We start from the raw sequence: 50,657 nt of genomic DNA, 5'->3' as shown, positions 1-50,657 counted from the left end.
AGGAGAGACTTGAACTCTCACACCTTGCGGCGCCAGAACCTAAATCTGGTGCGTCTACCAATTCCGCCACTTCCGCATCTATTCCTAACTGCTCTGATAAAAAGAACATTTAGGAATGGTGGCTACGACGGGATTCGAACCTGTGACCCCATCATTATGAGTGATGTGCTCTAACCAGCTGAGCTACGTAGCCAAAACCATATTTTTTGTTCTCAACGCTTTGTTGCCTTGTCGTTGGGAACGGCGCGCATTATGCGAAGTTGAGTGAGATCCGTCAACAGTTTTTTTTAATAAATTTCGGAAAAAGCCTCGTTCGCTTCCTTTTTAAACAAAGAGGCGTGTTTATGATCTAAAACTGGAAATAAATTAGCTTGCAGTTGCGTAATTTATTTTTGTTCATTTACTTAAGGTATTAAAAAAGCCAGCTTAACAGCTGGCTTTTAGTGTAAATGAAGTGTTTAGAATTCATTCATTTAATTAAACATTGAAGCGGAAGTGTACAACATCACCATCTTTTACGATGTAGTCTTTACCTTCTAGACGCCATTTACCTGCGTCTTTTGCGCCATTTTCACCATTGAATTGGATGAAATCGTCGTAACCGACTACTTCTGCACGAATAAAGCCTTTCTCGAAGTCAGTGTGGATCTTACCTGCCGCCTGAGGTGCAGTTGCACCAACAGGGATTGTCCAAGCACGTACTTCTTTAACACCTGCTGTGAAGTAGGTGTGTAGAGTCAGTAGTTCGTAACCAGAGCGAATTACACGGTTCAGACCCGGCTCTTCGATCCCCATATCTGCTAGGAATTCTTCGCGATCTTCATCTTCTAGTTCAGATAGTTCAGATTCGATAGCTGCACATACAGGTACAACGACATTGTTTTCTTTTTCTGCGAACTCACGAACCGCATCTAGATATGGATTATTTTCGAAGCCATCTTCGTTTACGTTTGCAATGTACATAGTTGGCTTCAGTGTTAGGAAGTTTAGGTAGCCGATTGCTGCTAACTCTTCTTTAGATAGCTCAACTGTGCGTGCCATGCCGCCTTCAGTTAGTACTGGTAACAGTTTTTCTAGTACGGTTAGTTCAAATTTTGCGTCTTTATCGCCGCCTTTTGCCTTCTTCGCGTTACGTTGAATCGCTCGCTCACAAGAATCTAGGTCAGCCATTGCAAGTTCGAGGTTGATCACTTCGATATCTTCGATAGGTGAAACTTTACCTGAAACATGAACAATGTTTTCGTTTTCAAAACAACGTACAACGTGGCCAATCGCGTCTGTTTCACGGATGTTAGCTAGGAATTTGTTACCTAAACCTTCACCACGTGATGCACCAGCAACAAGACCAGCGATGTCCACGAACTCCATCGTCGTTGGAAGAACTCTCTGTGGGTTAACGATCTTAGCTAGTGCGTCTAGACGTAGATCTGGCACAGGAACCACACCAGTGTTTGGTTCAATGGTACAGAACGGGAAGTTTGCTGCTTCGATACCCGCTTTAGTTAGTGCGTTGAACAGAGTTGATTTACCTACGTTAGGTAGACCAACGATGCCACATTTAAAACCCATGATAGTAACCTTATTCAGCTTTGAACGTGTGGAGGCGATTTTGTGCTTTAGATAGGCCATCCTTAATCAGGATATCTAGACAACGAACAGCCTCATCAGCTGCTGCATCTAAAAGCTCTTGCTCTTTAGCTGGCGCTTTACCTAATACAAAACCCGCCACTTTATCTTTGTGTCCCGGATGACCAATGCCAATACGAAGACGATAAAAATCTTTGTTATTGCCCAGTTTGCTAATGGTGTCACGCAGACCGTTGTGTCCACCGTGCCCCCCACCTTTTTTAAACTTAGCGACACCTGGCGGTAAGTCTAGCTCGTCATGAGCAACCATGATCTCTTCAGGTTTAATTTGATAAAATTTCGCAAGCGCTGCGATCGATTTACCTGATAGATTCATGAAGGTGGTTGGGATAAGCAAACGGAGATCCTGGCCATTGACCATAATGCGTCCTGTTAGACCAAAAAACTTTGGTTCGTTCTTCAGTGTAACGTTGTGAACGCGTGCTAATTCTTCTACAACCCAAGCGCCCGCATTGTGACGAGTTCTGGCGTATTCTGGTCCTGGATTAGCAAGACCAACAAGAAGTTTGATTTGTTGACTCAAGGTTAGGATCTCTCTGGAATCTCAAAAAGCGCAGTATGATAGCACAGAAAACTCGCGGTGGGCGACCAAGGGATTTTCTAGTTATCAGTACAAATAAAAAAACACCCCAAAGAGGGGTGCTTTTGAAATCAGTGTAACTGAAATGTTCGTATTAGTTGAACATTGCAGAGATTGACTCTTCGTTGCTGATACGACGAATCGCTTCAGCTAGCATGCGAGATAGGCTTAGTGTTGTCACTTTACCTGTTGCAGCCATCTCTTTAGACAGAGAGATAGAGTCAGTTACGATAACTTGGTCAAGAACTGAGTTCTTGATGTTATCCGCAGCGTTGCCTGAGAATACTGCGTGAGTAGCGTAAGCGAATACACGCTTAGCACCGCGCTCTTTTAGTGCTTCAGCTGCTTTACATAGTGTGCCACCTGTGTCGATCATGTCATCAACGATCACACAGTCACGACCTTCAACATCACCGATTAGGTTCATTACTTCAGAAACGTTTGCACGTGGACGACGCTTATCTACGATTGCGATGTCGATGTCGCCTAGTGCTTTTGCTGTTGCACGAGCACGAACAACGCCACCTAGGTCAGGAGATACCACTACAGGGTTATCTAGACCGCGAGCCTGCATATCTTCAAGTAGCACTGGCGTGCCGAAGATGTTGTCTACAGGTACATCGAAGAAGCCTTGAATTTGCTCTGCGTGTAGGTCGATAGTTAGAACGCGGTCAACACCAACGTTAGATAGGAAATCAGCAACAACTTTTGCAGTAATTGGCACACGCGCAGAACGTACACGACGGTCTTGGCGAGCGTAGCCGAAGTAAGGGATAACTGCAGTGATACGGCCTGCTGAAGCACGGCGCATTGCATCAATCATAACAACCAATTCCATTAGGTTGTCGTTAGTCGGTGCACAAGTGGATTGAATGATGAAAACATCGCTACCACGAACATTCTCATTGATTTGAACTGCAACTTCGCCATCAGAAAAGCGAGAAACAGATGCATCACCAAGAGAGATGTAAAGACGATCAGCAATACGTTGGGCTAGTTCAGGTGTTGCGTTACCAGCAAATAGCTTCATATCAGGCACGGTGGAAACCTCGGGTTTGCGTCCAGTTTAAATAGGTCGGTGTGAGGCTGATTGGTATTCAGCCAAAGTCTCTTTTAATGGCGAAATATTGCGCCCTTGAGCGACAAATGCCGAGACTTTATCAGAGAGTTGTGCAAGGATAGTTTCTGCTTCAGATTTGCTCGAAAATTCAGCAAAAACGCAAGATCCTGTCCCCGTCAATCTTGACGGCGCGTATTGTAGCAGCCAAGAAAGTTGCTTATCAACCTCTGGGTAGAGCATTCGTACAATTTTTTCGCAATCGTTTACGCTTGGCGTATTTAAAAGTGTTTCTAGATCTCGTTTTGGGGTGTTTCGCGTCAGATCTGGATGACAAAAAACGTCGACGGTTGCGATAGATACATTCGGTCTGACGACTAAATACCATTTTTCTTCGGGATAAGCAGGAGAGAGTTTTTCACCAACACCTTCAGCAAAAGCTGCAAATCCGCGCACAAATACGGGCACGTCTGCGCCTAGTTTTAAACCTATTTCAGCCAGTTCGTCGTCAGTTAGATTCAGTTGCCATAAGTAATTCAGTGCCACTAATGCTGTAGCTGCATTCGATGAGCCCCCACCAATGCCTCCACCCATAGGCAGCACTTTCTGTAGCTCAATATGCGCGCCAAAAGGGCAGTTTGAGTAAGTTTGAAGCGCGGTTGCTGCTTTCCAAATTAAATTGTCTTGAAGAGGCACACCTTCTATCTCTGGAGAAATCGTAATATCACCAGAATGGTTCGCTTGAATGGTGAGCTCATCGCCGTGATCGACGAATTGGAATAACGTTTGTAACTCGTGGTAGCCATTCTCTGTACGGCCGTTGATATATAGAAAGAGATTCAATTTCGCTGGTGATGGCCAGCGTGTTGAAAGTTCAATCATTGGGTGATGTTCCATTTTGTGATCACTAGATTTATTTTGACATCAGCTGTGGTGAGTTTCAGCTTATTTGGCAGAGGGAGAGACTGTTCATGCCATTGAACGTCGCCATATCTTTGATATGCAATACTCCAATCATTTAAACCAATTTGTTTGTTTAACGCTTGCAGTGTATTGGTTGGAGACAGTTGGAATTTGTCGGCATCGGTCGGTAGACCTAATAGCCAGTCAGGCATGTGATCGACGGGCATCATCAACCCTGTAAGACGGTAAATCAGCTGGTTAGCACTGCGAGAAGAAAGGACCTGATCGTCGTAAGTTTCTACTGTGGCGCCTTGTGGGGTGATGGTGAGCTTTAATGCCGTTTGTCCGAGAATCGTTGTTAAACGCAACTGGCTTAGTGTTGAAGAATGTTTCCAGTAGAAGTTTAAATTTTGTCTTTGGTCTGGGCCAATATAACCAAGTTTCCCCGTTGCTTGAAAATCTTGGATGGTTTCGAGTCGCTGCTCATGAGCTTGCCATTCAACGCTGGTAACACTTTCAGGAACGGACGAACAACCAGCGAGCAGTAAGCTCGACAAGAAAAAAAGAATAAAGGAGCGTAACGTCATGTTTGATGGCTTATTAATCAGTTTCATCGGGAATCGCTCACAACTATAGCATTGAAAAGTCGCACTTAGGAAAACAAATCCGGCTTACCCTTTCAATAAATGCGTGCTTACAGTAAAATTCTGGACCTATTTTATAACCTATCCCAGAGATACCACGTTAGATGTCCTTGCTTGCTATTGGAATTAATCACAATACAGCGTCTGTCGACTTGCGAGAGAAGGTGGCGTTTGGTCCGGATAAACTCGGCCCTGCACTCGAGCAACTTAGAGAGCACGAAGCAGTTAACGGCAGTGTGATTGTTTCAACCTGTAACCGAACTGAGTTGTACTGCGATGTTAAGCAAGGAGCGCGAAACAAGTTGATCGATTGGCTTGCTCAATTTCATCAAGTGAGCCGCGAAGATTTAATGCCGAGTTTGTATGTTCATGAAGAACAAGCTGCAATAAAGCATTTGATGCGCGTATCGTGCGGTCTTGACTCTCTGGTGTTGGGTGAGCCTCAAATTCTGGGGCAGGTAAAGCAAGCATTTTCTGACTCGCGAGATCATCAAGCTGTCGATGCCTCGATTGATAAACTGTTTCAAAAGACGTTCTCAGTCGCCAAACGGGTGAGAACAGAGACAGATATTGGTGGTAATGCCGTGTCCGTGGCTTATGCGGCATGTACACTGGCAAAACATATTTTTGAGTCGTTATCAGATTCAACCGTGCTTTTAGTTGGTGCGGGTGAGACGATTGAATTGGTCGCGAAGCATTTAGCGTCCAACGGTTGCACAAAAATGATTGTCGCGAACCGCACTAAAGAGCGCGCGCAAGGCTTAGCGGACCAATTTGGCGCAGAAGTGATCAGTTTGAACGAAATTCCTGAACATTTGGCGAAAGCGGACATTGTGATTAGCTCAACGGCGAGCCCATTGCCTATTATTGGCAAAGGTATGGTCGAAACAGCTCTAAAGCAGCGCCGACATCAACCTATCTTGTTAGTCGATATTGCGGTGCCGCGAGATGTAGAGTCGGAAGTCGGTGAACTGAACGACGCATATCTGTATTCTGTTGATGACTTGCAATCTATCATCGACAGCAACATTGAGCAGCGTAAAGTCGAAGCGATTCAAGCTGAAGCGATTGTTAGTGAAGAAAGCGCTGCATTTATGACATGGTTGCGTTCACTGCAAGCCGTCGATAGTATTCGCGACTATCGCAAATCAGCCAACGAAATTCGTGAAGAGTTACTGAGCAAAAGTTTGCAATCTTTAGCGGCAGGCGCAGATCCGGAGAAAGTGCTGCGCGAGCTGAGTAATAAACTCACCAACAAACTGATTCACGCTCCAACTCGCGCATTGCAAAGTGCAGCTGAGCAAGGCGAACCAGCAAAATTAACGATTATCCGCCAAACACTTGGCTTGGATGATCTATAACTCACGCTTTTTATTAAGAAAACGACACTATGAAAGCCTCTATTCTGACTAAGCTAGAAACGCTAGTAGAACGTTACGAAGAAGTTCAACATCTTCTTGGTGATCCTGATGTAATTGGAAATCAGGACAAATTCCGTGCTCTATCAAGAGAGTACTCTCAGCTAGAAGAAGTAACCAAGTGCTTCCAAGCTTATCAACAAGCACAAGAAGATCTTGTCGCCGCTGAAGAGATGGCAAACGAAGACGACGAAGAAATGCGTGAAATGGCGCAAGAAGAAATCAAAGAAGCGAAAGCGACGATTGAGCGTCTTACTGATGAGTTACAGATTCTTCTTCTGCCAAAAGATCCGAACGATGATCGTAACTGTTTCCTAGAAATTCGTGCAGGTGCGGGTGGCGACGAAGCGGGCATTTTCGCGGGTGATCTATTCCGTATGTACAGCAAGTACGCAGAAAAGCGTGGCTGGCGCATCGAAGTCATGTCTTCTAACGAGGCAGAGCACGGTGGTTACAAAGAGATGATCGCGAAAGTAAGCGGCGACGGTGCATACGGCGTGTTGAAATTTGAGTCAGGCGGTCACCGTGTACAGCGTGTTCCTGCAACTGAATCTCAAGGCCGTGTGCATACTTCTGCTTGTACAGTAGCAGTAATGGCGGAAATCCCTGAAGCGGATCTGCCAGAAATCAAAGCAGCAGACCTGAAAATCGATACGTTCCGTGCATCTGGCGCAGGTGGTCAGCACGTTAACACCACGGATTCTGCAATCCGTATTACCCACTTACCAACGGGTACGGTAGTAGAGTGTCAGGATGAGCGTTCACAGCACAAGAACAAAGCGAAAGCAATGGCGGTTCTTGCTGCTCGTATCGTTCAAGCGGAGCAAGAGCGTCGTGCGGCAGAAGTATCTGACACACGTCGTAACCTACTAGGTTCTGGTGACCGTAGTGACCGTATCCGTACTTACAACTACCCACAAGGTCGTGTTTCTGATCACCGTATCAACCTAACCATCTACCGTTTGAACGAAGTGATGGAAGGTGATCTACAAAGCCTGATCGATCCAGTAGTTCAAGAGCACCAAGCAGACCAACTAGCGGCGCTAGCTGAGAACGGCTAATCGATGAGCCAAGTTCAATCTATTGAGCAAGCACTGAAAAGTGCGACGGCAATTCTGACAGAAGGCGGCAAAGAGTCGCCTTCTCTCGATGCAGCTGTCCTTCTTTGCCATGTCCTTGGCAAACCAAGAACCTACCTACTGACCTGGCCAGAAAGAGCATTAGAAACCGAGCAACAAGCTCAGTTTGATGCACTATTAGCACGACGCATCGCTGGTGAGCCGGTGGCTTACATCATTGGTGAACGTGAGTTTTGGTCGTTACCTCTTAAAGTCTCGCCATCCACATTGATCCCAAGACCAGATACTGAACGTTTGGTTGAAGTCGCATTAGATAAGACTTTCGGACAAACGGGACCGATCTTAGACCTTGGCACAGGAACTGGCGCGATAGCTTTAGCATTGGCGTCTGAGATGCCAAATCGCCAAGTGATGGGCATCGATCTTAAGCAAGAGGCGAAAGAGCTGGCTGAGCACAATGCGTCGCAATTAAACATCAAAAATGTGACGTTTGATCAAGGTAGTTGGTTCGAACCTATTGCCAGCGGAACAAAGTTTGCTTTAATTGTCTCCAACCCACCGTACATCGACGAAAAAGACCCACACCTCTCTCAAGGAGATGTGCGTTTTGAACCAAAATCGGCGTTGGTTGCCGATGAGAATGGTCTCGCGGATATTCGTCATATCTCTGATCTTGCGCGTCAATATTTGCAAGAGGGTGGGTGGCTTGCTTTCGAACATGGTTATGATCAAGGTGAGGCGGTGCGTGAGATAATGCGTGGCTTTGGTTACCAACAGGTCGCTACGGAAAAAGATTATGGCGGTAACGATCGAGTAACGCTTGGTTGTCTGGCCAGTTAATCATGGAAGTCAGCAAACACTAACTAAAAAGAGAAGAAAAATGTACGTAGCTCTAAAACACATACACTTAGTGACGATCGCTCTCAGTGCGACGCTACTATCGATCCGATTCGTGTTAATGATGATGAACTCACCGAAGCGAAATAATCGCTTTTTGAAAGTGTTTCCCCACATCGTTGATACTGCATTGCTAGTGTCAGGTATCGCGCTTATTTTCATTACTGGTTTCATCCCGTTTACCGATGCCGCACCGTGGTTAACAAACAAAATCACCTGCGTACTGGCGTACATTGCGCTTGGATTCTTCTCATTGAAACTTGCGAAAAACAACCTACTGAAGATATTTGGCTTTTTCGGCGCATTAGGTTGGTTGGTCATGGCTGCAAACATTGCTGTGTCTAAGAGCCCTACGTTATTTGGATAGACGTCATGTTAGAGTTTTTTGACGAAGATTTTGACAATATACCGTTGGTGGAAGGTGCGCTTGAGCTAAACAAAGCGATTAACCCAGAAACCAAAGTACATTGGGCGAAACAAGAGTTAGAGCGTCTTTACAAAGATGCAGAAGCCACGCTTGTTCATGAAACCGATGAAGAGCAACGATTTGATGCATTCCTACGACTGTTTTTCCACGAGTGGGGGTTTAAAGGCGACGAGCAGGAATACTTTATTTCGGACAACAGCTTCATCGATAAAGTGTTGGAGCGCAGAAAAGGTATTCCTGTGAGCTTAGGTTCGATTTTGTTATACCTAGGCAAAAAGCTGGGGTTCCCGTTGAAGGGAGTTACTTTCCCTACTCAGTTCCTGTTAAAAGTCGACTGGATGCATAAGAAGCCAGACTACATCAACCCATTTAATGGTGAGTATGTAGGTGAAAGGATTCTTCAAGCTTGGCTTATTGGCCAAGAAGGACCGCTAGCTCAGCTAAAGCCTGAACATTTTGAGGAAGCTGACAACCCAACAATTATTGGTCGCTGGTTGGCGTTGATTAAAAGTGCGATGTTGCGTGAAGAGCATTATACGCTGGCATTACGTTGTACAAATCTTGCTCTAACATTTGTGCCAGATGACCCATACGAAATTCGTGACCGTGGTTTTATTTTCCAACAGCTAGAGTGCCCTCAAGTAGCGGTATCAGATTTTCAGTACTTTATTGACCAATGCCCTGACGATCCGGCTTCCGAGCTACTAAAATCACAAGTTAATGTGATGAGTGAAACGCACGTCACACTTCACTAATTTTATCGATGTGCCGAACGGTGGCGTATCGTGGACAGAAAAAGAGAATCAAAATGGAACAGAAAATCGTTAATATCGGCGACATTCAGGTTGCTAACGACAAGCCATTCACCCTATTTGCAGGTATGAACGTTCTTGAGTCTCGTGATCTTGCGATGCAGATCTGTGAGCACTACGTAAAAGTAACGGAAAAACTTGGTATTCCTTACGTATTTAAGGCGTCGTTTGACAAAGCAAACCGCAGTTCTGTTCATTCATACCGTGGTCCAGGTCTGGAAGAAGGTATGAAAATCTTTCAGGAGCTGAAAGACACTTTTGGTGTAAAGATCATCACGGACGTTCACACTGAAGCGCAAGCTCAACCTGTCGCTGACGTGGTAGACGTTATTCAGCTTCCTGCATTCCTAGCTCGTCAAACTGACCTTGTTGAAGCTATGGCTAAAACAGGTGCGGTTATCAACGTGAAGAAACCTCAATTTATGAGCCCTGGTCAAGTGGGTAACATCGTTGAGAAGTTCGCAGAATGCGGTAACGACAAGATCATCCTATGTGAGCGCGGTTCTTGCCACGGTTACGATAACCTAGTTGTAGATATGCTTGGTTTTGGTGTGATGAAAAATGCTTCAAAAGGTAGCCCAATCATCTTTGACGTAACGCACTCACTACAAATGCGTGACCCATCAGGCGCAGCATCTGGCGGCCGTCGTGAGCAGACAGTTGAGCTTGCAAAAGCGGGTCTAGCGACAGGCATCGCAGGTCTATTTATCGAAGCGCACCCAAACCCAGACCAAGCGCGTTGTGATGGCCCATCTGCACTGCCTCTAGACAAGTTAGAGCCATTCTTAGCACAAATGAAATCGCTTGATGATCTAATCAAGAGCTTTGCAGATATCGATATCAAGTAAACGCCAGATGACTGGTGGTAACAAATACTATAGCCAACCGAGTGTTGGCTATTTTTTTATCTGAAAAACTGTAAATTCTCAAACTTGTTACTGATGAATTTGTTATTGCTAAACAATGCATCATAATTATTAAATCAATGTGTTAGGGTGCACGTGGTTTTCAAATAGATCGAATGCTTAAAATGTGCGTCAGTAATCCCAATAAGAAAAAGGTAAATAAATGAATCAGCGTCTGATGATCAAAACTGTTTTGAGTGCCGCTATCTTGGCCTCGTTAGCTGGGTGTGCTACGCAACCTGCACCAGAATGGAATGCCGATACAACCTATAAATTGACCGTGTTGCACACTAACGATCATCATGGTCGCTTTTGGCAAAATCGATACGGTGAATATGGCATGGCGGCGCGTAAAACGTTAATCGATGATTTGCGCGAAGAAATACAGGATGAGGGGGGCAGCGTGTTACTGCTTTCTGGTGGTGACATCAACACAGGAGTACCTGAGTCTGATTTACAAGATGCCGAGCCGGATTTTAAAGGCATGAGCAAAATTGGTTACGATGCGATGGCTCTAGGTAATCATGAGTTTGATAATCCATTGGACGTGCTATTCAAGCAGCAAGAGTGGGCAAACTTTCCGATGTTGTCTGCCAATATTTACGATAAAAATACTGGCAAGCGTTTATTCCAACCATACGCGATGTTTAACAAGCAGGGCATTAAAATTGCGGTCATTGGTCTTACAACCGAAGACACAGCGAAACTTGGCAACCCTGAGTTCATTGAACAAATTGACTTCCGTGACCCAAAAGAAGAAGCCAAGAAGTTGATTGCAGAACTGAAAGAGACAGAGTATCCAGATCTGATTTTTGCTGTCACGCATATGGGACACTATGAAAATGGTAATAGAGGCATCAATGCTCCTGGCGATGTGGCGTTAGCTCGTTATTTGAATGACGGCGATCTCGACATGATCGTTGGAGGACACTCACAAGAACCTGTGTGCATGGAAGGTCCAAACGTTATCAAAAAGAACTTTAAACCAGGTGATGAATGTCAGCCCGATAAACAAAATGGTACCTTTATTGTTCAGGCACATGAGTGGGGGAAATATGTGGGACGCGCCGATTACGAGTTTCGTAATGGCGAACTCTCGATGGTGAGCTACGATCTAATCCCTGTAAACTTGAAAAAGAAAGTTAAAGTTGATGGTCAGTCGCAACGAGTCTTGATCCAAGATGAGATTAAACAAGACGAAATGATGCTTGAGTTTCTTCGTCCTTATCAAGAAAAAGGTCAGGGCAAACTAAACGTGAAGATTGCAGAATCTAACGGTAAGCTTGAGGGTGACCGCAATGTGGTTCGTTACCAGCAAACAAACTTAGGTCGATTAATTGCAACGGCTCACATGGAACGTGCGAAAGCAGATTTCGCCGTAATGAATTCTGGTGGTGTTCGAGATTCGATTGCTGCGGGTGATATTACTTATAAAGACGTGCTCACTGTTCAGCCATTTGGCAATATGGTTTCTTACGTTGATATGACGGGTAAAGAGGTATTAGATTATCTAAATGTCGTTGCAACTAAGCCTGTTGACTCTGGTGCTTATGCACAGTTTGCCGGCATTGCGATGAGTATCAATAATGGTGAGGTAACCAATGTGTTTATTGGTAATAAGCAACTTCGCTTAGATGGTAATTACCGCTTTACCGTACCAAGCTACAATGCTGCTGGTGGTGATGGTTACCCTAAAATCGACGATCATTCAGGGTATGTAAATACAGGTTTTACCGATGCTGAAGTTTTGAAGGATTATTTAGAAACACACAGCCCTATTGATGTTAATGAGTATGCCCCTTCAGGTGAAATCACGTATTTAGTTGATACGGCGATTGATCAGTAACCCAACAGAGAAAAAGCGATTGACTCAAACTCGCTGATATCATTAACTAAAAGCGCAGATCCAATTCAATCTGCGCTTTTTGTTTTTATGAGGAGAATCTTGATGACTCCGGCCATTAATCTTGCGAAAAAGAAAAAAATTCCACACACCATCCATCAATATGAGCACGATCCTAGAGCCGATAGTTATGGTTTAGAAGCTGCTGAAGTGCTAGGACAGGATCCGAAAACAGTATTTAAAACCTTGCTGTTCTGCTTGAACGGGGAGTCAAAGAACCTTGCGGTTGCGATTATCCCTGTTGATCAAAAGCTGAACCTAAAACTGGCGGCGAAAGCAGCGAAGGGCAAAAAGGCCGATATGGCTGATCCGGAAATCGCGCAAAAGACCACAGGTTATGTCGTTGGTGGAATTAGCCCACTAGGGCAGAAGAAAGCCTTACCTACTTTTTTGCACGAAAGCGCATTAGAGCAAGACACAATCTGTGTGAGTGCTGGTAAACGTGGTTTAGAAATTGAGTTAGCCCCGAGAGATTTGCTGAGCTTAACTCGCGGTCAGTTTGCACCTCTTTGTTTGTAAACTCATGACAAATAAAAAGGACGCTCATGAGCGTCCTTTTTTGATCTTGCCTGTCAGTGAAGCGTTACTCTTCAGACTCAATGTACCACCAGTGCGTTTAGCTGGTTTACTTGGTTTCGCGGCATTTGGGTTCATGTAATGCTGCTTAGGCTTACTCGGTGATTGAGGCTTGTTTGCTGAATGCGTATTGCTCGATGCATCTGGTTTACGGTGTGATTTACCATGCTCGCCTTGCGGTCTACTGCGTTCACCTTGTGGTTTCGCTTTGTAATGTTCTTTAGCTGGACGTCCGCCTTCATCATCACGCTGACGACGCTTTTGTTGACCTTTTTTCGAGTTTGGTGCATGACGGAATTCATCAGCATTGTTACCACGGAAAGTTCGTGTCTTCTGGTTACGACGAGCAGTAGAATCTTGGTTTTCTTCACGGCTATCAAACAGCTTCGCGTCGGTCGCTTTACGAATGTTGCGACCTCTAGAGTCTGTTTTTGATGCTTCTTCTGTACCTACCGAGCCTTCACACATTGCTAGGATCTCTGCCACTTCTTCGTCACTTAGATAACGCCATTTCCCATTGGGAATACCATCAAGAGAGATATTCATGATGCGTACGCGACGCAGCTTGAATACTTCATAGCCCAGCGCTTCACACATGCGACGGATCTGACGGTTAAGTCCTTGAGTGAGCACAATACGGAAAGAGAATTTAGTCTCTTTTGTTACCTTACAAGGTAGGGTGACTGTGTCGAGAATCTTAACGCCACTCGACATCTGTTTGAGAAACTCGCCTGTAATTGGCTTGTCCACGCGTACGACGTACTCTTTTTCGTGGCTGTTGCCTGCGCGAAGGATTTTGTTCACGATGTCGCCATCGTTGGTCAAAAAGATCAGACCATCAGACGGTTTGTCTAAGCGGCCGATCGGAAAGATACGTTTTTGGTGGCCGATGAAATCAACGATGTTTCCAGGGACGTCTCTCTCAGTTGTACAGGTGATGCCTGTTGGTTTATTGAGAGCGATATAAATCGGCTTCTCTTTTGCTGCCACTGGCTTACCATCCACACAAACATCATCACCAGGTAGCACTTTTGTCCCCATTTCAGGTTTGTTGCCATTAATGGTGACACGGCCTTGCTCAATCAGTCTGTCTGCTTCACGGCGTGAGCAAAACCCCGTTTCACTGATGAATTTATTTAATCGTTTAGCGTTGTCTTGTGACATTTTTGTCTCCTAACGTTTCACAACGGCGAATGAAGCTCCCTTCCTTTAAGGGGAAGGAAGAATAAGGGCGGGCATTCTAGCATTAGGGTGAAATTTAGCCTAACCGTTTTTGGTGACGTTCGCGGGTTTCTAATTTCTTTTCCGCACTTTTTCTAAGTAGGACGTAAACGGCTCCAGTTCCACCGTGAAAGCGTTGCGCACTATGGACGCATTGGACTTCCTTTATTTGTCGTAGCCAACTGCTAACAAAGCTTTTCATCATTGCAGGTGGATTTGAGCGTTCTCCTCGACCATGGACGATAACGATGGTTCTAATGTCCATTGATAGGCATTGCTTTAAAAACGTCACGACTTCATCACGTGCTTCTTTCAATGTTTTACGGTGCAAATCCAAGCGAGCTTGGATTGGATACTTACCAAGGCGAAGTTTGCGGTAAACCCCGTCCTGTACACCATCACGTTTGAACTCAACAAAGTCCTCTGGCTTGAGCATTTCAGCGTGATCAAGTGATAGGTATTCTGGGTCATCTTCCGTTAACCAGATTGCTGCTTCGCGTTTTGCGAGCTGTGCTTCTGTTACTTGGTGTACTTTTTTGTGTTCGGTGGTGTCTTGAGTGATTGGCTTTACATCGCCCATCATCTGTTGAAATAGATCAAAATCGTCGTCGTGAGACATAGCAGTAATCTCATTAAGAACAGGGAAGAATAATAGGATTATATCAATGAGTGGTGCATTGAGATCAAATAAAAAACCGGAGTAGGCAAGTAACCGACTCCGGTGCAAAGCGTTTCTAGAGCTAAGCGAGATCTAGTGAGGAGATTTGTCGTTCATGATCTTGTATATGAAGAAACCGCCGTAAAATAACATCAGACCAATTGCCCCAAAAATTACTATCATTGACGATAGACCCACTGCATTACCAAATAGGAGATCAAGCCAAAAGTCCATACGTTTCCTCCAAGATGTTCCCGACAGGAATAAACTAAATGGCGGTGTCTTGTTGCACACTGATCTGGATCAATTATGTTGCTAAGGTTAATAAACTGTATTTTGTTGTGAGTTATCAGTCACATTTTACGTGCTAGTGTTCAGTTATTCATCAAACGAATTAAGACCTAAGGTTTTTTTGTAAAAAGCACTTGCGCCACAGTTCAGAATCCGTAATATACGCATTCGTTGACGGGGACAATTCCTCAGTTAAACATCTCGGTGAATAGCGCAGCTTGGTAGCGCATCTGGTTTGGGACCAGAGGGTCGGGGGTTCGAATCCCTCTTCACCGACCACTTTCAGAAAGCCTGCTCAATGAGCAGGCTTTCGTCGTTTTAGCGGCAGCAAATTTGACTTTGATAGTAGCGAACCAAATGGGGTTCGCCTGAAGTTAGAATATGGCTCTTCATCGACACATATTGAGAAAAAGGCTCTACAGAAATGTAGAGCCTTTTTCGTATTTGGTGATATTTATTTGGAACCAGAGGATCGGGGTCTGGAATGCCAGTCCTCTGGAAGCCCAGTCGCGTCGAATCCCTACTTCACCGACCACTTTTAGAAAGCCTGCTCAATGAGCAGGCTTTCGTCGTTTTTAGTGCTAGTAATTTTAGACTTCAATAGTATCGAACCAAATGGGGTTCGCTTGAAGTTAGAACATGGCTCTTCACCGACACGTATTGAGAGGAAGGCTCTACAGAAATGTAGGGCCTTTTCATTTTTTAGAGCGAGTAAATTTATTACTTGATGTCACACGAGATAGTATTGATAGGAGTTTCAGAAGTAGTGAAACAGACATAAGCGGTCTTTGGGTGATTTGGCCCAATCTTGACGTAACCCGCTTTTAAATCGTCTTCATCAAACGTTACTGAGTGAGATTTGCTTGTATTTCCATCATAGTAAACCGCTTCAAAGCCTTGGTTCATCATATGTGCAACGCGATTTCGAGTGTGGGCTGTTGAAAACGTGATGTTCGCGCAACGCATCATTGGTTTTTCGGTAATAAGAAATTGACCACTCTCTTTATCTAAAACACCGCCTTTTACTTCCGGAGTTATATCAATAGCTTGAAAAGATTCTACGTTGCATGGCGGTTTAGCATAAGACAACGAAGAAGTGAGCATAATTCCAATCGTGTATAGGAATAAATATTTAAATTTCATATGAGTTGTTTTGTATCCACTTAGCTTAACGGCGTTTTATAAGAAAGTTTGAATGAATTTTAAATGGTTGTATTTAAATAATTGTATTTAAATGGCATTTTTCAAACAATCACTAGGTATCACAATTTGCTTGGCGCGTCTTACCCAGTGGTTTGATGTTAAATCCCCGATTTTTAAGCAGTTCAATCAGGTTATCTTTACCTACTAAATGCAAGCCACCAACAACAACGGTGTAGCGACCCGATTGTTGAGGTAGAACACTGCCAGTGTCGAGTTTTTTAGCCCAATCTCGATTACGCTCGTATAAAAAGGCTTGGTTAAACTCTTCTGTTGTATGATCGGTCAAAGAGGCTTCGACCAACATGCGACCATCACCACTCTTCCAACTCTCTATCAAGCATTGAACCAACTCTTCTCCGCCATCATATTCTTCAATTGACGAGAGAAGTATCTCTTTACCGCCTTCTGATTGACCTGCGATTAAATCGATTTGGAATTGCACGGACTCTAGTGGAATGACCGGGATTTGCTTTTTATCAGCGAGTCCTATTAGGTGCATGTCGACCCCTTTATCAGAGACATACCCCAGTTTGTTGACTAAAGCGAGTTGGATGGTGAATGCAGCCATCCAAGGTGGGGAATTTAGGAGTTGAGTTTCTGGCAAACCTAAATCTTGGGCAATTTCAATTAAGTGCCGACGTTGAGCTCTGTCTAAAACATCTTTAGAAAGAATGGTTGTTTGTGGGTAAACCAAGCCTTCAGAATTCCTGACGTCTGCTTCAATAATCAACCCTGCGCTTTGGCTTAAGTGCTGGATGACCGTTCTAGGGAGTGGGTACATCGTTTTATCCCCCACATGTACCGAGCCAATAATCATAAGTTCGGTTTCCCCTTTTTTCGCTAACCAATGCTGTGGCTCTGCATAAGAGGAAAAAGGAGTCAAAGTAACAAGTAGAGATGATATGAGCGTCAAGAGACGAAACATAGAGTGGCCCTCAGATAAGATACCTTTAAACTTTATACGCAAAATAGCGTGAGGTTAAGTGCAATTTCTCCAGTGGTGTATTCGACAAAATCGTCATTTCTAAAAATATTGACGAGTTTTGACGACGAATAAATGAGAGTCACTTCACGAAAGGTAAATAGGTAATTCGCTTACTAATGGTTCACAAAATAATTAGGCGTGATCCAAATCTTACAAAATCAGTCGTAACTCATGAATATAAGTGACCTAGATCGCAGCAAACTCGTCAAAACAAGTTGTTCGATTTTGACGTGTATTGTAACTCCATGAAAATTAGATTTTTATTGTTTTTGCTGAGTGTCATTTTTTGAACTGGATCACTTCCTATATCTATTTATTTTACGCTTAGAAATAACAGGTTGTATGTTGAATGTAACGGTTAGGTACCTCGCATTTGAGGGGCCGAGATTTTTATCATTGTCGTTTTGAACCACTGACTTTTTTGGGGAAGTAAGATGTTTAAACCTAGTCTGATTGCTGTTTCTGTTATCACTACATTAGCAGGTTGCTCTGCGCTGAAAAGCTCTGAACAACAAGTTGTAAATTCGTTGGCTAATAATCTTGATATTCAATACCAAGTGTTGACTAACCACGGTGCAAACGAAGGTCTTGCTTGTCAGGACTTAGGGGCTGAGTGGGCGTCTTGTAACAAGGTAAACATGACGCTGGTTAACCAAGGTGAAGCGGTTGACTCAAAAGATTGGGCTATTTACTTCCATAGCATTCGTCTGATTCTGGATGTTGAAAACGAACAGTTCAAAATCTCTCGCGTAACGGGTGATCTACACAAACTAGAACCAACAGATAAGTTTGATGGTTTTGCTGCGGGTGAAGAGGTTGTGCTTCCTCTTGTTGCTGAATACTGGCAGCTATTTGAAACTGACTTCATGCCAGGCGCTTTCGTTGCTGCACCAAATGCAGAGCCTAAGATGATCGCTTCTCTTAACACAGAAGACGTTGCATCTTTCGTGACTGGCCTTGAGGGTAACAACCTAAAGCGTACGCCAGATGACAACAACGTATTTGCAAACGCTGTGTCTCGTTTCGAGAAGAACGAAGACCTAGCAAAACAAGACGTATCAACCACGTTACTACCAACGCCACTGTCTGTTGAAGCAGGTAACGGTACGGTAGATATCGCGGCCGGTATTGCGCTGCCTAAAGACGCATTCGATGCGACTCAATTCGCAGCAATTCAAGATCGTGCAGAAGTGGTAGGTGTGGATGTTCGTGGTGATCTTCCTGTAAGCATCACTGTTGTTCCTGCAGACTTCACCGGTGAATTAGCAAAATCTGGTGCTTACGAAATGAGCATCAAAGGCGACGGTATTGCGATTAAAGCGTTTGACCAAGCAGGTGCTTTCTACGCAGTACAATCTATCTTTGGCCTGGTAGATAGCCAAAATGCTGATTCTCTACCACAACTGTCTATTAAAGATGCGCCGCGTTTTGATTACCGTGGTGTGATGGTGGACGTGGCTCGTAACTTCCACTCTAAAGACGCGATTCTTGCAACGCTTGACCAAATGGCCGCGTACAAGATGAACAAACTACACCTTCACCTAACGGATGATGAAGGCTGGCGTTTAGAAATCCCGGGTCTGCCTGAGCTGACTGAAGTTGGCGCTAACCGTTGTTTCGATTTGGAAGAGAAAAGCTGTTTACTGCCTCAGCTTGGCTCAGGTGCAACGACAGACAACTTTGGTTCTGGCTTCTTCAGCAAAGCAGACTACGTGGACATCTTGAAGTACGCGAAAGCGCGTAACATCGAAGTGATTCCTGAAATTGATATGCCAGCGCACGCTCGTGCAGCAGTGGTATCAATGGAAGCACGTTACGACCGTCTAATGGAAGAAGGTAAAGGAGCAGAAGCGAACGAGTACCGCCTGATGGATCCTCAAGATACATCGAACGTAACGACGGTTCAGTTCTACAACAAGCAAAGCTTCATCAACCCATGCATGGAATCTTCAACTCGCTTTGTTGATAAAGTGATTTCAGAAGTAGCAGCAATGCACCAAGAAGCGGGCACACCGCTAACAACATGGCACTTTGGTGGTGACGAAGCGAAGAACATCAAGCTAGGCGCTGGTCTGCAAGACATCAACGCAGAAGACAAAGTAAGCTGGAAGGGTAACATTGATTTGTCTAAGCAAGACAAGCCATTCGCACAGTCACCACAATGTCAGACGCTAATTGCAGACGGTACGGTAAGCGATTTTGCTCATCTACCAAGCCACTTTGCAGAAGAAGTGTCGAAGATGGTGGCAGAGAAGGGCATTCCAAACTTCCAAGCTTGGCAAGATGGCCTTAAGTACAGTGAAGGTGAGAAAGCGTTCGCAACAGAAAACACGCGTGTTAACTTCTGGGACGTTCTTTACTGGGGTGGCACATCATCAGTGTACGAATGGTCTGAGAAAGGTTACGACGTTATCGTTTCTAACCCAGACTACGTATACATGGACATGCCGTACGAAGTTGACCCGAAAGAGCGTGGTTACTACTGGGCGACGCGTGCAACAGATACTCGTAAGATGTTTGGTTTTGCACCAGAGAACATGCCTCAGAACGCAGAAACCTCTGTAGACCGCGATGGTAACGGCTTCACTGGTAAAGGTGAAATCGAAGCGAAACCTTTCTATGGTCTATCAGCACAGCTGTGGTCTGAGACAGTACGTAACGACGAGCAATACGAGTACATGGTATTCCCTCGCGTACTAGCAGCCGCTGAGCGTGCATGGCACCGTGCTGATTGGGAAAACGACTACAAAGTGGGTGTTGAATACTCGCAAAACTCTAACCTAGTAGACAAAGCCGCGCTAAACCAAGACTACAACCGCTTTGCGAACGTACTTGGCCAACGTGAACTGGCTAAGCTAGAAAAATCAGGTATCGACTACCGCCTGCCTGTACCAGGTGCGAAAGTAGAAGATGGCAAGCTAGCAATGAACGTTCAGTTCCCAGGGGTGAAGCTTCAATACTCTCTAGACGGCAAGAACTGGCTAACTTACGTAGATAATGCTCGTCCAAATGTGAAAGGTGAAGTGTTTATCCGTTCTGTGTCAGCAAGCGGTGAGAAAGCAAGTCGAGTGACCAGCGTGAAATAACTCGATTCTTGTAAGTTAATTTTTTGGCAAAGCCTCAACATCATGTTGGGGCTTTCTTTATTTTTTGAGGAAATTAAGCGTGATCGATGTCTAATTATTTTTCATTGATAAATAAGTTTTTGGTTGTAATGGTCAAGGTTATTGTGAACTTGATCGACTTAATCTGCTAAATATCAATAAATTATCTGTTTACGATCACACTTCTATTTTTTGAATAATTTTATAAAAATACGATAAGTGCCTGTATTTTCCATGTTTTTATCAGGGTTTTTGAGCTTCGGTTTGAACAAGATCACTTTTTAAAATGTTTTATTTTCCATCGCGAATTAATTAAAACAATATTGCGAACGCCAAGGAGGCACATTCCAAAGTTTGCGATAAAAGGGAAGAGATGCCCTCTAAAACTATCGCATAACGTGAATAAATAAAGGCAGTAATTATGAAAAACATTTTTGCACTGAGTGCTCTTTCTCTCGCTTTCGCTTCTAGCGCTTTTGCTGGTTCCTCTTACGTAACAGGTAATGTTCAATTCCACGATGATGGTCGAATTCATGGTTCGGACGTTACGTCTACACTGGAAGCTGGTCATACTTTTGATAACCAATTCGGCGGCTTTACGGTTTACACCGAATTTGATGGTATTCAGTTGGGTAAACTGGAAACAGAAAACGGTGGCGCAGGTAACACAACACCAGCAATCACTGTGGGTGGTGAGCAGTCATTTAATATTACCGATCATTTATGGGTTGCCGCTGGTTACCAACACCTGTTCTCTGCTGGCGAGAATGTACAGTACCGTCCATTGGTTAAGATCGGTTACAACTTCGATAACGGCATCTCCTTAAGTAACCGTACTCGTGCGCACATTGATGCGACAGACGCAGATGCGGATACAGATTACCGCATGGACAACCGCATCGGTTACGTGATGAATGAGGATGTGACGCTAAGCTACAACAACGTCTACATGATTGAAGCGGAAACCATGGACCACGAGCTTCGTGCAACGTGGACTCGTAAAGGTGTTCAACCTTACTTTGAGTTCCGTAGTCAAGCACACGGTGCAGAAAACGCGAGTGGTGACAGCCTAGTGAATAACGCTTTTGTATTTGGTGCCTCTTACGGCTTCTAATTTTATATTTGTCTTAATTGTCCATTAAGAAAAAGCCCAGCGGTTTGTCTCGCTGGGCTTTGTTTTTATTTGCCGTTGCCTTCGTGGTGGCTATATTCGAACACTTGTCCTTTTTCGTTAAAGGCGTAAACGGTGTAGCTGTCTTTTTTGTCGCCATATTCCATACCAGGGGAGCCTATTGGCATGCCCGGTACTGATAAGCCTTTTGCGTTACGTGGTGGATTTTTCAAAAACGCTTTAATGTCTTCGGCTGGAATGTGACCTTCAAACAGATAGCCGTTGATCTCTGCCGTGTGGCAAGAGTAAAGCTGTTCATTCTTGATGCCTAGATCGCGTTTGATGGCGTTCATGTCATCGTGCAATTTTTCTTCGACCGTAAAGCCGTTCTCTTCCATGTGTTTTGTCCATTCTCCACAACAGCCACAGTATGGCGATTTATGGTTAATGACATCGGCTGCCAATACGTTGGCGGACACGGTCGCAAGCATTGCAAAGGTCAATAGTTTCAACTTCATAATACCCTCAAAAAGAAGTGGTTATTTTACTGAAAACAGTCGTAGTCGATTTGCATTACTAACGACAGTAATTGAAGACAGTGCCATTGCCGCTCCTGCGACAACAGGACTGAGCAAAAATCCAAACGCTGGATAAAGCACACCAGCGGCAACTGGAATACCCAACGAGTTGTAAACAAAGGCACCAAATAGGTTTTGCTTCATGTTCTTAAGTGTAGCGCGAGAGAGTTCAATCGCATGTACTACCGCCATTGGTGACGTGTTCAGGATGGTCATTTGCGAACTTTCAATGGCGACATCACTGCCGCTACCCATAGCAATACCGAGGTTGGATAACGCGAGAGCAGGGGCGTCGTTAATGCCATCCCCCACCATTGCCACGACATGTCCTTGAGATTGAAGTTGCTCAATGTGCTGAGCTTTCTCATCTGGCATTACTTGGGCAATCACTTCATCAATACCAAGTTCTTGGCCGATAGCATTGGCAACGTGTTGGTTATCGCCTGTCAGCATTACCGTTTTGATGCCTTGCGATTTTAATGCAGAGAGCGCTTGTTTCGCATCTGATTTGATCGGGTCGGCAATGGCGATCAGACCGATCAGTTCGCCGTTCAATGCCACAGCTACCGGAGTCCACGCATTTTTTGCGCATTCATCGATGGCAGATTTTAGTGCGCTAGTCTCGACGTTCTCTGCTTGCATAAATTGAAGCGAACCAATGAGCAGCGGTTTATCTTGATACGTCGCCAAAATGCCGCGCCCGCGAACGTTCTCAAACTTGTCTAATGAGACATCCTTTGCGTCGTGTCGTTTGGCGTAATCACATACCGCTTTTGCCAGTGGGTGCTCAGACTGACGCTCTGCCGCATACGCTAAAGCCAATAGATCTTCTTGGCTGGTGGCGTGAGTAAACACTTGCTGAACGCTAGGTTTACCTTGGGTAAGCGTGCCAGTTTTGTCGAATACAACCGTGTCGACTTTGCTTGCCAATTGCAGGGCGTCGGCGTCTTTGATCAGAATGCCGAGCTCTGCGGCTTTACCCACTCCCACCGTGACAGAAAGTGGGGTTGCTAAGCCTAGAGCGCAAGGGCAGGCGATGATCAGGACGGTTGTGGTGACCACCAGCATATAACTCGCTTTTGGCTCTGGGCCAACGGCAAACCAAACGAGCGCGGCCAGTATTGCTATGCCAACAACGACAGGGACAAACACCGATGAAATCTGGTCTGCCAGTTTCGCGATGGCTGGCTTACTGCTTTGCGCTGTGCGCACCATGCGGATGATACGAGCCAGCATGGTATTTGCGCCAATGCCCGTTGCCTCAATGACTAATCCACCATCGGTATTTAATGTCCCGGCAGACACTTGAGCCTCTTGTGCTTTTAACACTGGTACTGGTTCACCAGTGAGCATCGACTCATCAATGTATGATTCACCTTGAATCACAACACCATCAACAGGCACTTTCTCGCCTGGTTTGATACGCAGCTTCATGCCTAGCGTGATTTGCTCAACCGTTATTTGTTGATCGCCTTGTTCCGTGATTACCGTAGCTTGCTGAGGTTGCAGGTTAATCAGAGCTTGCAATGAGCGTGTTGTGTTTGCTTTGGCTTTTGCTTCTATATAGTGACCAAGAGAAATTAAGCCGATGATCATTGCACTCGCTTCAAAGTACACGTGGCGTGAAGCAAGAGGGAACCAGTCTGGGAAAATCACCACAAGCATCGAATAGAACCACGCTGCGCCAGTACCGAGCGCGACTAACGTGTCCATGGTGGCTCGCTTGTGAGTAGCCGCTAACCAAGCGTTACTGAAGAAGTGTTTCCCTGCTGTGGCAAGAAGGAGTAAACATACGATACCGATCGCGCCCCAAGCTAATTGGTCGTTGGTGTTGCGAATCATCATATTGCCGCCAGCAACGCCCCAAATCATTAAGGGGGCACCGACGACAAGGCCAGCAATAGCATCCAGTTTAAAGCGTTTTTGTTGCTGACGTTGTTGCTGTGCTTGCTTTTCTTGCTGGGTTGCGGCGTCTTGTAGGAGCTCTGCTTGGTAACCGGCTTGTTTTACCGATTCAACAATTGCGTTAAGGAGGTCATCAGAGTCTTGGCTTGCGAATACTAGTGCGCTTTGTTCTGCAAGGTTGACTTGTGCCTTCTCAACGCCTTCTACGTTAGTAAGTGCTTTCTCTACTGAAGATACGCAACTCGCACACGTCATGCCTTGAATCAGCATTTGCAATTGAATACTCGCTGGTGGCACCTGCGTATCTTTAATATTGCTTTGCTTTTCTACCTGTTCAGTCTCTGGTGAGCTTTCGTTCTCTACTTCAACAGAATCAAGGTTGGCGGTATAGCCGAGTGTTGCTATTAAGTCGATCACTTGTTGCTCGGAGAGGAGGGTACGAATCTCTAAGTGCGTTGTTGAAGCCTCAAAAGAAATAACGTCTTGATTAGATTCTAATAAAGATGAAAGTTTTTTGACGCAACCGCCACAGCTTAAGCCTGAAAGGTTTAGCTCGTAGTGATTTCCTGCTTGGTAACCAAGAGATTCAATCGACGAGACGAGCTCTTTAAGAGAAGACTCGGTTTTGACCTCTACTTGCGTCGGGGACAAATTGAGGATCTCCACATCGTGATTCGCATGTAAAGCCTTCTCAACTTTTCTCGCACAGCCCATGCAGTTGAGCCCTGATAAAGGTATAACTAACTGATACATAATCTGCACCTCAATAGTAGTGATGCTATGAGCTTAAACCTTCCTGCAAGGGTAAGGTCAATACCCATTTGCTACTCACAACAATTTCGTCAAAATCTCTCGAATCCCACAAGTGCACGGTCATTTTACTTGCGAGTGATCTCAAGGTTTTTTCTCTTTGAATATAAAGTTCCGTTAAAACACCTAAAAGATGAATGAAGTCGCTCACGTTTTTTAGATGCTCTCAATGTCAGTTCAGTGTCAAAACGTACTTTTAACGTTTTTTATTTTTTATATTTGATGTTAAACAATTGTTTTTTATTGATTTATTTTATTTTTGATTTTCTCATTTTGAAGTCGCTCAGATTGCTGTAAGGAAAGTTTTTTAGTGCGAAAAAAGTTTGTCATATTTGCCCCGTCCAAACACTGTTTCAAGTTCCTGCCATGTCCTAGTTAGTGAATTTGAAAATGGAAAAAACTAAAAATATAGGGGTTTATAATGTCTTACCTAAAGAAAAGCCTACTTGCCACGGCAATTACCGGCATGATGTTCAGTGGTGCTGCATTTGCTGATGGTGCAAACAGTGACGCAGCAAAAGAGTTTCTAACCAAGGATTCATTTTCTTATGAAGTTTACGGGATCATCGCGATGCAGGCTGCGTACCGCGATTACGATTCTGGCAGCAAAGCAACGGACGATGATTTGGGTGGCATGCAGCTAAACAACGAATCTCGTATTGGTTTCCGTGGTAAAAAACAATTTGCTAACTTCGACCCTACTTTTATTTGGCAAATCGAAGGCGGTTATGTAGACCCTAGCTTTGGTGGCGAGGGCGCAGGTCTTGGTGAACGTGACACATTCGTCGGTTTTGAAAGTGCATCTTGGGGGCAAATTCGCCTGGGTCGCGTTTTGACACCTATGTACGAATTGGTTGACTGGCCAGCATCTAACCCTGGCCTGGGCGATGTATACGACTGGGGTGGTGCTATTGGTGGCGCCAAGTACCAAGACCGTCAATCAAACACTATCCGCTGGGACTCTCCAATGTTTGCTGACAAATTCTCCCTAGATATCGCAGCTGGTGCAGGTGATAAAGCAGGTCTAGGTGAAGGGGATGACTACTGGGGTGGTATCGCAGCACACTACAAAATTGGTCCTATCCAGTTAGATGCGGCATATGAAGGTAACCGTAATATCAAGATGGAAAGCCAAACGTGGGAAAACAACACGTACTTGGTAGGGGCACAAGGCTGGTTTGATAACGGGATCTCTTTCTTTGCGCAATACAAATACATGGAAGCGGACGCAAGCAATGGTGTGAGTGAAAAGCAAGATGCAATGTCTGCCGCTATCATGTACACCACGGGTGATTGGCAATACAAACTGGCTTACGCCGCTAACTTTGATCTAGAGCGTGATGGTAAGAAAATTAACGATACAGCGGACGATGTGTTATCAGCACAAGTTATGTATTTCGTAGACCCATCGGCAGTGCTGTACGTACGTGCTCGTACTCTAGACTTTGGCGACGGTGCGTCTCAATTAGATAAACCAACAGAAGCACGTTGGAAGTCTGCTGACTACGACGAGTTCTCTGTAGGTGTTGAATACTACTTCTAACTAAAGAAGCAGCTAAAAGGGCGGAAACGCCCTTTTTATCTTGATACTTATTCAAATAAGCCTTTGAAATGACTGGCCTGTAAATTTTAGAGGCTTATCTAAATTGGTATAAAGTGAGAAACCATGATGAAAAAAACAACGACACTTCTCGGACTTTGCGCAATGCTTTCGGCGCCAGCTTTTGCTGCTCAACTCACTCTGCAATCTGAATTAATTCCTCGCGTTCTCAACGGCGAGTTCGTCTACCCTGAGTGGATATCCAAGAACAACAGCATCGAGTTAAAGGATGGGGAAAACCAATTGGCGGTAACGGTTGGACAAATCGTATTTGAAGATGGAAAGCGCCGTAAATTCGATTCGCAGCCGCTGGTATTAGAGTTTGATGCAGAAAAAGACACCGAGCTTTCTCTGACTTATCAAACATTCCGTACTATTGAAGAGGCGAGAGCCTTCGAACTCGATCCTAAAGTGGTATTGAAAGACAAAAACGGAAAAGAAGTGGCATTCTCTATGGTTCAACTTCGTAAAGGTGGTTTGCAAGGTTTTCGTGATTATGAACGAGAAGTTGCCGACTATAATAACGCAATGAATAAAGAATCGACTAAGGCAAGCATTGCGTCTTCTCCAGCGGAAACCAAAACAATCAAAGCATCGTTTAATGAATTGAGCCGTGAAGAGCAGCAAGAATTTATGCAATGGGCAATGCGTAACCTGAAGTAATTTCGTCTCGTGCTTTAACAGTAAATAGCAGGGCTGTGCCTTTTTGGTTCTGCCCTGTTTTTATTTCTGTTGTCAAACCGATTGTAGAATTGACTTACGGTGGTAAAATGTCGCCACTTTTATCCTTGACATTACAACGAGAGATCTCTCGTTGCTCATTACCCCTAAGGAACTCAAATGACGGTTAAAACTCGTTTTGCTCCTAGCCCAACTGGCTATCTACACGTTGGTGGTGCGCGTACTGCACTTTACTCTTGGCTATACGCTAAAAACCAAGGTGGTGAATTCGTTCTACGTATCGAAGATACAGACCTTGAGCGTAACTCTCAGGAAGCGGTTGATGCAATTCTTGAAGGCATGGAATGGCTAGGCTTGGAGTGGGATGAAGGTCCTTACTACCAAACTCAACGTTTTGACCGTTACAACGAAATGGTTGATAAGCTTCTTGCTGAAGACAAAGCTTACAAATGTTACGCGTCTAAAGAGCTGCTAGATGAAATCCGTGCAGAGCAAGAAGCAAATAAAGAAATGCCTCGCTACGATGCTAACCATCCAAAAATCAAAGCAGCAAACGAAGCGGCAAAAGATGGCGATCCATGTGTTATCCGTTTCCGTAACCCGAAAGAAGGCAGCGTAGTATTTGATGATCAAATCCGTGGTCGCATTGAAATCCGCAACGATCAAATGGATGACCTAATCATTCGTCGTACAGACGGTTCACCTACTTACAACTTCTGTGTAGTAGTGGATGACTGGGACATGGGTATCACTCACGTTGTTCGTGGCGAAGACCACATCAACAACACGCCTCGTCAAATCAACATCTACGAAGCACTAGGTGCGCCAGTACCTACATTTGCACACTGTGCAATGATCCTGGGTGATGACGGCGCGAAACTGTCTAAACGTCACGGCGCTGTATCAGTCATGCAATACCGCGATATGGGCTACCTGCCTGCGGCACTAAACAACTACCTAGTGCGCCTTGGTTGGTCTCATGGGGACCAAGAAATCTTCTCTCAAGAAGAGATGATCAATCTATTTAGCCTAAACGCAGTATCTAAGTCAGCGTCTGCTTTTAACACTGACAAACTGCAATGGTTGAACAACCACTACATCAAGAACTCAGATCCTGCGTACGTTGCTGAGCATCTACAATGGCATCTAGATCAACAAAAACTAGACGTAACGAATGGTCCTGCTATCACTGACGTGATCAAGCTAGTGGGTGAGCGTTGCAACACACTAGTTGAGCTAGCTGAGCAAATCCGTTACTTCTATGAAGATTTCTCTGAGTTTGAAGCGGGCGCAGCGAAGAAACACCTACGTGGCGTGGCTAAAGAGCCTCTAGAACTTGCATTAGCGAAAGTGGAAGTACTAACTGAGTGGACGACAGCGAACATCAAAGATGGCGTTATCGCAGCAGTATGTGAAGAGTTGGAAATCGGCATGGGCAAAATCGGTATGCCATTACGTGTTGCTGTAACAGGCGGCGGTCAGTCTCCTTCTGTCGATGCAGTAATGGAGCTGGTTGGAAAAGAGCGTTGTATTGCTCGCATTAAGATGGCGCTTGAGTTCATTGCTGAGCGTGAAGCAAACGCATAATTGCTTTGAACTGAACGTTCTTTTGAATAAATAGTCACAAAGCCGCGGTGAGCAACCGCGGCTTTTTTGTATCTTCAATTTAGGTAACGAGAAACTTTCTTTCATATTGGTGAATGAAGAGATGGTTTCACCTGTAATTTACCTCAATATGGATAAGATTTTTTAATCCAAACATCGTTGGCGTGAATAAAAAACGAGCGATTATATATCAAATATCTGATTGATTTTTATCCATGCTCCTTAAAGTTCCATTTTGTTTGTCTCATTTTTAAGAAAAACCTTTGCTTTAGCTATGTTGTTCCAAAAATTAAAGCAAACGTTTGCGTGGTGATTGCGTGGGGATTTTTTTGCTTAAGATCACATGTTGTCGAGATTTTTGATGACAATAAATTGACAGAATTGGGATTTTTCTCGCGATTTCTTAGCGTTATAGTTCATCCCGTCAGCGATACCGAGATGGCGATATGTATCACTGAACAGGAAATGTACGTAAGTTGCTTCCATAAAAAAAATGCATGTGCATAAAAAGAAGCTGACTAAGTATCTCACTCAAGGAATGAATAAAAAGAATTGAAATACAACGTCAGTCAGACGGCGCATTTCGGCATCTAACAAAAGAACTTCTTTAGAGGAATCAATAATGAAAAAATTAGCAGCGGTAATTTCAGCGTCTCTACTTATGGCTTCAGCAGCACAAGCAGAAGTATACGTTGGTGGTAAGATGGGTAAGTCATGGATGGAAGACGCGTGTGTAGCGGGCCAGGCTTGTGACAAAGACGATTCTACTCTTGGCGCTTTTGTTGGTTACGAAATGAATAAATACTTCGCAGTAGAAGCGGGTTTCGACAACATCGGTGATTTTAACCAAACTTCTTTCGGTGGCCACGTAGAAGCAATCACTCTTGCTCCTAAATTTAGCCTACCAATCACTGAAGACATCGCACTTTACGGTAAAGTGGGTGGCGCTTACGTAATGTTTGATGGCAAAGATGATTACTCTTACCTAGGCGCAGCTGGTCTTGAATTCAACCTAAGCCAAAACGTAACAGCTCGTGCGGAATACCAAACACTGACTGACATCAGCAACGATGTAACTCGTGCGACAGGTAACACTGCAACACTAGGTGTTTCTTTCAAATTCGGCGGCAACGATGAGCCAGTAATCGTAGAAGAGCCAGTTGTTGTTGAAGAAGTGGTTGTAGAAGAAGTGGTAGAAGAGCCAGTTGTAGTTACGAAAACATTCGAAACTCAAACAATTGGTACAGGTAGCTTCGATCTAAACAGCACAACTCTAAAACCAGAGAGCGCAGCAAAACTTGATAACCTAGTTGCTTTCCTAAACGAGCACCCACAAGCGAACGTTGAAGTTGTAGGTTACACAGATACGTCTGGTCCAGCAGCTTACAACCTAAAAGTTTCTGAAAAACGTGCTGAGTCTGTTGCTAACGCACTGGTTGAAAAAGGTATTGATTCATCACGTATCCAAGCTCGTGGCGAAGGTGAAAACAACCCAATCGCTTCAAACGACACTCGTGAAGGTCGTCAACAAAACCGTCGCGTAGAAGTCGTTGTTCCAGAATTTGAATACCAAGTTCAGCAATAAGCTCCTATTCGACCGTAGTATAGAAGACTGAAGCTGAAAGCCCCAAAGAGTTCGCTCTTTGGGGCTTTTTATTTCTCTTTAAAAACTGACTGAAATGTTCAAAGTGGCTAGGTATTACTTAAGATCAATGCTGTTTAAACGCCCCATAAATGTCAGGATCTCCAAGTTATCTTTATGTGCTTCTAACAACGCTTTTTTGGTTTGCATGTAGGCGGCAAGTTTGCCGTACTTACTAATAGAGCGAACCACCGTTTTATATTTATACTCACCGTCATCATTGAACTCTCGCCACTTGGCGATGTAACACGTATCTCGGTTGTCAGGGTTTTCAAGAGTAGGGTTAGGCTTGTGAACGATTTTAGGCTCAACGCTATGTGGAAGCCTGGTCATTAGGTAAGGGTCTTTCAAAAGACGTCGCCAGAATTTGCCCCACATTTGCCGGCCTAACTCGTTTCTCAGCTTAATGGCTTTTTGTAAGCCTTTCTTTTCTCCAATACGAACAAATCCTACCGAGCGGTGTAGTACCGTATCCTCGGGGGTATGGATATGTATCTTAAAGGCTGTCTTGCCTTTAGAAATAAAGCGGTGTCCAGTGTTAGTTATTAAATTGCTCTTAGACATAGTGCTAACTAATAATTTTATTAATAGCTAAAAGGGTAAGCAAAACTCATAGATAATTAAAGTAATAAAATACAAAACTGTAAATAGGGCTTGTTGAAATGATTTCAAGGGGAAGAAGTCAGATCAGTAGAAGACTTTATCCCGTAACCGAAACACCTGATCCGATCATATTGATTACTGGGAAGATTACCTAACACGATGTACTAGGGGGAGCAGTGCGAGGCTTGAAATTGAAGATACAAAAAAGCCTTAGCTCAAGTGGGAGCTAAGGCTATGATATGGCGCCCCCAGTAGGATTCGAACCTACGACCTGTCCCTTAGGAGGGGACTGCGCTATCCAGCTGTGCCATGGGGGCGTAATACCAATAGTTGCAGTTCATTGCACTGTTTTACTGAGTTCAAATCTAGCAATCTACTAGATCTGTATCAGCATCACGTTGAACGATTCGCTACGGTCATTGGTATAATCAAATAAGATGCGCTGCCTATGATATTCAAAAGTGAGCATATCTCAAGACTTAATGTTTGCTTTTATAGGATCTTGTTCATTACGTCGCCAATTTGAACGCTAGACGCTAAATTTGGCTGATCAATCGTCAGTTCCGCTTCGTGTTCGTATATGCGTGATACCGTTAATGTAATTTCGCTTTGCGAGACTTTGTTTCTTGGCAATCCATTTTGGTCGATAAACGACGCGGTGTGCCAAAGCTGCAATTTGTCTCCCTCTTTTACGCCGTGCATACGGCCGAGATCCATCGTTACGGTATTACCGAAGACTGCCACAACCTCTGGCAATGTAATTTTGCAAGATAGCTCCGACTCCAGATCCAACATAATATTGCGACTAACGCGAAGCATCATCTCGCCATAGGTCGATGCCCAAAAACGTGCACTACGAGTGTCCACTTGACTCGTTTTAGCAAATGGCCAACGCGCGACCTCACGGTAGGCTTTGTTGAAGATTTCATGGCCAGTTTTACCATCAAATACTTTCATTTCTAACGCAAACTGACGATTGATGATGTCATCTTGCAATAGTTGAGATTCGACCGTTGCAGTGAGATCGGTGATGACCCCTCCAATGATGTATTGTGCGCCATTGTCTTGCGCGATCATTTGAGTGCGAGCAGGATAGTTGCTGCTTATTGAGTAGTCCGTTGTACCAACAGACACAAAGCTGCGTGAGGTTTGATCAAGTTGACGGTTCACTACGTGGCTAAAATCGTCACCAACTTGATAAATTTGTCCCATCACTGCTTGTTGTGGTGATGCGACCTCAATATTGCCGACCAGCATTGTCTTTTTGTATTGATCGGTGTGGCAACCCGTTGCCGATGGATAAATATCAACGCGGATTTTTACCTCGACTTTACCGCGACGTTTGCGTTCAGACTCGACCAAAATGTAACGGACTTCATGATTGGTAAACTGGTATTCGTTGCGGCTTTCTTCTAATAGCGGCATCAAGTTGCTAATACTGCCAATATCTGCGCCCGAAAAATTGACGGCTTTGAACAGCGCGTCTTCCAACGCATGGAGCCTTGCCGTCTCTTCTGAAGAAACGATGGTGGCAACGCCTGTGACTTCATACCAAGATGCCATTACCTTAAAAGGCACAAGCATCACTAAAGTGATTGAAAACAGACTGTTTAATATTTTTTTCATTGGTTACAACCGTTCGGGTATAAATATTGCTTTAACAAATTCAGTGAAGTTTGGTGGGTTTTTCTTCGTTAGGCAAACAAAGAAAAGCAAAGACTGTTCCAATATTCACTTTCTTGGAAAGGAATTAATAAAGAACGGTATCACCTAAGATTATCTGGAGAATCAAACCATGAAAAAGTGGCTTGTCGCTGCATCGATGATGACGCTTCTGACATCGTGCGCGTACTCACCGATTTACAATGGTAAAGAACCTTACTCGGGAAGCCAGTTCATGCTGATGGATAGTCCGCGTCATACGATGGACTTTTTCATTGAGAGCATGACAGAAGACCTGATGGTTTCTAATGTGGCAGTATCAGCGCGGACACCGATTGCGATTACCTCGTTTGTTGATCTACAAAATATGGATGCAACAAACTGGTTAGGTAACTCGGTCTCTGAAGGTTTTATCCATCAGTTTCAGCGCCGAGGGTTTAAAGTGGTTGATTTCAAAACTACGGGCTCTATTCAAGTGACGCAACAGGGCGATTTTGCTTTAAGTCGTGATTGGCAAGATTTAGCTCAAGAGCAGCAAATTCAGTATGTATTGACCGGAACGATGCTGCGCCAAGAGGGGGGAGTGCTTGTCAATGCACGCGTGGTTGGCATGCAAAGCCGTGTAGTTGTAGCGACAGCGCAAGGTTTCCTTCCGGCTGACCGTATTGGGCGTGACTTAGATACGTTAAATAGCATCCGCACACAAGATGGTGTGTTGATTCGTTCTGACCCTACCATTCGTCAGCCGTACACTGTGATTCTCCGTCCATAGGATAGAAGCATGAAGAAGTTATTATTTATTGTTGCCACACTGATATTGGTTGGGTGTCAGCCATTACAACAGATGCGTCAAGATGAAATCTTAGTGGCGGTGGGCTACGCCAGCGTCAGTGAGCAAACAGGCCGCACAGTAGAAGAAAAGCGTGTACGTGCAATGCGCGCATCAAAAATTGATGCTTATCGTGAGCTAGCAGAGCAAGTTTATGGCATGCGTGTTAGTGGACGTGCAGAGCTGCAAGACCAGCGTTTGGGTATTGAAAGCACCACTGGTGCCGTCGATGGTGTAATTCGTGGTGCAGAAGTTGTGCGTAGTTATCTTGTTGAAGACAGTTATGTGACTGAGCTGCGTCTGGATATCCGTAAGATGGATAAGCTACGTGATTATGGAGAAGTTCAGCAAGTGCCTGAGAAGCGTCAGCAAACTTTGTTTTAAACCATTTCACTAGACAGATAATCTTTTTGAGCGGCTGATTGGTAACAATGAGTCGCTTTTTTATATCTACGTGAGCGCGGGAATTGAGGGTAGGAGTGACGTTTAAGCTTTTATATTGGTGCCAAGCGTCGAGATGGTGTGGGTTTTTCCGCCCGCATTGTAGGTCATGCCAACTTTGCCATGAGTTCGCTGGAGCATGTTGTTGAGTTTATTGAAGCTCAGCTGTGCGCGACTAAGCGATTCGCCATTTACTTGGTTAACTTGTTGACAGTCGAGGACGATCGATTGGATTTGAGCAACAACCTGACTTAGGTGCTCATCTTCAGTAAGTTGATTGACGTGCGGGTGAGAGGCGATTCGCTGATCAGTTGTTCTGAGCTGATCAATGAGCGTCATCTTCTGTTTGGCAATGTTCTCAATCTCGGTAGAGACACGCGCCGTTATTGCTTGTGTTTCTTGGCGTAAAACAGCGGAAAGTGCCTTAGCATTTTCTAGCTGGAAATTAACGAGATCGACTAATGCTGCCATAAAATACTTACCTTCGGCCTAAGTCAGTTAGCTTTTGCCTTGCAATTCGTTTTCAAACTTAATCATGTTGTCAGCCAATTTTTCAGGATCGACTTTGTATGAACCGTTTGTGATAGCTTCTTTGATTGCTGCAACTTTGGCGCTGTCATATGCCGGAGAAGCTGCCATATCCTTCTGGAGTTTACTGACGGCTTTACTTTGCTGGCTGAGTGATACTGCGTCTTGTTGCGCTGGCGCCTTTTTTGATTCTGTCGTGCTGGTAGCATTGGAATCGTTACGTGCAGGTGCGCGACTTGTTGTCGTCATCATTTGCCCTGAACGTATATTATCTATACCTGCCATGTTTAACCTTTGCCTTGTATCGTAATACTGGTATCCAGACTATCGACCAGCGCAAAAATAACTTTAGTCATTTTTTGCATTTTTATTGATCAGTTTAAACACGCTACCAGTGGGTATTAAAAATTAACAGTGATTTCCGCAATGTCAGTCACTATGCCTTCTATTATACGTTGTGACTTATCATTTTTCACTCTTACTTGATCGCCAGCTGAACCATCCTGCAATGCTGTGCCTTGCGTTGTGATCGTCATGCCAGAATTCACCGCTTTGATAATGACCTTTTCATTTCGGCATACCACACAAACATCATTTCTCTCTACGACATCGCCTAAGCGAACATTACGCTTTAGCTTTGCCCCAACCACTTGATCGTAGCTAGAAAATCCATCTTTACGAAAGCGCTGTAGCTCGATCATGGAAGTGGTAACATCCGATGCGCTGACGATTTCTCCTCTCCCTAGTGTTCGTGTCGCGACGATCATTGGTACTGATACCGAGATCCTCACAGGGACATAGACTTTCCAGTCATCCGGTTGGCATTCCACTAACACATTGATGTTACTTCTCGTGCTGCTGGTGGAAGAGGCAGATGTATCTAACGGAACAGGGCAATCCGTTGCTTTTATTCTCGAGTCGATCTCTGCCGCATTAACAGATAGCTCGCCACCATCAGGCTGATCAACCGTAGCAAGAATATGTTGTTCTGCTGCTGTTTTTATTTGCTCGATCTGATTATCTGAAGCTGAATGAACAAAAAAGCTAAACATACTGAGCAAAATGCCGATAGACTTAGCGTACTTTGTAATTAGCGCTCTACATATTGTCATAGTCAATGGTGTCGAAGTGAAAGTGAAATACGCCATACTGTCTCCCTGGTATCGTGCTTGCCAGTGGTAGAGTATCATTTAAAAACAAAAAGTTTGAGATGGAGATGAGCATATGACGGGGATTCTTGACTCGGTGAATCAGCGTACGCAACTCGTCGGTCAGAACCGATTGGAATTATTGACCTTTCGACTGATGGGCCGACAGCGCTACGGCATTAACGTATTCAAAGTGAAAGAAGTACTACAGTGCCCTAAGCTGACTTCAATGCCAAATCTACACCCTCTGGTTAAAGGTATCGCTCATATCCGCGGCCATACCGTGTCCGTTATTGATTTGAGCCTGGCAATTGGTGGCCGCCCAACCACTGATTTAGATAAATGTTTTGTTGTTATTGCAGAATTTAACCGTACGATCCAAGCATTTTTGGTATCATCGGTTGAGCGTATTATCAATATGCATTGGGAAGCGATTTTGCCACCGCCAGACGGCGCAGGTAAAGCGCACTACTTGACTGCCGTTACAAACATTGACAATGAGCTGGTTGAAATCCTTGACGTTGAAAAAATCCTGGCAGAAATTGCGCCAGTTGATGAAACGATGGATTCCGCTATTGGCGAAGAAATCGCACAAGCAGAACAAGAAAAGCCTATTGTACGCCGCATACTGATTGCTGATGACTCGACGGTCGCGCGTAAACAGGTAGAGCGTGCGATTACATCCATCGGTTTTGAGGTCGTATCTGTCAAAGACGGCAAAGAAGCGTACAATAAGTTGATTGAAATGGCTCAAGAAGGCAATATCTACGATCAAATTTCGTTGGTTATTTCCGATATTGAAATGCCAGAAATGGACGGCTATACCTTAACGGCTGAAATTCGCAGACATGCCGATTTGAAAGACCTTTATGTTATCCTCCATTCTTCATTAAGTGGTGTATTCAACCAAGCTATGGTTGAGCGTGTAGGTGCCAACACCTTCATTGCGAAATTTAACCCAGATGAGTTGGGTAACGCGGTTAAATCTGCATTAACACAATAAAAGAGACATTAATGACTGCTATTACAATCAGTGATCAAGAGTATCGTGACTTTAGCCGTTTTCTAGAATCGCAATGTGGCATCGTGTTAGGTGATAGCAAGCAATACCTCGTGCGTAGCCGACTGAGTCCTTTAGTGACGAAGTTTAAGCTCGCATCGTTATCAGATTTGCTACGTGATGTTGTTACAGGGCGTAATCGAGAATTACGAGTCGCCGCTGTGGATGCGATGACGACTAACGAAACCTTGTGGTTTCGAGATACTTATCCGTTCACGGTTTTAGCTGACAAATTATTGCCAGAAGTAGCGGCAAGCAAGCGCCCAATTAAGATCTGGTCTGCTGCCAGTTCATCGGGCCAAGAACCGTATTCTATTGCAATGACGATCCTGGAAACGCAACAGCGCAAGCCGGGCTTGTTACCAAACGTGTCCATTACAGCCACAGATATTTCGGCAAGTATGCTCGAGATGTGTCGTGCAGGGGTGTACGACAACTTGGCTTTGGGTCGCGGGCTTTCACCAGAACGTCGTCGCACCTTCTTTGAAAATGCGGACGGTGGTCGCATGAAAGTCAAAGATAACGTCAAGCGTTTGGTGAACTTTCGTCCACAAAACCTGATGGACAGTTACGCACTGATGGGTAAGTTCGACATCATTTTCTGTCGTAACGTATTGATTTACTTTTCTCCAGAAATGAAATCTAAAGTGCTTAACCAAATGGCGAGCAGTTTAAACCCTGGTGGTTACTTGCTGTTAGGGGCATCAGAGTCGCTAACTGGTCTGACTGATAAATTTGAAATGGTGCGCTGTAATCCGGGCATCATTTACAAGCTTAAATAGCGGTATCTCTTCATTGATAGAAAAGCCTGACTTCGTGTCAGGCTTTTTTGTTTGTTACCTTTCTGCGCCGAGCGCTTCATGTATCACTCAATTAGTTGAAGCGCGTTTTTGCCTTGTGCCCTCAACACGGTGTATCTTTATTAAGTGAGCAAAGTGATACGACATGACATTCCAGTTACTTTGGCTCACTTATTGCTATTTCAATTCACGATAACCACTAGGTTGGTGTAATGCTTTAGGTTTTGGCATGCTAATTGCTTTTTGGTTATCAATCACGGTCAGTTCTTAATTGTAGAGGCAAACATGGCTATATCTTTTGACAATGCACTAGGCATCCACCAGCACACGGTGGGCGTACGTGAGCGCAATGCAGAGGTGATTTCCACCAATATCGCACAAGCAAACACGCCTGGTTACAAAGCAAGAGGTTTAGACTTTGCGAAGGAATTGCAAGCGGCAACATCTGGGGCAAGCATTGGTCTTAGTCGCACAGATGGTCGGCATATTCCTGCCACTACGACGTTGGTTGGGGACAAGTTATATCGTCTTCCTACGCAACCAGATACGGGAGATGGCAACACGGTAGACTTGGATTTAGAGCGTAACTTGTTTATGCAAAACCAAATCAGACACCAAGCATCACTCGACTTTCTAGGCAGCAAATTCAAGAACTTAACCAAAGCAATCAAAGGGGAATAATTTAGATGAGCTTATTTAACGTTTTCAATGTGACAGGTTCCGCAATGAGCGCTGAATCCGTTCGTCTGAATACTACCTCAAGCAACTTGGCGAACGCCGACAGTGTCAGCAGCTCTGCGAAAGACACTTACAAAGCGCGTCATGCAGTGTTTGGTGCAGAGTTAAGTAACGCCATGCGTGGCGGTGATACGGTGCCAGTGAAAGTGATGGGTATTGTAGAAAGTGATAAACCGCTGAGTGCGGAGTACAACCCATACCATCCCCTTGCAAACGAAGAAGGCTACATCTACAAGCCTAACGTCAATGTAATGGAAGAAATGGCAAACATGATTTCAGCTTCTCGCGCATATCAGACTAATGTACAAGTCGCTGATTCTAGTAAACAAATGCTGCTGCGTACGCTGCAGATGGGTCAATAAGGATAAGGGGGTAGCGTATGGCCGGAATTAACAACGTTGGTCAAAGCGGCTTGTCCTATATCGACCAGCTTAAAAGTCTACAAGAGAGTAACAAGAAAGCGGAAGAGAGCACGGGTAAGCAGGACCTAAAACAGGAAGACTTCTTATCATTGCTCACGAAGCAACTGTCTCAGCAAGACCCTTTTAAGCCGGTAAGTAATGACCAGATGATTGCGCAAATGGCTTCATTTGCGACCGTTGATGGCATTGGCAAGATGAACACTCAGTTTGAGAGTTTGAATTCGTCAATGACATCAAATCAAGCGTTACAAGCTTCCTCTTTGGTAGGGCGTGACGTATTGGTCCCAGGAGCAGCAGGTGTGAAGCAGGACGACGCACCAATGGCGGCAATGGTTAAGCTTTCACAATCTATCGATAATCTGTTTGTTCGTGTAGAGGATGAAGCTGGCCAACTGGTTCGTACCTTTGAGGTAGGGGCGAAACCAGCCGGCGACACGCGTGTGCTTTGGGACGGTAAAGATGAAAGCGGAAATCCACTGCCAGCTGGCAAATACAAAGTGAAAGCGTCTGGCTTAGTTGAAGGGGAGTCGCAAGAGTTCCCAGTATCGACGTATGCCAACGTAAACAGCGTATTGCTTGGCAAAGGTGACGGAAACGTATTACTCAATCTGGCTGGTTTTGAATCGCCAGTTCGACTTGCAGAAGTATTGGAAGTCGGCAAAGCGTAGTCATAGCTCGCTAGATTAGGAGATTTTGGAATGTCATATGTATCTTTAAGCGGTTTGTCCGCCGCCCAACTGGATTTGAACACCACCAGTAACAACATTGCTAACGCCAACACGTACGGCTTTAAAGAGTCCCGTGCTGAGTTTGCTGATGTCTACTCTAACTCTTTATTTACTAACGCAAAAACCACACCGGGTGGTGGTGCGCAAGCAAGCCAAGTGGCACAGCAGTTCCATGAAGGCTCTAGCATTTACACCAACAACCCAATGGATTTGCGTGTTTCGGGGACAGGTTTTTTCGCTGTAGCGAAAGAGCGTCTAACTCCACAACAGAATGAACTGACACGTAATGGTGCATTTCACTTAAATAAAGAAAACTACATGGTGACCGCGAACGACGAGTTCTTATTAGGTTACCAAGTGGACCCAAGCTCTGGTGAGGTTTCTTCATACGAGCCACAACCCATCAATATTCCTGCTGAATTTGGTAAGCCAAAACAAACAGCAAACATTGAAGTGGGTGTGAACTTGCCAGCGAACGGCGATTTGAAAGATCCAACGCAGTTTGATTTTTCAGACCCAGATACATACAACCGTTCAACCTCTTCGACAATTTATGACTCGATGGGTCAGTCTTACAAGCTAACGACGTATTACTTGAAAGATCAGACTCAGCCAAATACATGGAACACTTACTACACCGTGACAGATAAAGAAGGTGAAAAGCCTTTAAATGTTGCGGCTGGTGATGCGCAAACGCCAACAGGTCATGTGGGGCATACCATGAAGTTCAACAACGATGGTACGTTGGCGAGCTTGAACAATGGTCAGCCAATCACTTCTGTGGCTCTGGGCGATCCAGCGACGAACACGACACCAGTCGATATGAATGGTGCCGATCCTGCGCAGACGCTTAACTTCGGCTTAGGCTCAGCAACACAGTTTGCGGCTCCGTTCGAACTGACTAAGTTTGACGAAGACGGTGCAACAACGGGCTTCCTAACCAAAGTTGACTTCGATGAAAACGGCAGCGTATTGGGGACTTACTCAAACGGTGAAAACGTTACATTGGGTCGTGTTGCTCTCGTACGTGTTCCAAACGAGCAAGGTCTGGATAAGAAAGGCGGCACTCAATGGGATTCAACGCAGTTCTCTGGTGACAAGATCTGGGGTGAATCAAATAAAGGCTCTTTCGGCACCATCAATAACGGTATGCTGGAACAGTCAAACATTGATATGACGCAGGAGTTGGTGGACCTGATCTCTGCTCAGCGTAACTTCCAAGCAAACTCACGTTCGCTCGAAGTACACAACCAACTACAACAGAATATCTTACAGATCCGCTAGAGCACTAGCTGGGTCATTCGATACTCTGCTTGAGTAAGCAATGGCGTGTGGTTGCTTCTTAGTAATTACCGCTTTGTTCACTTTCATCATGACATTCATCTGATGCTTAGCCTGAATACACCTCACTCAGGCTAAGCATGCTTTGATCTACGATTTGCCGCTGTTGCCGCCGTATGGATCAAAACCTTGCCTCTCGTTACAGTTTTCTGCCTCTATTGACCTCTTTTAATAGTTTGTTATTAATTCAAAGTATTGATTAGTAAGTCTATTTTTATTTTGGCATAACTATTGCTTTTACTCCGTGTACAGAGAGATTTTTTGGAGTAATTTATGGATCGCGCACTGTTTCTCGCAATGAGTGGCGCCAAGCAAAATATGCAGGCACTACAATTGCGTGCTAATAACTTGGCTAACGTAAGCACGACCGGATTTCGGGCTGATTTAGCACAGGCTCGCTCAATGCAGGCTTATGGTGAAGGCCATCCTTCACGTGTGTTCAGCATGACAGAGCGTCCAGGGCATAACTTTGCTCAAGGTAGCGTGATTACAACAGGGCGTGATCTGGATGTGACGATTGAAGGCAGCGGCTGGATATCGGTACTCGATCACACAGGGAAAGAAGGGTTGACCCGTAACGGCAACCTAAAAGTCGATCAAAATGGCATGCTTACCAACGCAAGTGGTCATTTGGTGCTGGGTGAAAACGATGCGCCGATTACTTTGCCTATTCCTCTCTCCAAAATTGAAATCGGTCGGGATGGCACCATCTCTGTACTTCCTCAAGGTGCCCCGGCAGAAGAATTCCAAGCGGTTGATCGCATTAAGCTCGTTAAGCCTAATGACCAAAGCTTGTTTAAAGACACCAATGGCTTATTTCGCCATAAAACTCCAAACCAACCTTACGAAGCAGACGCGACTGTTAGTCTCCAGACGGGAGCGATAGAAGGCAGTAACGTGAATGCCGTAGGTGAAATGACCGCATTGATTGACTTACAACGTCAGTTTGAAATGCAAGTCAAGATGATGAGCACAGCTGAAGAAATGGATAAATCTTCAGATTCACTGCTTCGTATGAGTTAACAGAGTTAGAGGTTCACTATGCATCCAGCACTATGGGTAAGTAAAACAGGTCTAGACGCCCAACAAACCAACATTGCCACGATTTCGAACAACTTGGCGAACGCCTCTACTGTCGGCTACAAAAAGAGCCGTGCAGTATTCGAAGATTTGTTCTATCAGAACATCAACCAGCCTGGCGGCCAGTCATCTCAGAACACGGAACTGCCAAGTGGCTTGATGTTAGGTGCGGGTTCTAAAGTGGTTGCGACGCAAAAAGTGCACACGCACGGCAATGCACAGACAACGACCAACGCACTGGACATGATGGTGGAAGGCGACGGTTTTTTCCAAGTGACATTGCCGGACGGCAACATCGGTTATACCCGTAACGGTCAGTTCACGCTCAATGGTGAAGGCACGTTAGTCACGTCGGGTTCTGGCTACCCTGTAGAGCCTGAAATTGTGATTCCAGAAGATGCGATTTCTATTACTGTCGGTACGGATGGTGAAGTGTCGGTTCGCGTCCGAGGTCAGCAAGACAACCAAGTCGTTGGTCAGCTAACCATTACAGATTTTGTTAACCCGGGTGGCCTAGAGCCAATTGGTCAGAACCTTTACTTACCAACGGGTGCCAGTGGCGATCCACAAGAGGGTGTTCCTGGTTTGGACGGTTTGGGTGAAATTCGTCAATCCATGCTGGAAGCGTCCAACGTGAATGTAACGGAAGAGTTGGTCAACATGATCGAAGCCCAGCGCGTTTACGAAATGAACTCAAAAGTGATCTCGTCAGTCGATAAAATGATGAGCTTCGTTAACCAGCAATTGTAACGATTAAGAGCAAGATTTGAGGAGCTCACGATGAAACGTATTTGCCTACTCGCTTTGATTGCTACGATGTCGGGCTGTGCCATGTTGGAACCGATTGAAACGGATGAAGTGACACAAGCAACCACTGTGGTCGACGCAGTAGAAGGCGATAAATCGAAAGAAGAGAGCAGCGGTATTGTAGATACTTTACGTGGTAGAAGCGATCCGGTTGCTGGCGATCCTGCTTGGGCTCCAATTCATCCGAAAAACAAACCTGAGCATTATGCTGCTGCAACAGGTTCGTTGTTTAGCGCCGAGCACATTACCGATCTATACGACGATTCTAAACCACGTGGTATTGGCGACATTATTACCGTAACACTGGATGAGACAACCAGTGCGACGAAAAGCGCAAATGCCGATTTATCGAAAACCAATGAAGCGCAAATGGACCCGCTTCAAGTGGGCGGAGAAGAGCTGCAAATTGGCGGAAAATATAATTTCTCTTATGACTTAAACAACTCCAACTCATTTGCAGGTGACTCTTCTGCAAAGCAGAGCAACAGCATCAGTGGTTACATCACTGTTGAGGTGATTGAAGTACTGGCAAACGGCAACCTCGTGATCCGCGGTGAGAAGTGGATGACGCTAAATACAGGTGATGAGTACATACGTTTAAGTGGCACTATTCGTCCGGATGATATTAATTTCGACAACACCATTGCATCAAATCGCGTTTCTAACGCAAGAATTCAGTACTCTGGCACTGGTTTGCAACAAGATATGCAAGAGCCAGGCTTCTTGGCACGATTCTTTAATGTAGCGCTATAACACGCCGTTCTGACGGCAATTTGACTACAAGAGATAAGTAAGCATGAAAAAACTCCTTTTAGTACTGATGAGCGTTGCTCTGTTTTCTACCGTAGCCCAAGCCGCACGTATCAAAGACGTCGCGCAAGTGGCAGGTGTACGAAGCAACCAACTCGTGGGTTATGGTTTGGTTTCAGGCTTACCTGGTACGGGTGAAGCGAACCCGTTTACAGAGCAAAGTTTCGCCGCCATGCTGCAAAACTTCGGCATTCAGATGCCGCCGGGCACAAAGCCAAAAATTAAAAACGTTGCCGCAGTCATGGTTACGGCAGAGTTGCCGCCTTTCTCTAAATCGGGTCAGCAAGTGGACGTGACTGTCTCTTCCATCGGAAGTGCTAAAAGTTTGCGTGGTGGCACCTTGCTGCAAACGTTCCTCAAAGGTCTCGACGGTCAAGTTTACGCGGTTGCTCAAGGTAACTTAGTAGTGAGCGGCTTCAGTGCTGAAGGCGCTGACGGTTCTAAAATCGTAGGTAACAATCCAACCGTTGGTCTTATCTCTAGTGGTGCGACAGTAGAGCGAGAAATTCCAAACCCATTTGGTCGTGGTGATTACATCACGTTCAACTTGCTTGAGTCAGACTTCACAACGGCTCAACGTATGGCGGATGCTGTAAACAACTTCCTTGGCCCACAAATTGCGAGCGCTGTTGACGCGACATCAGTGCGCGTGCGTGCTCCTCGTGACGTCAGCCAGCGTGTTGCGTTCTTATCGGCAATCGAAAACCTAGAGTTCGACCCAGCAGATGGTGCAGCCAAAATCATCGTTAACTCACGAACGGGCACCATCGTAGTTGGTAAGCATGTACGTCTTAAACCTGCAGCAGTAACGCATGGCGGCATGACGGTTGCGATCAAAGAAAACCTGAATGTTAGCCAACCTAACGGCTTTTCTGGTGGGCAAACCGTTGTCGTACCAGACTCGGATATCGAAGTCAGCGAAGAACAAGGCAAAATGTTTAAGTTCGAACCAGGCTTAACGTTGGATGATTTGGTCCGTGCCGTGAACCAAGTCGGAGCTGCGCCTTCGGACTTGATGGCAATTCTACAAGCATTGAAACAAGCTGGTGCCATTGAAGGCCAGTTGATCATCATTTAATGGTTAGGAGGTAGGTATAATGAACAATCCTAACGACATTGGTTTTATCCATGACATCAGTTCTCTGGATACTCTGCGTCAAAAAGCAGTGAAAGAGGGAAAAGATGGCGAGCAAGAAGCATTGCATGCGGCTGCTCGTCAGTTCGAATCGATCTTCACCTCGATGATGTTGAAATCCATGCGTGAAGCCAATGAGGGCTTTGAGTCCAACATGATGAACAGCCAAAACGAGAAGTTCTACCGACAAATGTTGGATGAACAGATGGCGAGTGAATTGAGTTCGTCTGGTTCAATGGGACTGGCCGATATGATTGTTAAGCAATTAACGGCTGGGCAAGGGAACGACAAAAAAGAAACGGCTATGCGTGATGCGGCAAACAATGCTGCGGAATATCGTCGTGTTGACCCGAAAAAAGCGCGCGAGATTGAACAGCGCTTGATTGAGTCTGGTCAGCTATCTCGACCAAGCAATGAACCCACTCGATTCGATTCACCAGAATCCTTTGTTAACTCGATGAAGCCATACGCGGAGAAAGCTGCGAAAGCCTTAGGTGTCGAGCCATCTTTGCTACTTGCGCAAGCCGCTTTGGAAACGGGGTGGGGACAAAAGGTCGTGAAGAACGCTCGTGGCAGCAGCAACAACTTATTTAACATCAAAGCAGATCGAAGCTGGCAGGGTGACAAAGTGACGACTCAAACTCTAGAGTTCCACGATAACACGCCAGTGAAAGAGACGGCAGCGTTTCGCTCCTACTCAAGTTACGAAGACAGCTTTAATGATTTTGTACGATTTTTGAATGACAACCCACGTTACGAGACAGCATTGCAGAAACGCGGGAATTCAGAGTTGTTTATTCGCGGTATCCACAGTGCGGGTTACGCGACCGATCCGAACTACGCAGATAAAGTCCTGCAGGTGAAGGATAAAATCGAAAGTATGTAATGTCTCTGCGACAATTTATGACGTTCTCGAAGGCTTGCCATAGTGCAAGCCTTCACTTTATCTGAACATCTACGCCTTTCTATCACTTGGCACATCTTTTGCTTTTAACGTGTCTAGGTGATCGGTTTTGCCGATTTATATTTCGTTTTCGGGGGCATGTATGGCGTCAGATCTTCTGAATGTAGGTACTCAAAGTGTGCTTACTGCTCAGAGACAATTAAACACCACTGGTCATAACATTTCTAATGTTAATACAGAGGGTTATAGCCGTCAGTCTGTTATCCAAGGCACGAATGATCCGCGCATGTTTGGTGGTTCTACCTACGGCATGGGTGTGCATGTGGAAAATGTTCGCCGCTCGTGGGATCAGTTTGCCGTGAATGAACTGAACCTGTCGTCGACCAACAATGCCAACAAAACGGATACCCAAGACAATCTTGATATGCTCTCTAGCATGTTGAGCTCCGTGGCATCGAAGAAAATTCCCGAGAACCTGAATGAGTGGTTCGATGCGGTAAAAACCATGGCAGATACCCCGAACGATTTAGGGGCACGAAAAGTGGTATTGGAAAAGGCGAAAATCTTCTCTGATACATTAAATGATTTCCACGAAACCGTTCGACTGCAATCTGATGTCACCAATAAAAAATTGGATATGGGCATTGAGCGCGTTAACCAACTTGCGTTGGAAATTCGCGATATTCATCGGCTGATGATGCGCACCCCCGGCCCACATAATGACCTGATGGATCAGCATGAAAAGCTGGTTACTGAGCTGTCAGAGTACACCAAAGTTACCGTAACCCCACGCAAAAATGCGGAAGGGTTTAATGTTCATATCGGCAATGGACACACACTTGTTTCTGGCACGGAAGCAAGCCAGCTCAAAATGATCGATGGCTATCCGGATGTTCATCAAAGACGATTAGCAATGGTGGAAGGGAATGGCATTAAAGCGATCAAGTCTGATGATATGGATGGAAAAATCGGCGCTTTACTTGAAATGCGCGACAAACACATCCCACAACTGCAAGATGAAATGGGCCGTTTAGCAACGGGCTTCTCCTACAAAATTAATCAGCTGCAATCTCAAGGTCTGGATCTCAACGGTAAGATAGGTAAAGACGTATTTACCGATGTGAACTCTGAGCTGGTGGCAAAATCTCGAGTTTTTGCTGCGCCTGACTCTCAAGCTGATGTTGCGGTTTACATCGAGGATATTTCCGCGATCAAAGGTGGTGAATATTCGCTGCGTTATGATGGCGACCAATACAGCGTGACAACACCGAAAGGTGAGCAAATGTCGTTGAACATCGACCGTTCGGATTCGTCGTTTGTTCTGGATGGTATGAAAGTGCAAATTGGTGAAGGCCTTGCCGCCGGTGAGCGCGTATTGCTACGCCCAACGAGAAGTGGTGCAGCCATCATAAAGATGGAAACCAATGACGCAAAAGCTATTGCCGCACAAAGTTATGAAGCCTCAACCACTTTTGCCCAAGGTAACGCCAAGTTTAAAATTCGTGAGGCGGGGGATGTTAAAGAGTTTGAGGTTACCGTACAACCAGCCGACGAGAAGCATGATAAGCCGTGGTTAAAGATCACGGATAACAAGGGTAATTTACTATCGGACAAATACTCATACCCGTTAGATAAAGATAACCCGATGATTGAAATATCAGTGCCGAAAAGCCATCCGCTGTATAAAAACGGCGATGCAACCGTGTTTGAGTTGAGCGAAGGCGCACTGATGAATGATAAATTCACCGCAAACTTGGTGCCTTCTGAAGGTGGTAACGGCAACTTGAGAAAAATGCAGAAGATCCAAACAGACAAGATGATGGATGGAAAATCCAGTACCTTGATCGATGTTTATCATAACCTCAATACCGAAGTTGGACTGAAGTCTTCTACAGCAAACCGTTTAGCCTCCGTCGCTCGTTTAGAGCATGAAGCGGCGCAAGAGCGCGTTGCTTCTATTTCTGGTGTTAACCTCGATGAAGAAGCGGCCAACATGATGAAGTTTCAACAAGCGTACATGGCTTCATCACGTGTGATGCAAGCGGCGAATGATACCTTCAATACCATTTTACAACTGAGGTAAGGAGAAGAGATAAGTGCTAACCCGAATTTCTAGTTTCCATAACTATCAGTCCGTACAAAATGATCTGCGTCGTCAAGAGAATAAGGTTCACCACAACCAAGAGCAACTTGCTTCAGGGAAAAAGTTACTGAAACCTAGTGACGACCCCCTCGCTGCGCATTACATCCAAAACATTAGTCAGCAACAAGAACAGCTACAACAATATCTTAGCTCGATAGTGTTGGTGCGTAATCGTTTAGAAAACCACGAAGTTAATATCGCCAATGCGGAGAATTTTGCCGACGAGTCGAAGCGCTTAACGATGGAGATGATTAACGGTGCCTTTTCTGCTGAAGACCGACAAGCAAAGAAGCGTGAGTTAGAAGAGATTGCGAACAACTTCCTTAACTTAGTGAACTCGCAAGATGAATCTGGTAACTACGTGTTTGCGGGCACTAAGCCAAAAAGTCAACCATTCTATCGCGATAAAGACGGTAGTGTTCAGTACGCTGGAGACGATTATCAGCGCAAAATGAAAGTCTCTAGCATGCTCGAGATGCCAATGAACGATCCTGGCAGCAAGCTGTTTATGGAGATACCAAACCCATTTGGCGACTATCAGCCGAATTACGATCTACAAAACGGCTCTGAGCTGTTGCTAAACAAAGCCACTAACGTTGACGCGAAGGATGATGCCGCGTATCGCGTGACATTTGTCGATATGAATAACGGCAAATTTGGTTACCAATTAGAGCGTAACGGCAAAGTAGTGGATGCCGATGAGTTTTCTCCAGAGAAAGGGATTGAATACAAAGGCCTGAAAGTGCACGTAAAAGGCCAAATTACGCCTGGTGACAGCATTGAGATCGAAAAGCGGGCAGAGTTCAGCATTTTCGATACCTTCAAGGATGCAATGGCATGGTCAGACAAATCGGTTTCGGATACGTCGGCGACTGCTAAATTGCACCAAATGACAGAAGAATTCCACGCTGCTTTTATCCATTTGAATAAAGCGCGTACAGATGCCGGTGCTCGATTGAATACGCTGGATATCCAAGAGCAAAATCATGAAGACTTTAATTTGTCTCTGGCAAAAGCGAAGAGCAACTTTGAGGACTTGGATTACTCTAAAGCCGTGATCGAGTTCAGTGAAAACTCGCGAGCGTTACAGGCATCGCAACAAGCATTCGGTAAGACCAAAGATCTAACGTTGTTTAACTACATCTAGTATGACACTCATACACATTGTCTGATTTTGATGCCTTATGTGCAAAGCCTTAAGCGCGATAAGTCGGCGTAACCTGAGAGTCTGAGATGTCATGCGGCACGATTTTACCCAAAGCGGCAATGATGCGGGAGGCAAGTCGGGCGGCAACAGGGCAGCGTTCAATACCCTTGGGCTAAGATGAGTCTGACAAACCTGAAATAGCTTAATGATAAAGCTAACTTATTGTTTATCTGATTCTTTTAAAATTAGTTAAATAATTTACGCAAGTTGGCACACAAATTGTATTGAAAATATCAGAACAGATTTAGAGATTCTAAACCCTGCGTTTAAGGCAGATTTAGCAAGTAACTTTTACGGTCAGTGCTTATCCAAATGAGAGTAAAGCTGGCCGCTTCGCAAAAGCTTGCGAACTCAACAGGAGAGCAAAATGGCTGTAACAGTTAGTACTAACGTCTCCGCGATGACCGCGCAGCGTTACCTAAACAAAGCGACTGATGAATTAAACACGTCGATGGAGCGCTTATCTTCAGGACATAAGATTAACAGTGCAAAAGATGATGCGGCAGGTCTACAGATCTCTAACCGCTTAACTGCACAGTCTCGTGGCCTAGATGTCGCAATGCGTAACGCGAACGATGGTATCTCGATTGCACAAACCGCTGAAGGTGCGATGAATGAGGCAACCTCTGTCATGCAACGAATGCGTGACCTTGCGATTCAATCATCGAACGGTACTAACTCTCCGGCTGAGCGTCAGGCGATCAACGAAGAGTCAATGGCATTGATTGACGAGCTAAACCGTATTGCAGAAACCACTTCATTTGGTGGTCGTCGTCTATTGAACGGCTCATTCGGTGAAGCGGCATTCCAGATTGGTGCGAGCTCAGGTGAAGCCATGATCATGGGACTCACCAGCATTCGTGCGGACGATACTCGCATGGGCGGTGTGACCTTCTTATCTGAGAACGGTAAAGATAAAAACTGGAGCGTTGACCCAGCTAAATCTGACTTGAAGATCACGCTACCAGGTATGGGTGAAGACGAAGACGGCAATGTTGATGATCTAGAAATCAACATTAATGCCAAAGCGGGCGACGACATCGAAGAGCTTGCCACTTACATTAATGGTCAGTCTGATATGATTAATGCGTCTGTAAGTGAAGATGGCAAGTTGCAAGTTTTTGTCGCGCATCCAAACGTTCAGGGTGAGATTTCTATTTCTGGTGGATTAGCATCTGAGCTTGGCCTGAGTGATGAACCTATCAGAACGTCAGTACAAGATATTGATATGACCACGGTACAAGGTTCTCAAAACGCGATTTCTGTGCTGGATTCGGCACTGAAATACGTAGACTCGCAACGTGCAGACTTAGGTGCGAAGCAAAACCGTTTGAGTCACAGCATCAACAACTTGGCGAATATCCAAGAAAACGTTGACGCATCGAACAGCCGAATTAAAGATACAGATTTTGCGAAAGAAACCACGCAAATGACCAAAGCACAAATTTTGCAACAAGCAGGTACATCGATTCTTGCTCAAGCGAAACAGTTGCCAAACTCTGCAATGTCACTATTGCAGTAGTTTACTTAGCCTGTACTCAATACATTCAGACGTGGATGGGAATGCAGGCTTTTGGCAAGCAACTTTACAATAGAATGAGCGGCTCTCTCATCTCTCACCTGCCAATCATTTTCAATGTAAAGTTGCACTCGGTATGCCGGAAATGTGTTCATTTCTCTTGATCTCCACATAGGCTCTGGCGACCAACCTAGCCCCAGTTCTCTCAAAGGAAAAGGGGCTTTTTCTTTTCTAATTTTCACGTCTATCGTCTGCGAACTTACCTTTAATTGTTTCCTTTTGCTGGTTTTCTATACAATTTAGCCCTCTCGGCTCGATTTGTGGAAACTTGAGCACTTTTTCTTACTTTTCTTCAATTTTATTAGCTAAATCTCGCAATGTTATTTTTTTAAACTTTTTTCTAAAGCTTCTGAATTTGGTGTCGTTAATAGAGGTAACTTTGAGAGAACTACTTGGTTTTCCGAGACGTCGGAAACCGCTACACCGGAAAATCAATTGGAGAAATCACCA

The 50,657-nt window shown here is 44.9% G+C and carries 47 protein-coding genes and 3 tRNA genes; 31 read left to right on the top strand and 19 right to left on the bottom strand.

What is annotated here, in order from left to right:
• Nucleotides 1-116: 116 nt before the first annotated feature.
• From R7D93_RS23790 to lolB, 6 genes are all read right to left on the bottom strand, one after another.
• A tRNA-Met gene (locus R7D93_RS23790) sits at nt 117-193 on the bottom strand.
• 284 nt (nt 194-477) lie between these two features.
• Nucleotides 478-1,569 carry a redox-regulated ATPase YchF gene (gene ychF, locus R7D93_RS23785; protein ID WP_005393178.1) on the bottom strand — a complete coding sequence of 364 codons (1,092 nt, stop codon included), beginning with the start codon at nt 1,567-1,569 and terminating at the stop codon, nt 478-480.
• A 10-nt stretch (nt 1,570-1,579) separates the two neighbouring features.
• Nucleotides 1,580-2,170, bottom strand: coding sequence for an aminoacyl-tRNA hydrolase (gene pth, locus R7D93_RS23780; protein WP_005384112.1), 591 nt, complete (start codon nt 2,168-2,170; stop codon nt 1,580-1,582).
• Nucleotides 2,171-2,321: 151 nt separating this feature from the next.
• Nucleotides 2,322-3,266, bottom strand: a complete 945-nt coding sequence (locus R7D93_RS23775; protein WP_005393176.1) for a ribose-phosphate pyrophosphokinase — start codon at nt 3,264-3,266, stop codon at nt 2,322-2,324.
• 27 nt (nt 3,267-3,293) lie between these two features.
• On the bottom strand, nt 3,294-4,166 hold the full coding sequence (ispE, locus tag R7D93_RS23770; protein WP_213869001.1) for a 4-(cytidine 5'-diphospho)-2-C-methyl-D-erythritol kinase: 873 nt from the start codon (nt 4,164-4,166) through the stop codon (nt 3,294-3,296).
• A complete protein-coding gene (gene lolB, locus R7D93_RS23765) occupies nt 4,163-4,801 on the bottom strand; it encodes a lipoprotein insertase outer membrane protein LolB (protein ID WP_005384106.1) in 639 nt (212 codons plus the stop codon). Before lolB ends, ispE begins: the two co-directional genes overlap by 4 nt.
• Nucleotides 4,802-4,935: 134 nt before the next feature.
• Between lolB and hemA the strand changes: the two genes are divergently transcribed.
• The 8 genes from hemA (at nt 4,936) to ybaK (ending at nt 12,791) form a co-directional block, all read left to right on the top strand.
• The gene (gene hemA, locus R7D93_RS23760; protein ID WP_005384104.1) at nt 4,936-6,192 is read left to right on the top strand and encodes a glutamyl-tRNA reductase; all 1,257 of its coding nucleotides are present in this window, start codon (nt 4,936-4,938) and stop codon (nt 6,190-6,192) included.
• A gap of 29 nt (nt 6,193-6,221) precedes the next feature.
• Nucleotides 6,222-7,310, top strand: coding sequence for a peptide chain release factor 1 (prfA, locus tag R7D93_RS23755; protein ID WP_213869000.1), 1,089 nt, complete (start codon nt 6,222-6,224; stop codon nt 7,308-7,310).
• A 3-nt stretch (nt 7,311-7,313) separates the two neighbouring features.
• Complete coding sequence (gene prmC / locus R7D93_RS23750; RefSeq protein WP_213868999.1) at nt 7,314-8,168, top strand: peptide chain release factor N(5)-glutamine methyltransferase; 855 nt, start codon at nt 7,314-7,316, stop codon at nt 8,166-8,168.
• 40 nt (nt 8,169-8,208) lie between these two features.
• The gene (locus R7D93_RS23745; protein ID WP_005382225.1) at nt 8,209-8,592 is read left to right on the top strand and encodes a SirB2 family protein; all 384 of its coding nucleotides are present in this window, start codon (nt 8,209-8,211) and stop codon (nt 8,590-8,592) included.
• Between the two features lie 5 nt (nt 8,593-8,597).
• On the top strand, nt 8,598-9,407 hold the full coding sequence (locus R7D93_RS23740) for a SirB1 family protein (protein ID WP_005384098.1): 810 nt from the start codon (nt 8,598-8,600) through the stop codon (nt 9,405-9,407).
• 53 nt (nt 9,408-9,460) lie between these two features.
• Nucleotides 9,461-10,312, top strand: coding sequence for a 3-deoxy-8-phosphooctulonate synthase (gene kdsA / locus R7D93_RS23735; protein WP_005384095.1), 852 nt, complete (start codon nt 9,461-9,463; stop codon nt 10,310-10,312).
• Between the two features lie 220 nt (nt 10,313-10,532).
• Complete coding sequence (gene ushA, locus R7D93_RS23730) at nt 10,533-12,215, top strand: bifunctional UDP-sugar hydrolase/5'-nucleotidase UshA (RefSeq protein WP_213868998.1); 1,683 nt, start codon at nt 10,533-10,535, stop codon at nt 12,213-12,215.
• A 102-nt stretch (nt 12,216-12,317) separates the two neighbouring features.
• Nucleotides 12,318-12,791, top strand: coding sequence for a Cys-tRNA(Pro) deacylase (gene ybaK, locus R7D93_RS23725; RefSeq protein WP_213868997.1), 474 nt, complete (start codon nt 12,318-12,320; stop codon nt 12,789-12,791).
• Between the two features lie 24 nt (nt 12,792-12,815).
• On the opposite strand, the gene rluF is transcribed toward ybaK, so the two are convergent.
• From rluF to R7D93_RS23710, 3 genes are all read right to left on the bottom strand, one after another.
• The gene (rluF, locus tag R7D93_RS23720) at nt 12,816-14,012 is read right to left on the bottom strand and encodes a 23S rRNA pseudouridine(2604) synthase RluF (RefSeq protein ID WP_213868996.1); all 1,197 of its coding nucleotides are present in this window, start codon (nt 14,010-14,012) and stop codon (nt 12,816-12,818) included.
• A 94-nt stretch (nt 14,013-14,106) separates the two neighbouring features.
• A complete protein-coding gene (gene smrA, locus R7D93_RS23715; protein WP_213868995.1) occupies nt 14,107-14,688 on the bottom strand; it encodes a DNA endonuclease SmrA in 582 nt (193 codons plus the stop codon).
• Between the two features lie 132 nt (nt 14,689-14,820).
• A complete protein-coding gene (locus R7D93_RS23710; RefSeq protein ID WP_005382236.1) occupies nt 14,821-14,961 on the bottom strand; it encodes a DUF3149 domain-containing protein in 141 nt (46 codons plus the stop codon).
• Between the two features lie 259 nt (nt 14,962-15,220).
• Between R7D93_RS23710 and R7D93_RS23705 the strand changes: the two genes are divergently transcribed.
• Nucleotides 15,221-15,297: transfer RNA gene (locus tag R7D93_RS23705), tRNA-Pro, on the top strand.
• A gap of 441 nt (nt 15,298-15,738) precedes the next feature.
• Here R7D93_RS23705 and R7D93_RS23700 read toward each other — a convergent pair.
• Together R7D93_RS23700 and R7D93_RS23695 are read right to left on the bottom strand one after the other, a co-directional pair.
• Nucleotides 15,739-16,122 carry a hypothetical protein gene (locus tag R7D93_RS23700; RefSeq protein WP_372009610.1) on the bottom strand — a complete coding sequence of 128 codons (384 nt, stop codon included), beginning with the start codon at nt 16,120-16,122 and terminating at the stop codon, nt 15,739-15,741.
• 151 nt (nt 16,123-16,273) lie between these two features.
• A complete protein-coding gene (locus tag R7D93_RS23695; RefSeq protein ID WP_225497176.1) occupies nt 16,274-17,146 on the bottom strand; it encodes a TraB/GumN family protein in 873 nt (290 codons plus the stop codon).
• Nucleotides 17,147-17,640: 494 nt separating this feature from the next.
• Between R7D93_RS23695 and R7D93_RS23690 the strand changes: the two genes are divergently transcribed.
• Together R7D93_RS23690 and R7D93_RS23685 are read left to right on the top strand one after the other, a co-directional pair.
• Nucleotides 17,641-20,292, top strand: coding sequence for a beta-N-acetylhexosaminidase (locus R7D93_RS23690; protein WP_213868993.1), 2,652 nt, complete (start codon nt 17,641-17,643; stop codon nt 20,290-20,292).
• A 439-nt stretch (nt 20,293-20,731) separates the two neighbouring features.
• On the top strand, nt 20,732-21,424 hold the full coding sequence (locus R7D93_RS23685) for an oligogalacturonate-specific porin KdgM family protein (RefSeq protein WP_005382004.1): 693 nt from the start codon (nt 20,732-20,734) through the stop codon (nt 21,422-21,424).
• A 65-nt stretch (nt 21,425-21,489) separates the two neighbouring features.
• Here the strand turns inward: R7D93_RS23685 and R7D93_RS23680 are convergent, their stop codons facing one another.
• Nucleotides 21,490-21,939, bottom strand: coding sequence for a DUF411 domain-containing protein (locus R7D93_RS23680; protein ID WP_115385799.1), 450 nt, complete (start codon nt 21,937-21,939; stop codon nt 21,490-21,492).
• A 21-nt stretch (nt 21,940-21,960) separates the two neighbouring features.
• Nucleotides 21,961-24,657, bottom strand: a complete 2,697-nt coding sequence (locus R7D93_RS23675; protein WP_213868992.1) for a heavy metal translocating P-type ATPase — start codon at nt 24,655-24,657, stop codon at nt 21,961-21,963.
• 478 nt (nt 24,658-25,135) lie between these two features.
• Between R7D93_RS23675 and chiP the strand changes: the two genes are divergently transcribed.
• The 4 genes from chiP (at nt 25,136) to R7D93_RS23655 (ending at nt 30,185) form a co-directional block, all read left to right on the top strand.
• The gene (gene chiP / locus R7D93_RS23670; protein ID WP_005382007.1) at nt 25,136-26,257 is read left to right on the top strand and encodes a chitoporin; all 1,122 of its coding nucleotides are present in this window, start codon (nt 25,136-25,138) and stop codon (nt 26,255-26,257) included.
• A 123-nt stretch (nt 26,258-26,380) separates the two neighbouring features.
• Nucleotides 26,381-26,977, top strand: a complete 597-nt coding sequence (locus R7D93_RS23665) for a DUF2057 domain-containing protein (protein WP_064369044.1) — start codon at nt 26,381-26,383, stop codon at nt 26,975-26,977.
• Nucleotides 26,978-27,154: 177 nt separating this feature from the next.
• Entirely contained in the window at nt 27,155-28,582 is a 1,428-nt protein-coding gene (gltX, locus tag R7D93_RS23660; protein ID WP_213987429.1) for a glutamate--tRNA ligase, read from the top strand.
• A gap of 640 nt (nt 28,583-29,222) precedes the next feature.
• A complete protein-coding gene (locus R7D93_RS23655; protein WP_005382010.1) occupies nt 29,223-30,185 on the top strand; it encodes an OmpA family protein in 963 nt (320 codons plus the stop codon).
• 114 nt (nt 30,186-30,299) lie between these two features.
• Here R7D93_RS23655 and R7D93_RS23650 read toward each other — a convergent pair whose 3' ends face one another.
• The 3 genes from R7D93_RS23650 to R7D93_RS23640 all read right to left on the bottom strand — a co-directional run bounded on the left by R7D93_RS23650 (nt 30,300) and on the right by R7D93_RS23640 (nt 32,471).
• Nucleotides 30,300-30,806 carry a hypothetical protein gene (locus R7D93_RS23650; RefSeq protein WP_005382011.1) on the bottom strand — a complete coding sequence of 169 codons (507 nt, stop codon included), beginning with the start codon at nt 30,804-30,806 and terminating at the stop codon, nt 30,300-30,302.
• Nucleotides 30,807-31,085: 279 nt separating this feature from the next.
• Nucleotides 31,086-31,162, bottom strand: a tRNA-Arg gene (locus R7D93_RS23645).
• 175 nt (nt 31,163-31,337) lie between these two features.
• Nucleotides 31,338-32,471 carry a flagellar assembly protein FlgT gene (locus tag R7D93_RS23640; RefSeq protein ID WP_005382012.1) on the bottom strand — a complete coding sequence of 378 codons (1,134 nt, stop codon included), beginning with the start codon at nt 32,469-32,471 and terminating at the stop codon, nt 31,338-31,340.
• 169 nt (nt 32,472-32,640) lie between these two features.
• Here R7D93_RS23640 and R7D93_RS23635 point away from each other — a divergent pair, with 169 nt between their 5' ends.
• Together R7D93_RS23635 and flgP are read left to right on the top strand one after the other, a co-directional pair.
• Nucleotides 32,641-33,279 carry a FlgO family outer membrane protein gene (locus R7D93_RS23635; RefSeq protein WP_005382013.1) on the top strand — a complete coding sequence of 213 codons (639 nt, stop codon included), beginning with the start codon at nt 32,641-32,643 and terminating at the stop codon, nt 33,277-33,279.
• 9 nt (nt 33,280-33,288) lie between these two features.
• Nucleotides 33,289-33,720, top strand: coding sequence for a flagellar assembly lipoprotein FlgP (flgP, locus tag R7D93_RS23630; RefSeq protein ID WP_005382014.1), 432 nt, complete (start codon nt 33,289-33,291; stop codon nt 33,718-33,720).
• 102 nt (nt 33,721-33,822) lie between these two features.
• Here flgP and R7D93_RS23625 read toward each other — a convergent pair whose 3' ends face one another.
• The 3 genes from R7D93_RS23625 to flgA all read right to left on the bottom strand — a co-directional run bounded on the left by R7D93_RS23625 (nt 33,823) and on the right by flgA (nt 35,453).
• Complete coding sequence (locus R7D93_RS23625; protein ID WP_005382015.1) at nt 33,823-34,248, bottom strand: flagella synthesis protein FlgN; 426 nt, start codon at nt 34,246-34,248, stop codon at nt 33,823-33,825.
• Between the two features lie 27 nt (nt 34,249-34,275).
• Nucleotides 34,276-34,590 (bottom strand): flagellar biosynthesis anti-sigma factor FlgM, encoded by a 315-nt coding sequence (gene flgM / locus R7D93_RS23620; protein WP_005382018.1) that lies wholly within the window; start codon nt 34,588-34,590, stop codon nt 34,276-34,278.
• Between the two features lie 116 nt (nt 34,591-34,706).
• Entirely contained in the window at nt 34,707-35,453 is a 747-nt protein-coding gene (gene flgA / locus R7D93_RS23615) for a flagellar basal body P-ring formation chaperone FlgA (RefSeq protein ID WP_005382020.1), read from the bottom strand.
• A gap of 76 nt (nt 35,454-35,529) precedes the next feature.
• Here flgA and R7D93_RS23610 point away from each other — a divergent pair, with 76 nt between their 5' ends.
• The 14 genes from R7D93_RS23610 to R7D93_RS23545 all read left to right on the top strand — a co-directional run bounded on the left by R7D93_RS23610 (nt 35,530) and on the right by R7D93_RS23545 (nt 50,150).
• Complete coding sequence (locus tag R7D93_RS23610) at nt 35,530-36,456, top strand: chemotaxis protein CheV (protein WP_005382022.1); 927 nt, start codon at nt 35,530-35,532, stop codon at nt 36,454-36,456.
• Nucleotides 36,457-36,467: 11 nt separating this feature from the next.
• A complete protein-coding gene (locus tag R7D93_RS23605; RefSeq protein ID WP_005382024.1) occupies nt 36,468-37,295 on the top strand; it encodes a CheR family methyltransferase in 828 nt (275 codons plus the stop codon).
• A gap of 303 nt (nt 37,296-37,598) precedes the next feature.
• Nucleotides 37,599-37,994 (top strand): flagellar basal body rod protein FlgB, encoded by a 396-nt coding sequence (gene flgB / locus R7D93_RS23600; RefSeq protein WP_005382026.1) that lies wholly within the window; start codon nt 37,599-37,601, stop codon nt 37,992-37,994.
• Nucleotides 37,995-37,999: 5 nt separating this feature from the next.
• Nucleotides 38,000-38,413 carry a flagellar basal body rod protein FlgC gene (gene flgC / locus R7D93_RS23595; RefSeq protein WP_225497174.1) on the top strand — a complete coding sequence of 138 codons (414 nt, stop codon included), beginning with the start codon at nt 38,000-38,002 and terminating at the stop codon, nt 38,411-38,413.
• A gap of 17 nt (nt 38,414-38,430) precedes the next feature.
• Nucleotides 38,431-39,141 carry a flagellar hook assembly protein FlgD gene (gene flgD, locus R7D93_RS23590; protein WP_005382029.1) on the top strand — a complete coding sequence of 237 codons (711 nt, stop codon included), beginning with the start codon at nt 38,431-38,433 and terminating at the stop codon, nt 39,139-39,141.
• Between the two features lie 30 nt (nt 39,142-39,171).
• Entirely contained in the window at nt 39,172-40,485 is a 1,314-nt protein-coding gene (gene flgE, locus R7D93_RS23585; RefSeq protein WP_005382030.1) for a flagellar hook protein FlgE, read from the top strand.
• Nucleotides 40,486-40,815: 330 nt separating this feature from the next.
• Nucleotides 40,816-41,565 carry a flagellar basal-body rod protein FlgF gene (gene flgF, locus R7D93_RS23580; RefSeq protein ID WP_005382031.1) on the top strand — a complete coding sequence of 250 codons (750 nt, stop codon included), beginning with the start codon at nt 40,816-40,818 and terminating at the stop codon, nt 41,563-41,565.
• 18 nt (nt 41,566-41,583) lie between these two features.
• Nucleotides 41,584-42,372, top strand: coding sequence for a flagellar basal-body rod protein FlgG (gene flgG / locus R7D93_RS23575; protein WP_005382032.1), 789 nt, complete (start codon nt 41,584-41,586; stop codon nt 42,370-42,372).
• A gap of 30 nt (nt 42,373-42,402) precedes the next feature.
• Nucleotides 42,403-43,182 carry a flagellar basal body L-ring protein FlgH gene (gene flgH, locus R7D93_RS23570; protein ID WP_005382033.1) on the top strand — a complete coding sequence of 260 codons (780 nt, stop codon included), beginning with the start codon at nt 42,403-42,405 and terminating at the stop codon, nt 43,180-43,182.
• Between the two features lie 43 nt (nt 43,183-43,225).
• On the top strand, nt 43,226-44,317 hold the full coding sequence (locus R7D93_RS23565) for a flagellar basal body P-ring protein FlgI (protein ID WP_225497172.1): 1,092 nt from the start codon (nt 43,226-43,228) through the stop codon (nt 44,315-44,317).
• 16 nt (nt 44,318-44,333) lie between these two features.
• Nucleotides 44,334-45,260 (top strand): flagellar assembly peptidoglycan hydrolase FlgJ, encoded by a 927-nt coding sequence (gene flgJ / locus R7D93_RS23560; RefSeq protein ID WP_042522768.1) that lies wholly within the window; start codon nt 44,334-44,336, stop codon nt 45,258-45,260.
• Nucleotides 45,261-45,420: 160 nt separating this feature from the next.
• On the top strand, nt 45,421-47,361 hold the full coding sequence (gene flgK, locus R7D93_RS23555; RefSeq protein WP_065274248.1) for a flagellar hook-associated protein FlgK: 1,941 nt from the start codon (nt 45,421-45,423) through the stop codon (nt 47,359-47,361).
• A 13-nt stretch (nt 47,362-47,374) separates the two neighbouring features.
• Entirely contained in the window at nt 47,375-48,568 is a 1,194-nt protein-coding gene (gene flgL, locus R7D93_RS23550) for a flagellar hook-associated protein FlgL (RefSeq protein WP_225497170.1), read from the top strand.
• 427 nt (nt 48,569-48,995) lie between these two features.
• Nucleotides 48,996-50,150: a flagellin gene (locus R7D93_RS23545; protein WP_005382038.1), complete on the top strand. Its 1,155-nt coding sequence runs from the start codon at nt 48,996-48,998 to the stop codon at nt 50,148-50,150.
• Nucleotides 50,151-50,657: the final 507 nt, after the last annotated feature.

Origin of the sequence: Vibrio sp. YT-15, assembly GCF_033337445.1 — a bacterium.
Lineage (GTDB): Bacteria > Pseudomonadota > Gammaproteobacteria > Enterobacterales > Vibrionaceae > Vibrio > Vibrio alginolyticus.
The sequence above is the reverse complement of the archived record's forward strand: the minus strand, read 5'-3'. Positions and strand labels throughout refer to the sequence as shown.

Bases quoted from the DNA above. Each gene is read 5' to 3' on its own strand.
- ychF (WP_005393178.1), bottom strand. From the start codon at position 1,569: ATGGGTTTTAAATGTGGCATCGTTGGTCTACCTAACGTAGGTAAATCA.
- ispE (WP_213869001.1), bottom strand. From the start codon at position 4,166: ATGATTGAACTTTCAACACGCTGGCCATCACCAGCGAAATTGAATCTC.
- lolB (WP_005384106.1), bottom strand. From the start codon at position 4,801: ATGAAACTGATTAATAAGCCATCAAACATGACGTTACGCTCCTTTATT.
- hemA (WP_005384104.1), top strand. From the start codon at position 4,936: ATGTCCTTGCTTGCTATTGGAATTAATCACAATACAGCGTCTGTCGAC.
- prfA (WP_213869000.1), top strand. From the start codon at position 6,222: ATGAAAGCCTCTATTCTGACTAAGCTAGAAACGCTAGTAGAACGTTAC.
- prmC (WP_213868999.1), top strand. From the start codon at position 7,314: ATGAGCCAAGTTCAATCTATTGAGCAAGCACTGAAAAGTGCGACGGCA.
- R7D93_RS23745 (WP_005382225.1), top strand. From the start codon at position 8,209: ATGTACGTAGCTCTAAAACACATACACTTAGTGACGATCGCTCTCAGT.
- R7D93_RS23740 (WP_005384098.1), top strand. From the start codon at position 8,598: ATGTTAGAGTTTTTTGACGAAGATTTTGACAATATACCGTTGGTGGAA.
- kdsA (WP_005384095.1), top strand. From the start codon at position 9,461: ATGGAACAGAAAATCGTTAATATCGGCGACATTCAGGTTGCTAACGAC.
- ushA (WP_213868998.1), top strand. From the start codon at position 10,533: ATGAATCAGCGTCTGATGATCAAAACTGTTTTGAGTGCCGCTATCTTG.
- ybaK (WP_213868997.1), top strand. From the start codon at position 12,318: ATGACTCCGGCCATTAATCTTGCGAAAAAGAAAAAAATTCCACACACC.
- rluF (WP_213868996.1), bottom strand. From the start codon at position 14,012: ATGTCACAAGACAACGCTAAACGATTAAATAAATTCATCAGTGAAACG.
- smrA (WP_213868995.1), bottom strand. From the start codon at position 14,688: ATGTCTCACGACGACGATTTTGATCTATTTCAACAGATGATGGGCGAT.
- R7D93_RS23710 (WP_005382236.1), bottom strand. From the start codon at position 14,961: ATGGACTTTTGGCTTGATCTCCTATTTGGTAATGCAGTGGGTCTATCG.
- R7D93_RS23700 (WP_372009610.1), bottom strand. From the start codon at position 16,122: ATGCTCACTTCTTCGTTGTCTTATGCTAAACCGCCATGCAACGTAGAA.
- R7D93_RS23695 (WP_225497176.1), bottom strand. From the start codon at position 17,146: ATGTTTCGTCTCTTGACGCTCATATCATCTCTACTTGTTACTTTGACT.
- R7D93_RS23690 (WP_213868993.1), top strand. From the start codon at position 17,641: ATGTTTAAACCTAGTCTGATTGCTGTTTCTGTTATCACTACATTAGCA.
- R7D93_RS23685 (WP_005382004.1), top strand. From the start codon at position 20,732: ATGAAAAACATTTTTGCACTGAGTGCTCTTTCTCTCGCTTTCGCTTCT.
- R7D93_RS23680 (WP_115385799.1), bottom strand. From the start codon at position 21,939: ATGAAGTTGAAACTATTGACCTTTGCAATGCTTGCGACCGTGTCCGCC.
- R7D93_RS23675 (WP_213868992.1), bottom strand. From the start codon at position 24,657: ATGTATCAGTTAGTTATACCTTTATCAGGGCTCAACTGCATGGGCTGT.
- chiP (WP_005382007.1), top strand. From the start codon at position 25,136: ATGTCTTACCTAAAGAAAAGCCTACTTGCCACGGCAATTACCGGCATG.
- R7D93_RS23665 (WP_064369044.1), top strand. From the start codon at position 26,381: ATGATGAAAAAAACAACGACACTTCTCGGACTTTGCGCAATGCTTTCG.
- gltX (WP_213987429.1), top strand. From the start codon at position 27,155: ATGACGGTTAAAACTCGTTTTGCTCCTAGCCCAACTGGCTATCTACAC.
- R7D93_RS23655 (WP_005382010.1), top strand. From the start codon at position 29,223: ATGAAAAAATTAGCAGCGGTAATTTCAGCGTCTCTACTTATGGCTTCA.
- R7D93_RS23650 (WP_005382011.1), bottom strand. From the start codon at position 30,806: ATGTCTAAGAGCAATTTAATAACTAACACTGGACACCGCTTTATTTCT.
- R7D93_RS23640 (WP_005382012.1), bottom strand. From the start codon at position 32,471: ATGAAAAAAATATTAAACAGTCTGTTTTCAATCACTTTAGTGATGCTT.
- R7D93_RS23635 (WP_005382013.1), top strand. From the start codon at position 32,641: ATGAAAAAGTGGCTTGTCGCTGCATCGATGATGACGCTTCTGACATCG.
- flgP (WP_005382014.1), top strand. From the start codon at position 33,289: ATGAAGAAGTTATTATTTATTGTTGCCACACTGATATTGGTTGGGTGT.
- R7D93_RS23625 (WP_005382015.1), bottom strand. From the start codon at position 34,248: ATGGCAGCATTAGTCGATCTCGTTAATTTCCAGCTAGAAAATGCTAAG.
- flgM (WP_005382018.1), bottom strand. From the start codon at position 34,590: ATGGCAGGTATAGATAATATACGTTCAGGGCAAATGATGACGACAACA.
- flgA (WP_005382020.1), bottom strand. From the start codon at position 35,453: ATGGCGTATTTCACTTTCACTTCGACACCATTGACTATGACAATATGT.
- R7D93_RS23610 (WP_005382022.1), top strand. From the start codon at position 35,530: ATGACGGGGATTCTTGACTCGGTGAATCAGCGTACGCAACTCGTCGGT.
- R7D93_RS23605 (WP_005382024.1), top strand. From the start codon at position 36,468: ATGACTGCTATTACAATCAGTGATCAAGAGTATCGTGACTTTAGCCGT.
- flgB (WP_005382026.1), top strand. From the start codon at position 37,599: ATGGCTATATCTTTTGACAATGCACTAGGCATCCACCAGCACACGGTG.
- flgC (WP_225497174.1), top strand. From the start codon at position 38,000: ATGAGCTTATTTAACGTTTTCAATGTGACAGGTTCCGCAATGAGCGCT.
- flgD (WP_005382029.1), top strand. From the start codon at position 38,431: ATGGCCGGAATTAACAACGTTGGTCAAAGCGGCTTGTCCTATATCGAC.
- flgE (WP_005382030.1), top strand. From the start codon at position 39,172: ATGTCATATGTATCTTTAAGCGGTTTGTCCGCCGCCCAACTGGATTTG.
- flgF (WP_005382031.1), top strand. From the start codon at position 40,816: ATGGATCGCGCACTGTTTCTCGCAATGAGTGGCGCCAAGCAAAATATG.
- flgG (WP_005382032.1), top strand. From the start codon at position 41,584: ATGCATCCAGCACTATGGGTAAGTAAAACAGGTCTAGACGCCCAACAA.
- flgH (WP_005382033.1), top strand. From the start codon at position 42,403: ATGAAACGTATTTGCCTACTCGCTTTGATTGCTACGATGTCGGGCTGT.
- R7D93_RS23565 (WP_225497172.1), top strand. From the start codon at position 43,226: ATGAAAAAACTCCTTTTAGTACTGATGAGCGTTGCTCTGTTTTCTACC.
- flgK (WP_065274248.1), top strand. From the start codon at position 45,421: ATGGCGTCAGATCTTCTGAATGTAGGTACTCAAAGTGTGCTTACTGCT.
- R7D93_RS23545 (WP_005382038.1), top strand. From the start codon at position 48,996: ATGGCTGTAACAGTTAGTACTAACGTCTCCGCGATGACCGCGCAGCGT.